Raw genomic sequence first — 52,304 nt, forward strand, 5'->3', positions numbered from 1 at the left:
CAGCCAGGCGGAGCAGAACTTCCGCCTGAGCGAGGCGCTCAACGAGACGCTCAGCGGGCACGTCGACATCTACGTCGACCAGTACTTCATCCAGAACACGTCCGACTGGACGCGGCAGCAGCTGGTGAACTCGCTCGGCAAGACGGTCGCGCACGAGCTGGGGCACAACGTCGGCCTGAACCACACCAACAACTGGGACGGCACCGACGTGATGGCCCAGGGCTTCGTGTTCGGGGCGCAGCGTGCCTTCGGCACCACCACCAACGCGTTCAAGATCGCGGTGGCGATGAACTGGACGGCCGCGGAGGCGCAGCAGGCGGTGGCGTACTTCGTGCAGTACCTCGCGCTCGGCGGCGGCGATGCCGCGGGCACGAACGTCGATCCCGACGTCACGCCGGTGGCACCCGTGGGCGACGGGCTCGTCCTGCTGTTCGACGCGGCGACCGGCGTCCCGCAGGGGAGCGTGGACTTCGGCACGCGCGACGCTGCGGCGGGCCCCGTCACGCGGGCGCTGGAACTCGTCAACATGGGCGACCAGGCCGCCGTCGTGAGCGGCGTGCACATCACCGGCGGCGAGGCGCAGTTCCGGCTGGGCTCCGCCTTCACGCCGATCACGCTCGCGGCGGGCGAGCGCCGCGCCATCTCCGTCGAGTTCGACCCGGCGCTGCTCGGGCCGGCGACGGCGACCCTGGTCGTCGAAAGCGATGGTCTGCACCCGGTCAGCGAGTTCAGGCTGTCCGCGTTCGCGCGGAGCACGGCGCCTGCCGCGCACGTCGAGGTCGCGCAGAACAACTTCGGCGGGCTCCTGCCCGGCGGCGCGCCGCGGCAACTGCCGCACGTGGCGACCATCACCAACTACGGCTCGCAGCCGCTGGTGATCGACGGGCTGCAGCTGTCCGAAGGCGGCGCTTCGTTCGCGCTGTCCGGCGTGCCGGCCGACCTCGCGACGCAGCCGATCACGCTGGCCTTCGGCGAAAGCTTCAGCTTCGGTGCGGCCTTCGATCCCGCGGGCGTGGGCCTGCAGCGCGGCGTCATCACCATGAGCAGCAATGCGTCGGCGACGCCGCAGGTGATCGGCAGCCTGGTCGGCACCGGCCTGGGCGGCGTGGTGTACCCGGACTGGGGGCGTGACTTCCTGTCGATCGACACCACGACGGCCAGCGGCGCGACGAACACCTTGCGCACCGTGAGCGACGACAACGGCAAGTTCACCTTCTTCCTGCCGCCGGTGTCCGACTACCACCTGAGCGCCTTCGATCCCACCACGGGGCTGGTCTCGCACGGCTACGGCCGCACGCCCCAGTCGGGGCAGGGCACCGACCTCACGCGCAACCTGGTGTTCGGCGCCAGCATCGCCCGCGATGCCGATTTCGACGGCCTGCCGGACGACGTCGAGCACGCGATCGGCTCCAACGCCGGAAGCCGCGACACGGACAACGACGGGCTCGACGATTTCACCGAGATCCAGCAGGGCCTGGACCCGCTCGGCGGGCTCAGCGTGCCCGTGGGCATCACCGCCGCCGTCGCGCTGCAGGGCAGCGCCGAAGCCGTCGCGGTGTTCGCACCGCCCGGCAGCGGCCAGCTGGCCACCGCAGCCGTCGCCACGGGCACCCATGGCCTCGCGCTGGTGGACGTATCGCAGTTCGCGCGGCCGCGCGTGCTGGCGGAACTGAACCTCCCCGGCAGCAACACCGACGTCGCCGTCGATGCCCGCCGCGGCCTGGCCGCGGTGGCCGGCAACGAGGGCGGGCTGCACATCGTCGACGTTTCCGATCCCGCCGCGCCGGTGCTGGTGCAGACGGTGTCCTTCGGCGCCGCGGTGCGCGGCGTGGAAGTCCGCGACGGCACTGCATTCGTGGTGTCCGGCGGTACGCTGTCCGCGGTGGACCTGGTCACGGGCGAGGTGCGTGCCAGCGTCAACCCCGGCGGCGCCGGCGGCGCGACCCTGCTGGACGTCGCGCTCGACGGCAACGTGCTCTACACGGTGGACGGCAGCAACACGCTGCGCTCCTTCGGCATCGACGGCGCCATCCTCACGGCGCGCGACTCGCTGGCGCTGCCGGCCGGCGGTGGCCGGCTGTTCGTCGGTGGCGGCGTCGCGTACATAGGCGCGGGCACGGGCGGTCCGGCCGGGTACGTCACCGTCAACGTGGCGAATCCCTCCGACCTCGTGCTCTTCTCGGGCGTCGACGACAACGCGGTGGCCGGCACGGCGCTGGCCGCCAACGGCTCGGGCCTGCTGGTGGGCGTGGGCAGCAACAACTTCGTGTTCGGCGCCTTCCGCGCGCTGGACGTGTTCAGCGCCGCGGATCCGGCCAACACGGCCAACTTCCTCACCCGGATCAACCTGCCCGAGGTGCCGAAGGATCTCGCCCTCGCCAACGGACTGGCGTTCGTGGCCGACGGCACCGGCGGCCTGCAGGTCGTCAACTACGCCTCCTTCGACACGCAGGGGACGCCGCCCAGCGTCAGCATCACGGCGGAAGGCACCGACGCCGACCCGGCCACGCCGGGCGTGCAGGTGCTGGAAGGCCGCACGATCCGCGTCGTGCCCGTGGTCAACGACGACGTGCAGGTGCGCAACGTGCAGCTGCTGGTCAACGGGCAGGTGGTGTCGACCGACGTCGCCTTCCCCTGGGAGCTGTTCGCGCAGGCGCCGGCCATCGCCGACGGCGGCAACCAGCTCACGGTGCAGGTGCGGGCCACCGACACCGGGGGCAACGTCGGCCTGTCGAACGTGCTCGTCATCGACGTGGTGCCGGACACCTTCCCGCCGCAGGTCACCAGCATCAACCTGGAAGAGGGTGCGCGGCGCTTCTTCGTGCGCTCGGTGGAGATCGGCTTCGACGAGCCGCTGGACGTCGACCTGCTCGGGCCGGCCACCGCCACGCTGGTGCGGGCCGGTGCCGACGGCGACTTCGACACGGGCGACGACGTGGTGGTGCCGGTGACGCTGGACACGCGCAACTTCGGCCAGGTGCTGAGCGTCGTGATGGACGGCTACCTGCCGCCCGGCGAGTACCGCTTCACGCTCGATGCGGACAGCATCGCCGACAACGCCGGCAACGGGCTGGCGGCGGACATCGTCCGGCACTTCACCATCCGGCCGGCCAGCGACGTGCGGGCCGCGGTGGGCGTGCCAGAAGTCCTGACCGCGCCCTCGGCGAACCCGGGCCAGCAGATCGGCATCTCGGTGCCCTTCGACCCGGCGACCGCACGGGCCGAGTTCCCCGTCACCGACGGCAGCGGCAACGCGGCCACGCGCCTCGCGAACCCGGTGCGCATCGATGCCGCCCGCGGCATCGCGTACTTCACCGTGCCCGGCGATGCGCGGACCGGCGACGCGGTGGTGTATTCGCAGGTCGGCAGCGTCCGCACGGACTTCCCGGACGGCACCTTCCTGCTGCAGATCGTGCCGGTCATCCAGGACGTGCAGGTGGAGTCGCTCGCCTTCGACGGCTCCAGCGCCACGCTGCTGATCTCCGGCTACGGCTTCGTGGAGGGCAACGACAGCGAGTACCGCATGGGCAGCGAGGTGGTGCTCGACACTTCCAGCAGCAGCGGACCAGACGTGTTCGGCCGCAGCGATGCGGCGCTGGGCTTCGTCAGCAACGGCTTCGTGCGCGTGACCGTGCCGCTGAGCGACGACGCCTTCGGGCCGATCAGCATCCGCACCACGGGCGGCACGAGCGCCAGCTACGCGGTGAGCCTCAGCTCGATCACGGGCGTCGCCCTGCGCGGGACCCCGGCCAATGCCGCGGAGGCCTCGGCCAACCCCGGCCAGGCGGTCACGCTCAACGGCACGGGCCTGAGCACCCAGACGGATGTCCTGCTGCGCTGGACCGATATCAACGGCACGCCGCAGATGACGCGCCTGAGTCCGTCGAGCGCCGCGGCCGACGGCACCAGCGCCACGCTGGTGATCCCGCGCGATGCCAACGGCGCCTACCGGCTGCAGGTCTTCGGCTCCAGCAGCCAGCCGCTGCTGCAGATCGTGCCGGTGCTCGATGGCTTCGAGGTGAGTGGATCGCAGCTCACGCTGAACGGCGGAGGTTTTGCCGAAGGTGCCAGCAGCTATGCGTTCGCGGGCGTCACCGTGACGGACGACAACACCGACGGCACGACGGACGTCTACTACAACCCCGACTTCAGCGCGCAGAACGGGCGGGTGTTCTTCAACAGCTCGCTGCCGCGGCACGGCATGGGTGGCGTGACGGTGACCACGGCGGGCGGCACCAGCGATGCGCTGGACCTCAACGTGCTGCGCGTGGCCGCCGAAGGCACCACGCTGGGCGACGTGGCGGTCGCGCCCGACGGGTCGCTGTGGACCAGCGACTCGACGAACCCGGGGCACCTGTTGCGGGTGAATCCGGCGACCGGCGAGGTGACGCAGACGATCACGATGACCGATGCCTTCGGCGCGCCGTACGCGTTCAACAACGCCGGCCTGCAGTTCGTCGGCGACATGACGCTGGGCAGCACGGCGGTGCCTGCAGGCTCGCTGCTCGTGTTCAACGGCTATCCCAGTCCCGACCGGGTGGTGGCGGTGAACGTCACGACCGGGGCGGTCATCGCCAGCCTGCAGCTCGATGGCAACTACGACCTGACCTCGGGCGTGTACGACGCCGCGACGCAGCACCTGTTCATCCTGGAGACCAACGGCCCCGGCAACCGCATGCTGGAGCTGGATGCGGCCACCGGCGCGCTGGTGAACGCCATCACGATGCCGTTCAACATCCAGAGCTATTCGGGGCTGGCGATCGACCCGGTGACGGGCAACCTGTGGGTGGGCAGCTACAGCGGGCGCGAGACGCTGGTGGAAGTCACGCGCACGGGGACGGAAGTGCGGCGGGTGGACCTGCGAAGCCAGGGCGTGAACGACAACGAGATCTCCGGACTGGCGTTCGCTTCCGACGGCACGCTGCGGGTGGCCTCCACGCAGGGCGTGATCTACCGGGTCGCGCTCAACGTCGACGGCGCCGCGGTGAGCACGGCGACGCTGACGCAGGTGATCTCGGCCGCCACCAACGGCGTGGCGGCCAATGCGGGCCAGGCGGCGGCCAACGTCGGGCAGGTGATCGAGCTGACGGGCAGCAACTTCGGGCCGGGCACGCGGGTGCTGTTCGAGACGCGCGACAACAACGGCACGCGCCAGACGGTGGCGGTGTCGCCGCTGGCGATCAACGCCGCGGGCACGCGCATGCAGGTGCAGGTGCCCGAGCTGGCGACCACCGGCGACGTGCGGGTGGTCAACCAGGCCTGGCGCAACCTGGGCTTCGGCGGCAATGCCGATGGCATCTACCGCAACATGACGGTGACCTTCACGGCAGGCGCGGGCGGCAACGCCACGATCCGCTTTGCCGACGCCGGGCTGGAAGACGTGAGCAACGAGAGCTGGGGCCTGGACAACGTGCGGGTCACCGGCCCGGGCGCTGCCACGGTGTTCAGCGACGACTTCGAAGGCACGGCGGCGGCGCAGTGGGCCAGCCCGCGCATCGAGGCGGGCGAGCGCACGGCGTTCAGCCGCTTCCTGGGCCGCATGGCCAGCGGCGGGCAGACGCTGAACCTCACGGGGCTGGTGGCGGGGCAGAGCTACACGCTGGGCTTCGACCTGCTGGTGCTCGATAGCTGGGACGGCGCCAGCCGCAATGCGGGGCCGGACGTGATCGACGTGAGCGTGGACGGCGTGAGCCTGCTGCGCGAGGCGGTGGCCAACGTGATCGCCAGCGACTCGGTGCAGACGCTGCGCGCGACGCCGGGGCTGCGGCTGCAGATCGTGCCGACGCTGGGCGGCACGGAAGGGCGGCCGGGCCACGGCAACGACTTCGTGCTGGTGGGCAGCGGCTTCCAGGAAGGGGCGATGACGGTGACGGTCGGCGGGGTGGCGCTGCCGGATACGGCGAGCAACCTGTACCCGTTCGACGTGACCGGGGCGCGCAACGACCGGCTGGGGCTGGTGGTCAACCGCACGCTGGACGGGCCGATCCGCGTCACGACCGAAGGCGGCTACGCGCAGATCGCGCTGCCGACGCTGCCGGTGCAGCCGCTGTCGCAGTTCAGCGGCATCGTGGCGCGTGCCGAAGCGGGGACGATCGCCAATCCGCTGGTGGCCTCGGCCAACACGGGGCAGACCATCGTGCTGCAGGGGCAGGGCTTCACCAGCAGCACGCTGGTGCAGTTCCAGGGGGTGGACGATGCCGGGGTGGCCGGCACGCTCACGCGCACGGGCTCGGTGGGCTCCGGAGGCACGACCCTGAGCGTGGTGGTGCCGGCGCTGGCACGCAGCGGCGCGGTGACGGTGCTGGGCAGCGGCACGAGCGTGGACCTGCAGGTGGTGCCGTTGCTGCGGGCCGTGAGCGGCACGGTGGCCACCGGCAACACGCTGCTCATCGAAGGCAGCGGCCTGGTCGCCCAGGAACTGGTGGTGAGCGTCGGCGGCCGCCTGGTCGGTGGCTTCACGGTGCGCACCATCGCCGACGGCAGCGGCAGCTTCACGCAGCGCGACCAGCAACTGCTGACCCTGGTGGTGCCGAGCGGCACCACGGGCAGCGAGGTGGTGGTGAGCACGGCGGGCGGCAGCAGCTCGCTGCGGCGTGCGATCACCTTCAACGACCTCGGCGTGCAGCCGCAGGCGGCCGATCCCGGCGACACCCTGGCCACTGCGGTCGGGCTTGGCGCGCTGGGCGATGCTCGCATCGCGCCGACCGCTTCGATCGGAGACGGTGCACAGACCACGCGCGACGTGGACCTGTACGCGCTGCAACTCGAGTCACGCAGCACGCTGCGCCTGGGCGTGACCAGCACGGACCTCAACAGCCGCGTGCGCATCTTCGACGCCGCCGGCAACGAAATCGCGGTGCGCAACTTCGGCACCAGCGACACCAGCCAGCTGGTGTTCACGGTCGGTGCGGCCGGCACGTACTACGTGGGCATCGGCGGCAACGGCAACAGCAGCTACAACCCCACGGTGGCGGGCAGCGGCACGGTCTCCGACACGGGCAGCTACCAGCTGAACGTGGAGGTGCAGCGCGCCGGCAGCAGCCGGCTGGTGGAGATCGCGGCCAGCGCGGCCAGCGGCACGGCGGCGCAAGCCGGCCTGCCGGCGGCCAACACGGGCCAGCTGATCACGCTGACCGGCGTCGGCCTGGTGGCAGGCGAGCGGGTCGTGTTCACGACCGTGGACAGCGGCGGCAACCTGGGCGAAGTGACCGTGACGCCGACGACGCTGGACCTCGGCACACAGACGCTGACCGTGACGGTGCCCGACACCGCCACGACCGGCCGGGTGCGGCTGGAGCGCGACGGCAGCGGCATCGTGCTGCAGGTGGTGCCGACGCTGACGGACGTGTCGATGAACCCGGGCGGCGGCTTCGTGGGCGACAACCTGACGGTGCGCGGCAGCGGCTTTGCCGAAGGCAGCAGCACGCTGCACCTGGGCAGCTCGCAGATCGTGGACCGCTTGCCCAACCACGGGCTGGACGTGTTCGGCTCGGGCGGCAACAACAACACGATGAATCTGACCGTGCCGGCGATGGATCCGGCGGTGCCCACCGGGCCGGTGCGCGTGAGCACGGCGGGTGGCACCAGCGCGGCGTTCGGCCTGAGCCTCACGGGCATCACGGCCACGGCCGCCAGCGGGGTGCCTGCCAACGGCGGGCAGCCCTCGGCCAACCCGGGGCAGGTGATCACCCTGAGCGGCATCGGCCTCGATGCCAGCACCGACGTGGTGTTCCAGACGATCGACAGCAGCGGCAGGCGCGACGACGTCATCGTGCGGCCGACCACCGTCGCCGCCGACGGCATGTCGATCCAGGTGCGGGTGCCGATCAACGCGGTGACCGGCAGCCTGCGGCTGATCGGCGACGTCAACGGCACCGACCTGCCGTTGCAGGTCGTGCCGCTGATCCAGGACGTGCAGGTGGAGTTCGTCGCGGGCGACGGCTCTTACGCACAGGTGCTCGTCGCCGGCACCGGCCTCGTGGAAGCCAATGCCAGCGAGTACCGCTTCGGCAGCGAGGTGGTGCTGGATGGCAGCCCCAACACCGGTCCCGACGTGTTCGGCCGCAGCGATCCGACGCTCGGCTTCATCGACAACGGCTACGTCCGCGTGACGGTGCCGCTCAGCGACGCCGCTTTCGGTCCGGTGAGCATCCGCACCGCCGGCGGAACGAGTGCGACTTACTCGGTCAGCCTGAGCTCGATCACGGGCGTCGCCCTGCGCGGGACACCGGCCAATGCGGCGGAAGCGTCGGCCAACCCCGGCCAGGCGGTCACGCTCAACGGCACGGGCCTGAGCACGCAGACGGATGTCCTGCTGCGCTGGATCGACATCAACGGCACGCCGCAGATGACGCGGCTGAGTCCGTCGACCGCCGCGGCCGACGGCACCAGCGCCACGCTGGTGATCCCGCGCGATGCCAACGGCGCCTACCGGCTGCAGGTCTTCGGCTCCAGCAGCCAGCCGCTGCTGCAGATCGTGCCGGTGCTCGACGGCTTCGAGGTGAGTGGATCGCAGCTCACCCTGAACGGCGGAGGTTTTGCCGAAGGCGCCAGCACCTATGCGTTCGCGGGCGTCACCGTGACGGACGACAACGTCGACGGCACCACCGACGTGTACTACAACCCGGACTTCAGCGCGCAGAACGGGCGGGTGTTCTTCAACAGCTCGCTGCCGCGGCATGGCATGGGTGGCGTGACGGTGACCACGGCGGGCGGCACCAGCGAAGTGCTGGACCTGAGCGTGCTGCGTGTGCCGGCGGAGGGCACCACGCTCAACGACGTGGCGGTGGCCGGCGACGGGTCGCTGTGGACCAGCGATTCGACGAACCCGGGGCACCTGCTGCGGGTGAATCCGGCCACGGGCGAGGTGACGCAGACGATCACGATGACCGATGCCTTCGGCGCGCCGTACGCGTTCAACAACGCCGGCCTGCAGTTCGTCGGCGCGATGACGCTGGGCAGCACGGCGGTGCCTGCGGGCTCGCTGCTGGTGTTCAACGGCTATCCGAGTCCGGACCGGGTGGTTGCGGTCAACGTCACGACGGGCGCGGTGATCGCGAGCCTGGCGCTGGACGGCAACTACGACCTCGTGGGCGGCGTGTACGACGCGACCACGCAGCACCTGTTCATCCTGGAGAACAACGGCCCGGGCAACCGGATGCTGGAGTTCAACGCCAGTACCGGTGCGCTGATCGCGGCGTTCACCGTGCCGATCAACATCCAGAGCCATGCCGGCATCGCGATCGATCCGGTGAGCAACAACTTCTGGATCGGCAGCTACAGCGGTCGCGAGACGCTGGTGGAAATCACGCGCACGGGCACGGAAGTGCGGCGGGTGGACCTGCGCAGCCAGGGCGTGAACGACAACGAGATCTCCGGACTGGCGTTCGCCGCGGACGGCACGCTGCGGGTGGCCTCCACGCAGGGCGTGATCTACCGGGTCGCGCTCAACGTCGACGGCGCCGCGGTGAGCACGGCGACGCTGACGCAGGTGATCTCCGCAGCCACCAACGGCGTGGCGGCCAATGCGGGCCAGGCGGCGGCCAACGTAGGGCAGGTGATCGAGCTGGCGGGCAGCAACTTCGGGCCGGGCACGCGGGTGCTGTTCGAGACGCGCGACAACAACGGCACGCGCCAGACGGTGGCGGTGTCGCCGCTGGCGATCAACGCCGCGGGCACGCGCATGCAGGTGCAGGTGCCCGAGCTGGCGACCACCGGCGACGTGCGGGTGGTCAACCAGGCCTGGCGCAACCTGGGCTTCGGCGGCAATGCCGATGGCATCTACCGCAACATGACGGTGACCTTCACGGCAGGCGCGGGCGGCAACGCCACGATCCGCTTTGCCGACGCGGGGCTGGAAGACGTGAGCAACGAGAGCTGGGGCCTGGACAACGTGCGGGTCACCGGCCCGGGCGCTGCCACGGTGTTCAGCGACGACTTCGAAGGCACGGCGGCGGCGCAGTGGGCCAGCCCGCGCATCGAGGCGGGCGAGCGCACGGCGTTCAGCCGCTTCCTGGGCCGCATGGCCAGCGGCGGGCAGACGCTGAACCTCACGGGGCTGGTGGCGGGGCAGAGCTACACGCTGGGCTTCGACCTGCTGGTGCTCGATAGCTGGGACGGCGCCAGCCGCAATGCGGGGCCGGACGTGATCGACGTGAGCGTGGACGGCGTGAGCCTGCTGCGCGAGGCGGTGTCCAACGTGATCGCCAGCGACTCGGTGCAGACGCTGCGCGCGACGCCGGGGCTGCGGCTGCAGATCGTCCCGACGCTGGGCGGCACGGAAGGGCGGCCGGGCGACGGCAACGACTTCGTGCTGGTGGGCAGCGGCTTCCAGGAAGGGGCGATGACGGTGACGGTCGGCGGGGTGGCGCTGCCGGATACGGCGAGCAACCTGTACCCGTTCGACGTGACCGGGGCGCGCAACGACCGGCTGGGGCTGGTGGTCAACCGCACGCTGGACGGGCCGATCCGCGTCACGACCGAAGGCGGCTACGCGCAGATCGCGCTGCCGACGCTGCCGGTGCAGCCGCTGTCGCAGTTCAGCGGCATCGTGGCGCGTGCCGAAGCGGGCACGATCGCCAATCCGCTGGTGGCCTCGGCCAACACGGGGCAGACCATCGTGCTGCAGGGGCAGGGCTTCACCAGCAGCACGCTGGTGCAGTTCCAGGGGGTGGACGATGCCGGGGTGGCCGGCACGCTCACGCGCACGGGCTCGGTGGGCTCCGGAGGCACGACCCTGAGCGTGGTGGTGCCGGCGCTGGCACGCAGCGGCGCGGTGACGGTGCTGGGCAGCGGCACGAGCGTGGACCTGCAGGTGGTGCCGTTGCTGCGAGCCGTAAGCGGCACGGTGGCGACCGGCAACACGCTGCTGGTCGAAGGATCGGGCTTCGGCGGGACGGGCTTGCAGGTCACGGTGGGCGGGCAGCTGGTCAGCAGCTACACCCTCCGCACGATCGCCGACGGCAGCGGCAGCTTCACGCAGCGGGACCAGCAGCTGCTCACGCTGCAGGTGCCGAGCGGCACCACGGGCGCAGAAGTGGTGGTCAGCACCGCCGGTGGCAGCAGCTCGCTGCGGCGCGCGATCACCTTCACCGACCTGGGCGTGCAGCCGCAGGCCACGGATCCGGGCGACACGCTCGTCACGGCCGTGGCGCTGGGTGCGCTGGGCGACCATCGGGTGGCGCCCAGCGCCTCCATCGGCGATGGCGCGCAGACCACGCGTGACGTGGACCTGTACGCTCTGGAACTCGAGTCGCGCAGCACGCTGCGCCTGGGCGTGACCAGCACGGACCTCAACAGCCGCGTGCGCATCTTCGACGCGGCGGGGACGGAGCTGGCAGTGCGCAACTTCGGCACCAGCGACACCAGCCAGCTGGTGTTCACGGTGGGGGCGGCCGGCACGTACTACGTGGGCATCGGCGGCAACGGCAACAGCAGCTACAACCCCACGATGGCGGGCAGCGGCACGGTCTCCGACACCGGAAGCTACCAGCTGAACGTGGAGGTGCAGCGCGCCGGCAGCAGCCGGCTGGTGGAGATCACGGCGGGTGCCGCGAGCGGCACCGCGGCGCAGGCCGGCCTGCCGGCGGCCAACACGGGCCAGCTGATCACGCTGACCGGCGTCGGCCTGGTGGCCGGCGAGCGGGTCGTGTTCACGACCGTGGACAGCGGCGGCAACCTGGGCGAGGTGACGGTAACGCCGACGACGCTGGACCTGGGCACGCAGACGCTGACCGTGACGGTGCCCGACACCGCCACGACCGGCCGGGTGCGGCTGGAGCGCGACGGCAGCGGCATCGTGCTGCAGGTGGTACCGACGCTGACGGACGTGTCGATGAACCCCGGCGGCGGCTTCGTGGGCGACAACCTGACGGTGCGCGGCAGCGGCTTTGCCGAAGGCAGCAGCACGCTGCACCTGGGCAGCTCACAGATCGTGGACCGCTTGCCCAACCACGGGCTGGACGTGTTCGGCTCGGGCGGCAACAACAACATGATGAACGTGACGGTGCCAGCGATGGATCCGGCCGTGCCCACCGGGCCGGTGCGGGTGAGCACGGTGGGGGGCACCAGCGCGGCGTTCGGGCTGAGCCTCACGGGCATCACGGCCACGGCCGCCAGCGGCGTGCCTGCCAACGGCGGACAACCCTCGGCGAACCCGGGGCAGCTCATCACGGTCACCGGAACCGCTCTGGACGCCAGCACCGACGTCGTCTTCCAGACCATCAACAGCAACGGCAACGTTGCCGAGGTGATCGTGCGGCCCACCACGGTGGCAGCCGATGGACTGAGCGCCGACGTGCGCGTGCCCTTGAACGCGCTGACCGGCAACGTGCGCATCGTGGGCGACGTCAATGGCGCCGCGCTCCCGCTGCAGGTCGTGCCGATGATCAGCGACGTGCAGGTGGAGTTCGTCGCCAGCGACGGCTCCTATGCGCAGGTGCTGATCGCGGGTCCGGCCTTCGTCGAGGGACGCGGCAGCGAGTACCAGTTCGGCAGCACCGTGGTGTTCGACGGCAGCCAGGGGACGGGTCCCGACGTCTTCGGTCGCAGCGACGCGGTGCTGGGCTTCCTCGACACGGGCTATGTCCGCGTCGTGGTTCCGCTGTCCGACGCGGCCTTCGGGCCGATCACGGTGCGCACCGCGGGCGGCAGCAGCGCCAGCTTCACGACGAGCCTGGCCTCGATCACCGCGGTGGCGGCGAGCGGCACGCCGGCGAACGCGGCGGAAGCCTCCGCCAACCCGGGCCAGACCGTGACGCTGAACGGCAGCGGCCTCCGCACGGACACCGACGTGCTGCTGCGCTGGACCGACATCAACGGCACGCCGCAGATGACGCGGCTGAGTCCGGCGACCGCCGCGGCCGATGGCACAAGCGCCACGCTGGTGATCCCGCGCGATGCCAACGGTGCCTACCGGCTGCAGGTCTTCGGCTCCAGCAGCCAGCCGCTGCTGCAGATCGTGCCGGTGCTCGATGGCTTCGAAGTGAGCGGCACGCAGCTCACGCTGAATGGCGCGGGCTTCGCCGAAGGCGCGGGCAGCTACGCGTTCGCGGGCATCACGGTCGCGGACAACAACACCGACGGCACCACGGACGTGTACTACAACCCGGACTTCAGCGCGCAGAACGGGCGGGTGTTCTTCAACAGCTCGCTGCCGCGGCACGGCATGGGTGGCGTGACGGTCACGACGGCCGGCGGCACCAGCGAAGTGCTGGACCTGAGCGTGCTGCGTGTGCCGGCGGAGGGCACCACGCTCAACGACGTGGCGGTGGCCGGCGACGGGTCGCTGTGGACCAGCGACTCGACGAACCCGGGGCACCTGCTGCGGGTGAATCCGGCCACGGGCGAGGTGACGCAGACGATCACGATGACCGATGCCTTCGGCGCGCCGTACGCGTTCAACAACGCCGGCCTGCAGTTCGTCGGCGCGATGACGCTGGGCAGCACCGCGGTGCCTGCGGGCTCGCTGCTGGTGTTCAACGGGTATCCGAGTCCGGACCGGGTGGTGGCGGTCAACGTCACGACGGGCGCGGTGATCGCGAGCCTGGCGCTGGACGGCAACTACGACCTCGTGGGCGGCGTGTACGACGCGACCACGCAGCACCTGTTCATCCTGGAGAACAACGGCCCGGGCAACCGGATGCTGGAGTTCAATGCCAGTACCGGTGCGCTGATCGCGGCGTTCACCGTGCCGATCAACATCCAGAGCCATGCCGGCATCGCGATCGATCCGGTGAGCAACAACTTCTGGATCGGCAGCTACAGCGGTCGCGAGACGCTGGTGGAAATCACGCGCACGGGGACGGAAGTGCGGCGGGTGGACCTGCGCAGCCAGGGCGTGAACGACAACGAGATCTCCGGACTGGCGTTCGCTGCCGACGGCACGCTGCGGGTGGCCTCCATCCAGGGCGTGATCTATCGCGTCACGGTCGCCTGAGGGAGCCGCCATGCGCATCGACGAAGCTCCCGCCTCTCCCGCCACCACGGCCCCCCGGCCGTGGGCAGGGCTTCCGGCCGGCAGTGCCCCGGCCGAGGCCTGCACGCAGTGGCTCGCGGAGTTCGCGGGCGGGCTGCCCGAGCCGACGCGCTCGCTGGTCCTGCTGCGCGCGGACCGGCAGGAGCTGCGGCTCGCCGCCGTGCACCCCGCGGGCAGCGTCGCGCAGGACCTCGCGCCGCTGCTGTCGCAGGCGGCGGCCACGCTCAAGCCGGAGCGCTTCCGCAGCGCCGGCGGCTGGCTCGTCACGCAACCGCTGGCCTGGGGGGAGGACCTGCGCGGCCTGGTCGCCGCGGAGTTCGCACAGGAGGAAGACGCCGTTCGTGGCGCCGCGCGCCTGGCCTGGGGCGCGGGGTGGCTGCTGGCGCTGCTCGCCGGGCAGGGCGGCAACCCGCAGGCGCTGGCCGAGGCGCGCAACCTGCTGCAGTTCATGGCGGCCATGCTGGGCGAGCAGTCCTTCGACGCCGCCTGCCTGAGCCTCGCGAACCGCCTGGCCGCGCGCTGGCGGGCCGACGCGGTGCTGGTGGGGTGGGTGGACCGGCTGCAGGCCCGCATCGTCGCCCGCTCCAACGCCTCGCGCACCGACGAACGCGCCAACGTCACGCAGCTCGCGACCGCGGCCATGGAGGAGGCGCTCGACCTGCGGCAGACGGTCCAGGGGCATGGCGGCAACGGGTTCCGCAGCGACGCTGGCAACCTGCCGGCCCATGCCGCGCTGGCGAAGGCCTTGCCTTGCGAAGCGGTGATCACGGCGGTGCTGTTCCACGAAGCCGCGCCGGTCGGCGCGGTGCTGCTGCAACGGGGCAGCGCGTTCAGCGCCGAGGAGCTGGAGACGCTGGACACCCAATGCATGATGCTCGCGCCCGTGCTCGCGCAGCGCCGGGCCGCCGAACGCAGCCTCTGGCAGCATGCGGGCGCCAGCGTGCGCCACGCGCTGCATCGCGCCGGCGACGACTCGCTCCTGGGCTGGAAGCTCGGCTCGCTGACGCTGGTGGTCGCGCTGGCCGTCGCCGCGGTCACGCCGGTGCCCTTCCGCATCACCGCGCCGGCCCTGGTCGAAGGCGAGGTGCAACGCTCGATCGTGGCGCCCTTCCAGGGCTTCGTGCAGCAGGCCTACCTGCGCGCCGGCGACACGGTGCGCGCCGGCGACGTGATCGCGTCGCTCGACGACGCCGACCTGAAGCTCGACGCCGAGAAGGCGCGCGCGGAGCTGGACGTCGCCGAGCGCAAGGAGCGCGAGGCGGTCGCGGCCGGCAAGCGCGTCGACATGCGCCTGGCCGCGGCGCAGGCGGCGCAGGCGCGCGCGACGCTGGACCTCGCGGAGCAGAAGCTCCAGCGGGTGCAGCTGGTGGCGCCCTTCGACGGCGTGATCGTGCGCGGCGACCTGTCGCAGCAGCGCGGGTCGCCGGTGGAGCAGGGCAAGGTGCTGTTCGAGCTCGCGCCGCTCACGGCGTGGCGCCTGATCCTGAAGGTGGACGAGCGCGACATCGCCTACGTGCAGTCGCAGCGCCAGGGGGAGCTCGCCCTCACCGGGCTGGCTGGCGTGACGCATCCCTTCGAGGTGAAGCGCATCACGTCCATCGCCTCGGCCGAAGGCGGCGTCAACCATTTCCGCGCCGAGGCGGACCTCGGGGACGCCAAGGTGAGCCTGCGTCCCGGCATGGAGGGCGTGGCCAAGATCGATTGCGGCAGCGCCAGCGCGCTGTGGGTCGCCACGCGCCGGCTGCTCGCCTGGACGCGCCTGGCCGTGTGGGAGTGGACGCCGTGAACGGCGCGCTGCTGTCCGGGCACTGGTTCCGCATCGCCGCGCTCCGGCCGGCGCTGCGGCCGCAGGTGCGGATCGAGCGGCACGTGTACCGCGGCAGCGTGTGGTACGTGCTGCACGACCTCGCTTCCGGCGAGAACTACCGCTTCAATCCCGCGGCCCATGCCGTCATCCGCGAGCTGGACGGCACCCGCACGATGCAGCAGGTGTGGGACGCGCTCGTGGCGCGGCACGACGAGAACATGCCGACGCAGGCAGAGATCGTGCAGGTGCTGGGCCAGCTCAACGCCGCCGACGTGCTGCAGGTGGACAGCTCGCCGGACGTCGCGGAGCTGCTGGAGCGGGGCGATCGCAGGCGCCGCAAGCAGCTGCTCGGGCGCCTGCTGAATCCGATGGCGCTGCGCATTCCGCTGTGGGACCCCGATGCGGCGCTCACGGCGGCCACCGCCTGGTGGCCCCGCCTGCCGTGGCCGCTGTGGGCCGGCGCATGGATCGCCTGCGGCATCGCGGCGATCGTGCTCGCCGGCGCCCACTGGGGCGAACTCACGCGCGACTTCGGCGAGCGGCTGCTCGCCGCGATCAACCTCTGGCTGCTGGCGATCGTGTTCCCGCTGCTGAAGGCGGCCCACGAGCTCGCGCACGGCTTCGCGGTGAAGCGCGGCGGCGGCGAGGTGCACGAGATGGGCGTCATGTTCCTCGTGTTCTATCCCGTGCCTTACGTGGACGCGTCCGCGGCGCATGCCTTCCCCTCGAAGTGGCAGCGCGCCTGGGTGGCCGCCGCGGGCATGGCGGCGGAGCTGTGGCTGGCGATGCTGGCCTTCTTCGCGTGGCTCGTGCTGGAGCCGGGCGTGCTGCGGGCGGTCGCGTACAACGTGGCGGTGCTCGGGAGCGTGACGACGCTGGTCTTCAACGCCAACCCGCTCCTGCGCTACGACGGCTACTACGTGCTGTCGGACCTGCTGGAGATCCCCAACCTGTCCGCGCGCGCCACGCGGTACTGGCAGTACCTGGCGACGCGCTACCTCTTCGGCATCCGCGAGCAGCGGCCCTTCGCCGCCACCCGGGGCGAGCGGCGCTGGTTCCTGGCCTATGCGCCCCTGGCCTTCTGCTACCGGCTGGCGGTGACGGTGGGCATCGCCTGGTTCATCGGCCAGCAGTACTTCGTGGTGGGCGTGCTGCTGGCGGCCTGGTCGCTGTTCGCGGGCATCGTGATGCCGGTCGGCAAGGCGCTGGGCGCGCTGTTCACGGACCCGCGTTTCCTCGCGCGCGCCAACCGCGTGCGGATCGTGCTGCTGGGGACCATCGGCGGTGCCGCGGCCCTGCTGTTCGCGCTGCCGCTGCCGCACCACACGCGCGTGGAAGGCGTGCTGTGGCTTCCCGAGCAGGCGCTCGTGCGCGCCGGTGCCGACGGCTTCGTCGAGCACGTCGCCTCGCCGGGCCAGGCGGTGCGCTCCGGCGACGTGGTGGTGGTGACGGGCAATCCGCTGCTGGTCGCGCGCATCGCGCAGCAGCGTGGCCGCGTCGCGGAGATCGAGGCGCGGCTCGACGCGGTGTGGGGCGCGCAGCCGGCGCAGGCCACGCAGCTCGCGCAGACGCTGGGGCAGGAGCGTGCGCAGCTCGCGCGGCTGGAAGAGGAGGCGGCGCAGCTCTCGGCCCGCGCGCGGGCGGCCGGTGGCCTGCTGGTCGAACGGGCGGCGGACCTGCCGGGGCGCTTCGTGCGCAAGGGCGACGTGCTGGCGCACGTGCTGGGCGAGTACCAGCCGGTGGTCCGGATGGTCGTGCAGCAGGCGGACGTCAGCTTCGTGCAGCAGGACGTGCGCGGCGTCGAGGTCCGGCTCGTGGAGGACCTGGCACGGCCGCTGCCCGCCGAACTGGTGCGCTCGGTGCCCAAGGCCGCCCGGGACCTGCCCAGCGCCGCGCTGGGGCAGGGCGGCGGCGGCCGCGTGCTCGTCGACCCGCGCGACGAGAAGCAGCTGACGGCCCTGGACAACGTGTTCGAGTTCGAGGCGGCACTGCCGCCCGGGACGGACGCCACCCACCTGGGCTCGCGCGCCTACGTGAGCCTGGAGCACACGCCCGAGGCGATCGGCTGGCGCTGGTGGCGCGCCGCGCGCCGCGCGCTTCTGTCGAGCGTCGGAGTCTAGGCATGACGCAGCTGGCCTGGGCGCACCTTCCGGCAAGCCTCTATGCGGAGCGCACCGCGCCGGCGCGCGAAGGCGTCGATGCCTGGCTGCGCGGCGCCGTGGGCGACCTGCCGCAACGGCTGGCGCGCGGGCTGCGGTGGCACCGCACCATCGCGCAGGCGGCCGAGGAACTCGCCGCCAGTGTCGCCGCACTGGACGACGCCACGCTGCGCGACGACCTGCGACGCAGCGCCCGCGCGAGCTGGAGCGACGCGACCGGGCGCTACCGCGTGCTCGCGCTGGTGCGGGAGGCCGCCGTGCGCAGCCTGGGCAAGAGGGCGTATGGCGCGCAGCTGGTCGGCGCCTCCTGCCTGGTGCAAGGACAGATGGCGGAGATGCAGACGGGGGAGGGCAAGACGCTCACGGCCGGGCTCGCCGCGGCGGCGGCCGCATGCGCCGGCCAGCCGGTGCACGTGATCACGGTCAACGACTACCTCACGCAGCGGGACGCCGAAGAGCTCTCGCCGCTCTTCGACTTCCTCGGGCTCACCTGCGGCCACATCGTCACCGGCATGTCGGCGGACGAGCGCCGGCATGCGTACCGGCAGCAGGTCACCTACTGCACCGGCAAGGAGCTGGTGTTCGACTACCTGAAGGATCGCGCCGCGCACGGCGCCGGGGTGAGCCAGGCAGACCTGCGCCTGCGCCGCGCGACGGGCGAAGCGACCGCGCCGACCCTCCTGCGCGGCCTGTTCTTCGGCATCGTCGACGAGGCCGACAGCGTGCTGATCGACGAGGCGCGCACGCCGCTGATCCTGTCGCAGAACGCAGGGGCGTCCCCGGAGCCGCGCTTGCTGCAGCAGGCGCTGGAACTCATCGAGGAGATGGCGGCCGGCGTGCACTACGAACTGCACGAGGGCCGGCGCGAGCTGCACCTGCTGCCGGCGGGGCGCATGTGGCTGACGGAACGCTGCGTCGCACTGGGCCGCGAATGGTCCATCCGCCACGTGCGCGAGCACTGGACGGTGCAGGCGCTGCGCGCGCGCCACCTCTTCCACCGCAACGAGCACTACGTGTTGAAGGACGGCAAGGTCGTGATCGTCGACGAGAACACCGGCCGGGCGATGCCCGGGCGCACCTGGGAGCAGGGCCTGCACCAGCTGATCGAGGTGCGCGAGGGTTGCGAGCTCTCGGACGAGGCGCGGACGGTGGCGCGCATCACCTACCAGCGCTTCTTCCGCCGCTTCCTGCGCCTCTCCGGCATGACCGGCACGGCCGCCGAGGTGCGGCGGGAGCTGTGGCGCGACTACGGGCTGTGCACCGTGGTCGTGCCGCCCAACGTCCCTTGCGTCCGCCGCACCTGGCGTGCCGCCTGCCTGCCGCACGAGGACGCCAAGTGGAACGCGGTCGCGCGCAGCACGCGCGAGGTCGTGGAACAGGGCCGGCCGGTGCTGATCGGCACCCGTTCGGTGGCGGCCTCCGAGACCCTGTCGGCCGTGCTGGCCGCGCAAGGCATCCCGCACGAAGTGCTCAACGCGGTGCAGGACGCGCACGAAGCGAGGCTGGTCGCCGCGGCGGGGCAGCCCGGGCGCGTGACGGTCGCCACGAACATGGCCGGCCGCGGCACCGACATCCGGCTGCACGACGCCGTGCGCGAACGCGGCGGGCTGCACGTGATCCTCACCGAGTTCCACGACTCGCGCCGGGTCGACCGGCAGCTGTTCGGCCGCACCGCGCGGCAGGGTGACCCCGGCACGGCGCAGGCCATCGTGAGCGTCGCCGACCGGCTGTTCGCGCAGCAGGAGGGGCCTGTCTTCGCGTTGATGCTGCGGGCGCTCGGGTCGTGGCCCGCGCTCGCGCTGCTGGTGCTGGAGTGCACGCGCCGGCGCGCGCAGTCCCTCACGGAGCGCCTGCATGAACGTACTCGCAAGGGAGCCGTCCGACATGATGAACACCTCGAAACGAGCCTTTCGTATTCCGGCCGCGCGTGAAGCCGTCGCCGCGGCGGCGCTGCTCGGGGCCTGCGCACCGGCGCTGGCGACGGATCCCGTGCAGTGCCTGATCGAGCCGGCGATGCGCGTCACGCTGCGCAGCGCGGTGCCGGCGCAGATCGTGGGCATGCACGTCGACCGCGGGTCGCTCGTGAAGAAGGGGCAGCTGCTCGTGACGCTCGACGCCGGCGTCGAGAAGGCGGCGCTCGCGCAGGCGCGCTACCGTTCCGTGATGCAGGGGCAGCTGCGCGCCGCTGAAAGCAAGCTGATGAACGCGCAGCACAAGTTCCGCCGGCGCGAGGAACTGCAGCAGCAGAAGTTCGTGTCGCTGCAGGACCGCGACGACGCGGAAGCGGACATGCGCATCGCCGAGGCGGACGTGCTGGAGGCGAAGGACAACCGCGAGCTCTCGCGCCTGGACGCCGTGCGGCTGGAGGCGGAGATCGGCCGCCGGCAGCTCACGAGCCCGTTCAACGGCGTGGTGACGGAGCGCCTGCAGCACCCCGGGGAGCTGGCGCAGGTGGGCGAGGGCAGCGGGCCCATCCTGAAGCTGGCGCAGACGGACCCCGCGCGCGTGGAACTCGTGCTGCCGGCCGCGCGCTTCGGCAAGCTGCGCGTCGGCCAGACCGTGCAGGTGCGCACGGAAGCCCCTTTCAACAAGAGCTTCGCCGCGGTCGTGCGCGTCGTCGACGCGGTGATCGACGCGCCGAGCGGCACCTTCGGCGTGCGGCTGGAGGCGGCCAACCCGAACCAGGAGATCCCGCTCGGGGTGAAGTGCTCCGCGGACCTGACGTGAACCCCAACCTGCCAGAAAGAAGAGGACCCAGCATGACCCCCACATTCCTGCGCGCGATCCGGCCCTTGTTCCTTGCGGGCCCCCTGGCCTTTCTCGCGGCCTGCGGCGGCGGTGGCGGCGGTGGCAGCCAGCTCCCGGTGGCGGTGGCCACGCTGTCGGGCGAGGCCGTCCTGCAGGCATTCGCCTTCTTCGACACCAGCGGCAGCCGCGACCCGGACGGCATCATCGTCGCCAAGAGCTGGGACTACGGCGACGGCAGCACGGGGACGGCGGACAACCACCTCTACACGCGCCTGGGGACCTTCAACGCGGTGCTGACCGTGACCGACAACTCGGGGAGCTCCGCCACCACGACGGTGCAGGTGACGGTGCTGAAATGCAGCTCGGCGGGCACCCGCGCGTCCACGCTGAGCCCGCACCAGACGGTGTGCGTGCAGACGACCGCGGGGGAGATGGTGATTGAGCTGTTCGCGACCGAGTCGCCGCAGACCGTCGCCAACTTCCTGAAGTACGTCGACGAAGGCTTCTACGCGGGCACGATCTTCGCGCCCGTGACCAACCTGCGCGTCGACGGCGGCCGCTACACGGCGGGCCCGGTGGCCAAGGCGCCGACCCACGCCGCCGTCCCGCTCGAGAGCAACAACACGCTGCAGAACTGGCAGTACACCGTCGCGATGGAGAAGACCGCCGGCGCGGCGACCACCAATGCGCACTTCTACGTGAACCTCGTCGACAGCCACCAGTACGACTTCAATCCCGCCGTGTCCACGCCGAACGGCAACGCCGTCTTCGGGCAGCTGATCTCCGGCACCAAGGTCGCCGAGACGATCGGCGCCGGCGCCACGCACACGGCCGGCGGCGTCGCGAACGTGCCGCTCGCGGACGTCACCGTCCGCTCGGTGGTGCGGATGAAGTAGCCGCCGCCGCTCAGGCGACGATGTCTTCGATGACGAGCTTGCGGTAACGCTGGCCGTACGAGATCGGCGCGTCCTTCAGCAGCGCGGTGACGCGGTCGGCGTCTTCCTGGTGCGGCACGTGCACCATGAGGCCGTGGTGGCCCTGCGAGGCGAAGTCGGCGATCTTGCGCGCGGTGTCGCCTTCGGTCCCGGCGGACGGCACGATGTGGTCGTCCCCCACCGCGCCGAGGATGTGCTGCCGCACGTCCGCCGGGGTGAGGAACATCATCGCGTCTTCACCGATCCCCTGGCGCGCCAGCAGCGACGCGGCATCGCGCGCCTGCTGCTCGCCGGGAAACATCAGCACCATCCAGCCCGTGGGGTAGAAGGTGCCCCGCATCGTCGTCATGCCCGAGTCGAGCTGGAACGGTCGCATGGGAGTCCTTTCTCTTCTGTCCTCCCATTGGAGCGCGGCCCTGCGGCCGGGCTTGTAGTCGCACGGGGCGGGTGGGGGTAGGGGTGCGCGTACAGTTACGGCCGTATGCAAGAGAACCGAAGCGGCTGGCGGATGAGCGTCGCCCCCATGATGGATCGGCGCGAAAACCCAACAATGGCGCGGTTCTCGGGGCGGTCGTGTGCACCTGGTGTGCAGTAGCCGACAGATCACGCCTCTCCGGTCAGCTTGGCGGCCTTCGAACCACAGGAGTGTTGATGTGACTCGATCCTCAAACCCAGGCCGTAATACGGCGTCTCGACGAAATCCGGAGTAGCACGATTGTTTCAAACCGCGGTTTCGCGGGCCCGGCTGCGGAACGCTCATTGCGCCGCGGTCTAGCGGAATGCTCCCGCTCGGCGCCGACGGTAGCTAAGCAAAGCGGGTCTATCCACCACGGCTGGAGTGAAAATGACCCGTCCCAGAGCCTTCTAACCGCTAAACTCATCCATAGCGCGCGACGCTGTTTCCTCGGGGAGCAGCGTCGAAGCAGTCCGCGTGACGATAACGAGGCAGGGGACGGTGGAGGTACTTCAGCGCAGCCAGGATTTGCAACTTGAAGCAGCGAGCGCGGTGCTGGGGACCGCACACGCTGAGCGATCTAGCGTGCGGTTGCGGTTGCGGTTTCGTTCATCGGTTGATGCCTGGCTCTATCTTCGCGCGCTTACGTGCCTGCTTTTCAGCGCAAGCACAAACGTCGTCGCTAGGCTGGCCACGGGCGTGGCGCGCGAGGACCTCAACGCTGACGAGATCACCGAGCGCCTTCGACGTAACGCCATCAGCGCGCTCCGCTTTGGTCTCCGTTTCGACGAGCGAGCAGTGCATGTTGAGGCCGCTGTATCGACATCTGAGCCGAGCTATGTCGAATTGCGTGCTCCTTTCAGTACCCTCCCTGCCGCCTCGCACTTGTGGCTTCAGTCCGACGCCGACACGGTGGTTCCCATCTCGGTGCTCGCGCTCCCGGTAACGAGCAACGGACTTGCTACTGAGGCTGTGCATGCCTTCGTCGGCCTCGGGCTTCGGTGTGGCGGGCTCGAGGGTGCCGAGTTGGCCGGAGAGCAACCGGCCTCCTGGAGCAGGGTGAAGCTGAACGACGACGCGCAGCCGGTGTACGGCGCGCTCCGCGACTCCGTTTGGGGCCCTTTCACGCAAGCCGAGGGCGAGGTCGCCCTATGGGTCACCGGTCTTCCGCCATCGCCGAAGCCGCGCACGCCAGAGCCCGGCTGGTGGGAGCAGTACGACGTGCTCACGCGCAGCCCGCTCGAGGCTCTGAACGATCTGCGCGCCCACCTCGCCGGGCACTTCGAAATCCCTTTCGCGTGGGCCATTCTTGATAAGACGTCCGCGCCCGAGGGCACGTTCGTCGTCCAGCCCGAAGCGAGTGCCGTCGCGCGGCTCGTGCCCGAAGCCGACCGCGTCATCGTCGCCGTCGACGTCGAACAGCCCGCCTCGCTGGTTGCCGAGATGCTGCTCCACCTGTGCGCCCACCTCACCCTCGGTCACGTTCGCCCGGGTGATGCGTGGGGCCATTGGGACACACATTCCTCGCTCTCGCCGACGCCTCATCGCCAGTGGGACCGCGAAGCGCGCGCCTTCGTCGACGCCCACTTCGCCCGCCCCGTGCGCCGCGTCTCGTCGCTCGAGGAGTGCAACCCGCGTGAAAAGGCGTGGCTAGTGTTGCTCGATCACATCGGGCGCATGGTCGGCCAGCAGCGCACGCTGCACGCCGCGACAGAGCGCTACCAAGCCGCCGCCTACCAGCGGCAGGCCGCGCAGCGCCTGGTGGCGCAGCTCGAGGAGTACGGCGGCGCGATGCTCTGCGACGGCGTCGGTCTCGGGAAGACTTACGTCGCCACCACCGTCGCTGTGCATTACGCGAACCAGTGGCGGGACCAGCTCGCCGACACGAAACGTTCGGCGACCGACGACCCATTCCGCATCACGGTGCTCTCGCCCAACTCGGTGGTGAGCACCTGGCAGCGGGAGGCGGTCGCGCCTCTCGGCGCGCATGGCGTCCCGCTCCCCACCATCCGCGTCATCTCTCACTCGAAGCTCTCGCGCATCCTGCCGTCGAGCGACATCCTCACGAGCGGCCGCGCGGGCATGAGCGACATGGAGCACCTCCTCCTGTCGGACCTCGTGGTCGTCGACGAAGCACACAACTTTCGCTCCGTCGGCGCGCGCCGCACCACGGTCTTGCGTGACCTCTTGCGGTTGCAGCCGCGTAAAGACCTGCGCCGCAAGGTGCTGCTGCTCACAGCGACGCCCGTGAACAACAGCCTCGAAGACCTTCGCCAACAGGCAGCGCTGATGTTCGGCAAGCCGCTCTTCTTCAACGACAACCTCGCGCCAGACAAGTACCGCACGCGCGTGTTCAAGGACATCCAGGAGCGTGTCGTGAAAGCCTCGAAGGGCAAGGGCGCCGCCGATGTCGCGGCGCTGCTCATTCATGGCGATGCGGCGGCCAAATTCGCGTACGCGCCCGACTTCCGCGATGACGTGCAGTTTGGCGTGCAGGTGCCGCGGGTGGGTGACTATCTCAAGGAGCAGGAGAAGCGCCTCACCGAACAGCAGGCGGCCGTACGCGCCGCCATCCAGATCGGCCAGCCTCCAGCCGAAGCCCCCGCGCGCATCGCGGGCGAGTTGCTCGACCGCATAGTGGTCCAGCGCTCGCGCGCGCTGTGCAAGCAGATCGAACGCGAGCAGGGATCGAACGTGCGGCTCATGTTTCGGCCCGACGCGGCCACGCCCGAGAAGCTCGTCTACGAGGACGTCTACGACGACACTCACGACGTGCTCGCGCGCTTCCTCCCGCTCTTCGAGACCGAGGGGGAGCCCACAGCCAAGGCGACGCCGTCGCTCTCGCTCAAGGTCTACATGTGGGCCGACGTTCGCGACGGCATCAGCGACGCGGGCGAGGTCTCATCGGTCGTCGGCCTCCAGCGTGTGCTGGTGCTCAAGCGCCTCGAGTCGTCGCCCGTTGCCTTTCTCATCACGCTGCTCCGGCTGCTCGCCTTGCATGCGCATCGGCTCAAGCAGCTGGGCGAGCTGTGCCGGGAGATCGGCGACAAGAAGCGCGAGAAGGCACTCGCCGCCGAGCTGGCGGACCTCGTCGACGCCGTAAGGCCCGTCGACCGTGACCGCATCGACGCGCTGCTCACGGGGGGCGCCAAGTCGACGACGCGCGCGACCGACTTGCTCGAGCGATGGAGTAAGGCCCACATGAGCGCGAAGGCGGCCGCCGAAACGGACGATCCATTGCCACCGCAGTTCGACCTCTTCGGCGCCAATGACGAGCAGACGAAGGAGCGGAAGCAACAGCTTGATCGCCTGTGGGGACTGCGCGAGCACCTCACGCACGATCTTGGAACGCTGCTTCGGGTGGCGCCCGGGCTCGCCGACATCGTATTCGGCCGCTTCGCGCAGAGCGACTGGCCGCAGCACTTCATCAACGGTGGCCAAGAGGTCGACTGGCCGAAGTCGGCGGCGTGGGCGATGCGCATCGTCACCGACGCCAAGCTGCAGCGCTTGGTGGCCCGCCTGCTGCGCGCCCGCAGGGACGGCCAGAAGGTCATCGTCTTCTCGCAGTTCACCGACACGCTCGCCTACCTCGCCTCGGTGCTGCGCGCTGCGCCCGTCCTCGAACGTAACGAGTGGAAGACGGTGCTGCGCGAGCTGTCCACGGGCGCCGGTCATATGCTGTCCAAAGAGGAGGTGCTGGACCTCATCGGGCGCATCGCGGTCGTGAGCGGCGAGACCGAAGAGCGCGACGCGGTGATCCACGCTTTCGCGCCGTTCTACCGGCTCGGCCCTTCGCGTCCGCGTTTGGCTGGTGCGTCGCCGCTCGAACAGCAGCAGCTGGACGCGCTGTGGATCAACGGCTGGACACAGGCGCTCAAGCAGCCCACCGACGTCCTTTTCGCCACCGACGTCCTCGCCGAGGGTGTAAACCTCCAGGACGCCGCACTGCTCATCAACTTCGACGTCCACTGGAACCCGGTTCGCATGATTCAGCGCGCGGGCCGCATTGACCGTCGCCTGAACCCCGCCATCGAAGAGGAGACGAGCTTCCCCGACCTCGAAGCGCTTGCGCGAGACCTCGGTGTCGCGCCGCCGCGCTACTGGTGGCACGCACACCCCGGTGCCGCACCAATCACCGTTAACCTGCTCTTGCCCGACGAACTCGAGAAGGAGCTGCAGCTCCGCGAGCGCATCGCAAACAAGACGCTCGCCATCGACTTCACCCTCGGCCTCGAACAGGGCACCGGCGCCGAAGCCGACTGGATGGCCGAGTACCGCTACCAGGGCATCTCGGCGCTCAATGCCTGGCAAGGCGACCGCGCCATCGAACAGATCGCAGGCTACCAGCAGCGTCTACGCCGCATGATGGCCGACTGTGGCATCGAGGCCGAGTGGGTTGGGGCATGGAACGGCTGGCTCCGCGAAGCTGGCAGCCACACTGATGGCCGCATCATCGCATGGGCGTACCTCGGTCGTAAGGGGGGCGAAGCCAAGGAGTACACGCGCCAACTCCAACCTCGAGTGGTTGATGGTGTTCCGCACTGGCTGTGGACGGCAGAGAAGCCTGTGGAGTGGAGCAAGAACTTCTGGCTCGTGCTCGATAGCAACACGCACCCCGCAGCGACGCGCAAAGACCTCGGCTTCGCCGAAGACGCCTCGCGCCCCGTCGCCGCCGAAGATCTGCTGGTCGCCTCGCGGCGGATCGTGGACGGCGACATCATCCTCGAGGAGCTTGGACGCGAAGTGGGTCGCCCCTTCCAGCAAGGGGCGACGGCTATTGCTGCCGGCGTCTTCAGCGAAGAGGACCGCCGAGCCATTCAGATCCGAGGATTCCGAATCCTTCAGTTGCGTCACGTCGACGCAGCACCTGCCACCGTGAGACCGTGCGAGGAAGCATGCTGAACAAGGACGACTTCATCCGCCATATTCTTGGCGAAGCCCCTCGCACGAAGGCACGCGCGACGAAGAAGGACACCGGCCACATCGCGGGCTTCGACTTCGCCGACGAAGCGCCGGACTTGGAAGCGACTGAAGACACCCGCTTCGTGACGCCACTCCTCCAGGCGGGCTTCGGCGATGGCCAAGGCATCCCGCGCGCCACGGTCATTCGCAGCACCGATGCCGTCGCGAAGTACATCCCCGACGAGGTGCGCTACTGGCCCAAGACGCCGACGCGCCCGCACCACACGCTGCTCATCGAGGCGAACCTGACGCACCGCGAGCTGCTGGCCATCCCAGCGTTCAAGTCGCGCCAGCTTGCCCACCTCGACATCGCCGAAGACGCTGTCGCTCGTCTCGTCGCCGAGGCGCTGGAGGGCTTCCAGCGCGGTGCCGAAGGTCTCGACGCCTCGGCATTGAAAGGCCAAAAGCACGAGACCCTGTGCGTCGTGTCGATCATCGACGAGCGCGAAGGCCACGCTGGTCGCCTCGCGTGCTTCGGCACGTTCAACGCCAAGACCGAAGGGCTCGAGACCTTCTTCCTGACCGAGCACGCGCGCACGTGGGACCGCGCCGATGCGCGTGAACGGCTGGGCCTCGTCTACGAGAGGCAGTTCAAGAAGCTCGGCGAGCCCTCCTGGCAGGAAGCGTTCACGACTACCGACGAGCGCAGGCAGGCTGAGAAGCTGCTCGAGGTCTGCACGAAGAAGAACGTCGCCGAGAAGGACGTTCAGGAGTCGATCCTCGACCTGCTCGACACCATCGCGCGCGGGTTCGGCCTGCGGAAGAAGGCCGTCGCCGAGCGACGCCTGCGCGCGTTCCCGCTGCCCAGCGAGCACGACATCGGCATCGACTCGGAGGAGCGCGAGAAGGAGTACGGCGGAACCAACCCGTTCAGCGGCGTCACGCTCCGTGACGACCAGAGCCGTCTGCTCGGCTACATCGTCTACCCGCTCAAGACGAAGTCCCAAGCGGAAAAGTTGCGGCAGCACCTCGAGAAGCACAACCGCTTCCACAACGTGCTCGTCGTCTACCCCGACGCGAACCAGGCCAGCATCGAGCTGTGGCAGGGGCGCGAGCAGCTCATGGGGAAACTGCGCAAGGGCCAAAGCCACAGAGACGCTGCCGACGTCGTGAACCTGCTTTCGCGCTTCTTCGTCGTCAGCAAGGCGAAGGTGCGGAACCCGGCGGAACTCGCGCAAGAGCTCGCGTACCGCGCCCGCTACCTTCGGCGCCTCGCTCTTCGGCAGCTCGAAGACGAGCCGGAGAAGGGGCCACTCCGCAACCTGTACAACGCCTTCAAGGTCGCGCTCGTGCACGACCAGAAGGAGGACGAGTTCGCCGACGCGTTCGCGCAAACGATCACCTACGGCCTCCTGACCGCGCGGTGGCTCGGCAACGACCAGCTCGCGGCGACTGGCGATCGGTTCACACGGCAGAGCGCGCTCAAGTACCTCCCGGCGGCGAGCCCCTTCCTCAACGACCTCTTCAAATCGGCGCTCTCGCTCAAGCTCGATGAGCAGCGCGGCCGACTGCTCTGGCTCGTCGACGACGTCGCCGATCTCCTCGACCGCATCGACGTGACCTACGTGTTCGGCGCGGGCGACAAGGGCTCCGACACGGCTACCGATCCCGTCATCCACTTCTACGAACCGTTCCTCGCGGCGTACGACAAGGAGCTGAAGAACAAGCGCGGCGTCTTCTTCACGCCGCGCCCCGTGGTGTCGTACATCGTGCGAACCGTCCACGAGATGCTGCAGAAGGAATTCGGGCTCGAAGATGGACTCGCATCGACGGATACGTGGGCCGACGTCGCTAAGCGCGTCGACGGACTGAAGCTTCCTGAGGGTACCAAGGCGTCAGACGCTTTCATCCGGGTTCTCGACCCGGCAACCGGCACGGGCACGTTCATCTATGAGTGCATCGGCGTGATCGAGCAAACGATGAAGGACCGCTGGTGTCGCGAGCTGAAGGTCGACTCCTGGTCCAACGAGAAGGTCGTTGCGTGCTGGAAGGAGTACGTCCCGAAGCACCTGCTGCCGCGCCTCTATGCGTTCGAGCTGATGATGGCCTCCTACTCGATCTGTCATCTGAAGCTGTCCTTCAAGCTCGGCGAGACCGGGTACCACTTTGGTGGCAATGACCGCCTCCACGTCCACCTGACGAACACGCTCGACGAGCCTTCGGCTTCCGCCAACCCGAAGCTCGCCGGTCTGTTCGTGACCCTCGCGGAGCAGGCGCGCGAAGTCGACTGCATCAAGCGCAACATGCGGTTCACGGTCGTAATGGGGAACCCGCCGTACTCTGCGTCGGTCTCCGATCCTCCTTGGCTCGTGCGTGAGCTCGAACGCTGGAAGGAAGGACTCAACGAGCAGAAGATCGACCTCAATCGAGAGGAGTGGAAGTTCGTTCGGTTCGCGCAGCTCTTCGCGGAGCGCGTGCCTTGCTTCATCTGGGGCTACATCGTAAACCGCGACTTCCTCGACGGCATCGCCAAGCGCCGCATGAGGGAGAGCCTTCAGGGGACGTACCCGGCGCGGGTCGTGGTCGACCTTAACGGCGACGTGAAGGGCAACATCGTCGACGAGAACGTCTTCGATATTATTCAGGGCGTCTGCGTCACGGTCGCGTGCCACGGCGGTCGCACGCAAGGTCACCGGTTCGCGTCGATCGTCGGCTCGAGGCAGGAGAAGTACGCGCTCCTCTTGGAGCCGGCGAAGGTGGACGCGCTCCTGACGCCGCATGTGCCGACCGAGCCGTATTTTCGGTGGGTCCCGTTCCGCGATTCCGCCACCGAGTCTGTTGAATCGGAGTACCGCGCGTGGACGCCGCTGAACGAGGTCTTCGCGTTGTACTCGTCTGGTATTCAGACCAAGCGCGACGGGCTCTGCATCCAGTTCACCCGCAGCGATATGTGGGACGTCGTGCGGAGTTTCCATGAGGCAGATGCCAAGCACGCGCGCGCCGACTTTGATCTCGGCGAGGACGGCCGCGACTGGACCGTGGCTCTAGCGAAGAAGGACGTCGCTGACTCTGGGCCGCTTCAAAAGCACCTGACGCCAATCCTATACCGCCCGTTTGATGTGCGATTCACCTACTGGACCGGAAGAACGAAGGGCTTCCTTGCCTATCCGCGCCGCGAGGTGATGCAACACATCATCGGTGCCGAAAACATCGGGCTCATTTTCAATCGACAGGTCGTTGGCGACACCGTGTCGACCTTCGGCGTCTCACGCATTCCCATCTGCCACGGGACGTTCTACCTCGGTAACAAGGGGCAGGACTATTTTGCACCGCTCTATGTCACCGAGAGCGATCTCCTCTCCGGCGGGAAGGCTCAACGTCGGTCCAACATCACGCCGAAGGCACTTGCTGCGTTGAAGAGCGCGCTCGGTGCTGAGCCGGGTCCCGATGATGTCTTCAACTACTTCGTAGGCATCGTTCACAGCCCGACCTTCAGAACTCGCTACGCAGAACTCCTGAAGCAGGACTTCCCGCGCGTCCCGCTGACGCCGAAGAAGCCGCTGTTCTCCGCGCTAGCCAAGCTCGGAGCAGAGATTGCATCCCTGCATCTTCTCGAGTCCAAGCAGCCCCAGGCCAGTCGAATCACTTTTGTCGGCAGCACGAAGGCGGAGGTGTCGAGGGTGACCTATGAGGAGCGCACTGGAACGCTTTGGTTGGACAAGGACAAGACGGCGGGATTCAGGGGCGTGACTCGTGATGCGTGGGACGCGCGAGTTGGCGGATACCAAGTGTGCGAGAAGTGGCTGAAGGACCGAAAAGGCCAATCTCTTTCCAAGAACGAGATTGAGCAATTCCGCCTCGTCCTCGACACGCTCGCCGTGCTGTCGAAGCAGATGAAGGACGTTGATGCACTGATCGCAAAGCACGGTGGCTGGCCCGGTGCGTTCGCTTCCACGGTGAGCGCGTGATGGGCGAGCCGCAGGCGTGGGCGATCGACATCAGTCTGGTCTCCGACTTTACGTCGGACGCTGCTGGACCCGTGCAGATCTCGTTGCCTTCGACCCTCCATCTTGAAGTCGGAGCGCTCGTCGCTCTCATGGACATGGGCCGCTGCTGTGGACTCGGAATGGTTCGCGAGCAGGCGCTGGTCGTCCTGCCCGTGAGTTTCGAGCCGAACTTGCTCGTGAGCCCGCAGTACGAGCCGAAGGAACTGCAGGCCGAAGACCGTATTAAGCTCTTCGGTCACGACGAAGCCCACCTTCGCCGGATCCTCGCTTCGGTCTCCGTCTCCCCGACGGCACACGCCGTAGTGTCCCTTCCGACCGCTGTGGGTAAAAGCACTCGCTACTGGAAGGTCGCTCCGGGTCGAAGCGGCATCGCGTGGCCCGAGTGGCGGCAGCAAGGCATCGCGGCCATCGGGTGGCCCCACCTCGGCGACATATCCACGCTGTCCGAGGCCGACTTTCAGGCGCTCTCGAAGGCCAAGTACGACAAGGACAAGCGCAGCGCAGGGCCGTACCAGGTGTGGCTGTTCCGCGCAATTCAGCCTGGCGACCGCGTCGTCGCCAACAACGGGAGGACGTCGATCCTCGGTGTCGGCACCGTCACAGAGGGCTACCGATATCGCCCCGGCGAGCACACCGTCGAGGGCGAGGACTTCGCGCACCAGATCAAAGTGAAGTGGGACGACACCACCGCGCGTGACATCGAGGACCAGGCGGACTGGACTCGCACGCTGCGCGAGCTCCCGCGGGAGAAGTTCGAGACCCTCGTCGGCGGTGGCGGAGCGGTCCCGTTCTCGGTCACCGCTCCGAGCAACATCATCCTCTACGGCCCGCCGGGGACCGGGAAGACATACAACGTGCGACGGCGCGCGCTCGAGCTGCTGGGTGACGCGACCGCCTCCGACGCACCGAACGACCACGTGCAGGCGGAGTGGGAGCGGCTGCGGCAAGCGGGGCAGATCGTGTTCTGCACGTTCCACCAGGCCTTTGCCTACGAGGAATTCGTCGAAGGACTGCGCGCAAACACTGACCAAGAAGGCGACGTCCATTACCGGGTCGAGGCCGGCATCTTCAAGCGCGTTGCCGCAACGGCGGCGCAGCGGCGGAAGGACGCCTTCGTCCTGGTCGTCGACGAGATCAACCGCGCGAACATCGCGCGCGTCTTCGGTGAGCTGATCACGCTGCTCGAGCCCGACAAGCGGCTCGGCAACTCGAATGAGCTACGTGTGCAGCTTCCCTCGTCGAAGGACTGGTTTGGCGTGCCTCCGAACCTGCACGTCGTCGGCACCATGAACACCGCCGACCGCTCCATCGCGCTGATGGACGTGGCGCTCCGCCGCCGGTTCACCTTTGAGGAGATGATGCCCGACGCCGAGGCGCTGGATGACGCGCTTATAGAGGCGAACGTCGATGAGGCGTTGCGCTCGCTCGTCGTCGCGGTGCTCACGAAGCTCAACGAACGCTTACGCTACCTCTACGACCGCGAGCACCAGATCGGCCACGCCTACTTCTTCGGCGTGCGCTCACTTGATGGTCTGCGTGCCGTCTTCGCCGACCGCATCCTCCCGCTGCTTCAGGAGTACTTCTACGGCCAGTGGGACAAGGTCGCCCTCGCGCTGGGCTATCCGATCAAGGCCGACGGTACGCCGAAAGAGGTGCGCGGCACCGGGCACGCTAGCGGCACCTTTCTCACCGCGCAGAAGCTCGATGAGAAGACTGTGCTCGGCTTCCACCACGACGAGTACGTTGAGCAGGTCGCGTGGGACGTGCATCCGGTTTTCCGGCCGCGCGGCAAGGCTGCCGATGCATGGCTGAAGCAGGCCTTCGACGAGTTGGTGGGAGTCAAGGGGGCCTGATGCTGCGCGTGACCGTCCTTGAGCGCGGCCGCATCGTGCGGTCTGACACCGACGCCGATAGCGTCGGGCTCGGGACCCCGTCACGCCGCGTGCTGCCCCAGCGCCTCTACGACCGGCTCTATCGCATCGAGGGCGCTCGCGAAGACCGCGGAGAGGCGGCGGTGTTTCGCTGGCGGCGCAACTACTGCCTCGTCGGGCCTTGGGTCGGGGTGATGCAGGTCCCCGGCTTGCAGCTGGAGATTCTGCCGAAGACCGACGAGAGCGCGGCGCAGGATACTGACCCGGAGGTCCGCGAAATCCGCTGCAATCTAATGGAGATGCTGCTGCGCGGCGGACTGGGCGCAGTGCGGGCGCGCGGCGTCGCCGACCTCGCACTCAAGCGCGGCAACCTCCACGACCAGCTCGTCGACGCCTTCCTCGAACGCACGCTGTTCGAGCTGCGACGTGGGCTGGATCGCGGATACGCCACCGAAGAAGACAACTTCGCGGCGCTGCGAGGCAAGCTAGTGCTCTCGCGACACGTGGCGCTAAATGCCGCGCAGAAGGCCCGCTTCTACTGCCGCCACGACGTGCTCACCGAGGCGACGCAGATCTCCGTGCGCCTCAAGCAGGCGTCTCGCGTGCTCGCCGCCCGTGCGCTACCCATGACGGTGCTCGTGAAATGCCAGCAGGTGCTCGCGCTGCTCGACGACGTGCCCGACCTGCCGTTTCGCCACCACGAGCCCGACCCGCTGTTCACGCGCCAGAACGAGCGCTTCGCCGACATCTATGGCTTCGCCTGCATGCTGCTCGAAGGCCAAGCGCCCGATGCGAAGAGCGGCGAGGTCGAGACCTTTTCGCTGCTCTACGATATGGAGCAGGTGTTCGAGCGGTACATCGCTGCCTTCCTCGCTTCAGAGGTCATGCACCTCTTCGGCGACGCGAGCCTGTTCCCGCAGGCGAAAGGGCAGCGTCACAACCTGTATCTCGACGGCCAAGAGAAGGTGCTGCGCATGGCGCCCGATCTCGTGTTCGTTCACGAGACGGCGGGAGCGAAGAAGACGCTGATTATTGATACCAAGTGGAAGCGCCTCTCCGAAGAAGAGGGCGGGCGCCCGAGCCGGTCGGATCTCTACCAGCTCTACGCGTACTTGCATCGGTACGACTGCCAGCGCGCGCACCTTCTCTATCCCATGGCCGCGGGCATCCAAACGCGCGACCTCAATGCACGAGGGCGCGACGACTCGGACGCTGGCACGGTGGGCGTGCGCTTCGTCGATCTGAACCGAAAGCTCTGGACGCGGGAAGGCAAGAGGGCGCTTGCCGATGAGCTCGCGGTGATCGTCCGTGAAGGCCTCGACTTTGCCGAGGCGACGCCCATCGAGACAAGGGCATGATCCGCACTTCGTTCGATGCTCTCGTTGCGCGCTTGGCGGCATCGCCCACCACGCTTAGTGAGCGCGAGCTGCTCGAGCCCTCGCACTGGAGCCTCGGCGAAGACGCGCGCCTCCGCGAAGACCTGCGCTTCCGCGAGACGCCGTGGGGTCGCTGGATGCTTGCAGAGGACTTCGTCGCCAACGACGTGGTCTACCGCTGGCTCCACGCCGAGCGGCGCGGCTCGGTTGCTCTCGACGCGGCGCTGAAGCGCGCAGGCGAAGTGTTCGGGCGTCGGTGCGTCTTCTGCGCCAACGACCCGCGCTTCGTGCTGCGCCACGACGAGGTTCACCTCGCGGCGAGCGAGCTGTCGCGCCAGCCAGTTATTGAGGACAAGGTTGGTGACCTCGAAAAGTACCGAACGCACTTGCCGCTCCACACCCTGAAGGCGGCAGCGGCTTCGGAGCCCGCCGGCGAATGGGGAAAGCGCGCGCAGGACCAGGTGATCGAGACGCTCGGCTGGGTGCGCGTCTCCCTGCCCGGGCGTCGACTCAACGACCGGATGTTCATCGCGGCCATCGAGGGCAACAGCATGGACGACGGCAAGAGCGGTCTAGTCGACGGCGCCTACGCGGTCTTCGAGTTGTGGCCGTCCGGCAGCAAGCAAAACTTGAGCGTGCTGGTGCGCGGCGCGTTCTTTGACCCGGAGACTAGCAACTACGCGGTGAAGAAGTACGTGGCCGACCTGCGCGACGAAGAGGGCCATCACAAGAAGGTCTCGCTCGTCTCGCTGAACCCGAACAAGGAGCGCTACCCGAGCATCGAGCTTCAACCCGAGGACGACGACGACATCACCGTCGTGGCCAAGGTGGTGCAGGCGCTCTCGGCTGACGACTACGAGCGGCGCCCCAAGGCGAAGCGCCGCGTTGGTCGACGCGACCTCACGAACGATGAGCAGGCCGCGAGCCTCGGACGGCGTGTGGCGTCGTTCTTTGACGGTACCGCTTCCGACGCGGAGGACGAGGGCACCACTGGGACGGAGAGCACCGGCTGGCAGGCGCGGCTCGTATGTCTGGACGTCGCCGCCGGTGGGCTCCACCTCGAGATCGGGCCGCTCGAGGGCCTGCCGCCCTTCGTGAAGAAGCTGCGCGTCGTCGGCAGCCATGACTGGGACGGCTTCGTGCTCGCCGCCAACGCGCGCACGCGCCCCGCGCGCGTACCTGTGCGGCCGGGAATGGGGCCGTGGCGCTGGGAAGCGGTGGGTTTCGAGGAGGAGCAGGATCTCGGCGTCGAGAAGCTCGCCCTCGATGTGCTCGCCGCGACGACGCCGGTCGTGTTCCGCGTCGACGCCGAGGGCGTCGGCCAGCACATCAAGAGCAAGACGCTCTCTATCGGGCAGGCCTACCGGCTGCTGCTCCCGCCTGGCGTCGGCAGCGAAGTCGGCGTGCCCCTGAATGACGGCTGGCGCATCTGGTCGCTCGACCTCGCGACGCAGCTCTCGCCCACAACGCGTGAGGTCCTTACGTCGATAGGCCTCGAGGTCGGCGAGGCCTGGCCGCGTCTCGAATGGGCGCTCGCGCCGGCCGCCTCGTGGCGAACGAACGCGCGCGGCGACAGCTATCCCGTGTTCGAGACAGGAACCGAGCTGCTCGTCCACGTGAGCGGCATCGCGGCGGATGACGGTGATGAAGCAGTGCTGTTCCTCCACGGTGCTTCCGGCACGGAACGTCTGCCGTTGTCCACGAGTGGGCTCGTCTCTCTCGGCGCGCCTACAGCCGGCCGATGGGCCTGCGCGCTCCTGCATTCGCGCACCAGCGTGCAGTCCACGACCTTGCTCTTCGAAGTCGCCGAGGACGCGCGCGAAGACGTCGCTGCGTCGTCCTCGGCGGTCGCCCACAGCGGGTTGCCTTCGCTTGAAGCGGCGGCGCCGCCCGGCTGGCCGATTACGCTGCGCTGGCTCGTCTTCGCCGCCTACGAAGAGACGTTGGCGATCCTGTACGGCAATGAAGATGGCACGGTGTCGGTTGACGACGTCGCGTCGATTATCGAAGTCCGCGCCGCACGAACCCGCGTCGCCGATCTCGTGGTCGACTTCGGCGAGCTGGGACGCCGCGTGCTTCCCCACGACGGCCGCGCGTCGTTGAAGCAGGTGCGCGAGCAACTCACGGATCTCTGGCAGCAGCGCTCCGGCCTCGTGCAAAGCCGCCAGGGCGCGTGGCTTCAGCTCAGGAACGCGTGGTTCGAGCCCGTCACAGAGCTCTTCGGCTACGGCCTCGAGGAGGCAGCGCTGCTCGCCGATGTCGAGGCTCCTCACGACCTCACTGCGTGGGGCCTCACCGTCGACGAGCGCGTGATGGGCAGCATCACGCGTTCGCCCTCGCGCGTCCTCGTGCTCACCACAGACATCGACGCTGTGCTGCGCGATCACCGCAAGTGGATCGACAGCGCGTGTTCGGCAGCGAAGGTGCGGGACGCGATCATCACCGATGGCGCCCGCTGGACGACGCATCGCAAGGGCAGCCAGCAGCTCAAGCAGCAGGTGTGGAGCCTCGATCAGGCCATAGCCCACGGTAGTATCGATGAGATGCTCGGCGACCTCGCAGAGGGTCTGTGATGGCGGCCTCGAACTACGCCGCCATCGCCGACGAAAATCGAATGCGCTACGGCACCGACATCGGCCGCATCGGACCGATGCTGCTCGCGGACCGGTACGACGACCGCACGCACTTCATCTTCGAGCTCCTCCAGAACGCCGAAGACGCTCTCGGTCGACGCGGCGAAACGGGAGGGCCTCGGAGCGTCACCTTCACGCTGTCGCTCGATCGGCTGAAGCTCTCCCACTTCGGAAGGCCGTTCGACGAAGCTGACGTTCGCGGCATCTGTGGCATCGCGCAGAGCACGAAAGGCCATCAGTCCATCGGCCGCTTCGGCATCGGCTTCAAGTCGGTCTACACGTTTACGGATCGCCCTGAGATTCACTCGGGCGACGAGGCTTTCGCTGTCGAGAACTACGTTCAGCCGAAGCCGGTCGCGCCGTCGGTACGTGCCGCAGGCGAGACCCAGATCATCCTGCCTCTCAAGTCGGGCGACAGCACCGCGGCGCAGGAGATCGCCAAAGGCTTCCAGCACCTGGGGCCTAGTGCGCTGCTGTTCCTCCGACACATCGAGGAGATCAACTGGAGCGTCGAGGGCGGCCCCTCAGGCGTCTACCTGAGAAGTGCCCCCGAAGCTCTCGCGCCCAACGTCCACCGCGTCAGGGTGATCGGCCAGGAGACGGGCAAACCCGAGGTCGACCAGACTTGGCTGATGTTTCACCGCACGATATCCGGGACCGCTGGCCAGCCAGTCGGCCGTGTGGAGATCGCTTGCTCCGTCACGCCCGTTGAGGACGAGCCAAACAGGTGGGTGGTTCAGCAGCTTGCGGTGTCGCCTCTCGTGGTCTTCTTCCCGACCGTCGTGTCGACAAACCTCGGCTTCCTCGTGCAGGGGCCGTATCGCACGACGCCCAGCCGCGACAACGTTCCGCGCAATGACCCATGGAACCAACAGCTCATTCAGGAGACCGCGGGCGTGCTGGCGGAGGCCCTTCGCTGGCTTCGGGACAACGAGATGCTCGACGCCTCGGCACTGCGCTGTCTTCCAATAGACCGAGCCAGGTTCCCTGAGGGGGCGATGTTCACGCCTCTCTTCGAGGCAGTGCGCGAAGCGTTCTTGAAGGAAGCGCTGCTCCCTCGCTTTGAGGGCGGTCACGTTACCGCTGCGCAGGCAAGGCTGGCCCGCACGCAGGAGCTGCGAGAGCTGTTCAGCGCCCGACAGCTTAGTGAGTTGTTCGACGCGGAAGGCTGCGCATGGCTTACGGGTGATATTACGCAGGACCGTGCGCCCGAGCTTCGAAGATACCTGCTGCAAGAACTGCAGGTTCCGGAGATCACGCCCGACAAGGTCGTCGTAAAGTTGGACGAGTCATTTCTCCAAGAGCAGTCGGACGAGTGGCTGACGCGCCTCTATGCCTTTCTGAGCGGGCAGAAGGCGATCGCAGGCCTCTTCAGTTCGCTGCCCCTGATTCGACTTGATGACGGGACGCACGTGATCGCCCGCAAGAACGGGAGGTCAAACGCGTTCCTTCCCAGCGACGTAGAGACCAGTTTCCCGACCGTCCGTCGCTCCGTGTGTGGGTCTCCGGAGGCGCGTGGCTTCCTCGTTTCGCTGGGGCTCACAGCACCGGACCCGGTCGACGACGTGGTGTGGAACGTGCTGCCTAAGTATCGGGCAAGGGAAGTCGGCGGCGACGACAGGGCGTACGCTGTCGACATCGAGCGCATGCGCATTGCGTTCAATACTGACTCGACGTCGCAGCGAGACAAGCTGCTCGCTGCGCTGCGCGAGACCCCTTTCGTGATGGTGGTCGATACCGGTGACGGGAAGGATTACGTATCCATCCCCGGCGAGGTCTACATTGCGACCGACCGGCTGAAGGCGCTGTTCGCAGGAGTCCCTGGCGTCTTCGTTGTTGACGACAACTACGAATGCCTTCGCGGCGAAGCCACCCGTGAGCTGCTCGAGGCTTGCGGAGCGCTGAGGTATCCGCGCCCGGTGCCGACCTCGAGTTCGCTTACGTGGGATGAGCGCCGGGAGCTCCGACGTCAAACCGGCCACGAACAACTCGGGCAGTATGAAGATGTGACGGATTGGGAGCTTCTGGGTTTCGAAGCCCTGCTCGCCATGCTGCCAAAGCTTTCGCAGGAGCAGCGATCCGAGCGCGCCCGCTTGCTGTGGGAAGCCCTTGGCGATCTCGAAGAGCGGCGCGGACGCGGCGTATTTGAGGGATCCTATACGTGGACTCACTATGGTAAGCACAAGGCTCCTCCGTTCCCGGCCGCCTTTCTTCGGCGTCTCGCTAAGGCAGCGTGGGTGCCGGATGGCAGCGGCGATCTCGTGCGTCCTGCGCTTGTAACGTTCGAGAGCCTCGGCTGGAAGGCCAACCCTTTCCTGCTTAGCAAGATCGCGTTCAAGCCGCCGATCATCGACCAACTCGCGAAGGAAGCGGGGATTGAGCCTGCTGCGCTCGACCTCCTGCGGAAGCTCGGCATCACGAGCGTCGCAGACTTGGCCCGAATCGGCATCGCGAACAGGCCTGCGGCGTCACCGCCTCACGAGGGGACGCGCGAGGATGAGGCCGTAGATGACGGCGGGGAGACGCAGACCCAGCATGTGGGCGAGGGCGTTCCCGCCGCCGCCGCCCCGCTCGACGTCGCCGACGCTGCGCCCTCCGCAGACGACGGCGATTCCGAACCGAGCGTAGCCGACACCGATGAGCGGGCGATCGGCGACACGGAACATGGAGGCGACGCCGAAGAACCCAGGGTTCCCCGCGGCAACGGCAGTCGCGAACCTCGACCGGGCTGCGGCGACACGGCTCGAGACACTGGAGCAGCACGCCGGGGGCACCGCAACATCACTGGCCAAGCGGGACTCGACGAGCAAGCGAAACGCCTGGGGCGACGGGTGGCGTCGTTCTTCGACGGCGCGGCCCCCGACGCAGAGGACGAAGATGCGACCGCAGTTACCAGCGTCGCGTGGCAAACGAAGCTCGTATGCCTCGACGTCGCTGCAGGCGGTCTCCAGCTCGAGATCGGTCCGCTCGATGGACTTCCGGCGTTCGTAAAGAAGCTCCACGTTCTTGGCGACAAGGACTGGGATGCCTACGTGCTGGCGACGAACGCGAAGTTGCGCCCCACGCGCGTGTCGGTTCGGCCGGGAACGGGTCCGTGGCGGTGGGAGGCCGTGGGCTTCGAAGACGAGCAAGACCTCGGCCTGGACCAGCTCGCTCTCGGTGCGCTCGACGTCACGAGGCCGCATGTGTTTCGTGTCGATGCGGACGATGTCGGTCAGCTTGTCACGAGCACCGCCCTCTCTCTCGGGCAGTCCTATCGACTTCTGCTTCCGCCAAATGTCGGTGGGGAGGCCGGTACGGCGCTGGCTGATGGGTGGAGGATCTGGACGCTCGACCTGGCGGCGCAGCTCTCGACGTCAACGGGTGAAGCATTGGAGGCCCTCGGCCTTAAACTGGGCCAAGCATCGCCGCGCCTCGAGTGGGCCATGGCCTCTGCTTCAGTGTGGCGCACCAACGCTCGTGGCGACAGCTATCCGGCGGTCGAGGAGGGGACGGAGCTGCTCGTGAACGTGAACGGAGTTGCCCTCGAGGACGACGACGAGGCAATGCTATTCCTCCACGGCCCCGCAGGCACGGAACGCCTGGCTCTCTCGACGAATGGGCTGGTCTCCCTCGGCAAACCAGCGCCGGGACAGTGGGCCTGCGCGCTGCTGCATTCGCGGACGAACGTGCAAACCGCAACGCTGGTGTTCGAGGTCGGTCAGAGGGTCACCGAGTACGTGAGCGCGGCGTGGACAACGAGCGTGCCGCACGGGTTGATCTCGCTCGAAGCGACGGCCCCGCCTGGGTGGCCCATCTCGGTGCGATGGGGTGGGCTCGCCGCGCACGAGGAGACGATCGCGACGGTCTACGGGAACGACGACCGGACTGTCTCCTTCGAGGGGGTCCTCGCGCTCGTCGAGCCCCGTGCCGCACGAGCATCGGTGGCTGACCTCGTCGTCGACCTCCGGGAGCTGGGCCGCCGCTTGGTCCCTCTCGATGGCCGCGCCTCGCTGGAAGAGGTCCGAGCGCAGATCGTCATGCTCTGGCAACAGCGCTCCCAGCTCGTGCAAAGTCGAAAGGGCATGTGGTTGCAGCTCATGCCTACCTGGTTCGAGCCAACGACAACGCGCCTCGGCTATGGCGTCGAATCACTCGCCATATCCGACGGCGCAGATGCGCCGCACGATCTCGCCGCGTGGCTGCTTACCGTCGACGAGCGGACGAGGGGAAGCATCATGCGATCACCGTCGCGCCTCCTCGTGCTCACGACCGACGTGGACAGCGTGCTGCGCGACCTGCGTGCGTGGATCGATGACGCTTGCACCCTGGCCAAGGTGCGCGACGCGATCGTTACCGATGGCACCCGCTGGACGATGCACCGCAAGGGCGATCGGCAACTCAGGCGGCGCGAGTGGTTCCTCGATCACGAAATCAATCTCGGCAGCGTGGACGACATGCTGAACGATCTCACGGAGGGTTTGTGATGACGCTCTCGCATGTCACCCGCGAAGAAGCATTGGAGCGGCTCTCCCAGAGCCGAGCAGGCGCTCCGGACTCCATCGAAGCGCTCTGCGATGTTCTCCGTGCCGAAGTTCACGCCCGAAAGCATGCGCCGCGCGCCGCGACACTGTCGCGCGTCGCGCGACTGCTCGCGCCCGCCATAACCGTCGATGAGCAGCGCTTGGACGAGGTATGCGATGCTCTCGAGCGGGAGGGCGACGTGATGCTCAACCCAGGCGGCATCCTCTACGCAACGCCTACTCGCGTGGTTCCCATCGCTAAGAGCGCGCGCGTCTTCAGCAGCCTGCCGACGCGCGCGCTTGCGAAAGCGCTCGGACGTGACATCTCGGCGGAGGGCGCCGCGCGCACGACCACTTCCGTCGACGGTCTCATCGAAGCCGTTGAAAGCGTGAGCGGCGTGATGGTTCCGCCGGAGGCGTGGGCCGGGCTCGACCGATCGGCCAACGCCGACGAGGCCTTCCTTGAGAGGCTCAACCAGCGGCTGAAATGGCAGGCGCTCGGCGCGGGCTCGCTCGAGAAGGACGGGGCGCTCGAGTGGCGCGCCTGGACGGTCACGCCGGAAGGGGCGCGGTGGCGGCGCAGCAGCGAAGGCCAACTTTGGTGGGCGCGCACGCGGTTCGGTGGCCATCACCGCGCGTGGACGGCGAGTGCATCTCCGGCGACTAGCCCGTTCGTCACGCTGAGCCCCGACGACGCGGACCGCGCACGCTTCGCGCTCTCGCGTGAGGTCGAGGCGGCCTCGGTCCTGCGCGTTGCGCGCTCCGGTAAGCGCGTGACCCTCGAGATTCCCGGTTGGCTGCCGCGCCCCGAGTACCGGTGGCTCTCGCTTCACGCTGCGTGTGTCGCCGACAGCAAGGGCATGCGTTGGGAGATCTCGTCGGACAGCGAAGACCAGATCACGAAGCTCCTGGCCGAGCGTCTCGGTCTCGTTGTGGAGGCCACGTGATGCGAAGGCAACTTACCATCAAACCGAGCTGCATGCGGGAGATCGCGGCTTTCCCCTCGGACCGCGCCGCGCTGCTCTGGGACAAGATCGACGGGCTCGTCTCCGATCCGCTCCCCGACGGGAAGGTGAAGAAGAAGCTCAAAGGCGCAGACGGCGTGTACCGCATGCGTGTGACAGACCACCGCGTGTTCTATCGATTCGGCGAAGACTGGATCAGCCTGCTCGGCATCCGGCGGCGCGCCGAAGACACCTACGATGGAGTGCCAGGCGAGACCGTCGACGCCCCTGCGTCCGACGATGGAGACGACAACCTCGACGCGCTCATCGCGGCTGCACAGCCGAAGGTCTTCCAGTTCGAGATGACCGTGGCCGAGACGGCGCTGCCCGAGCCCATCACGCGGGAGCTGCTGCGCGAGATCGGCGTGCCCGTCTCGGCGGTGCCGACGCTCCTGCGCTGCAAGACGGAAGAAGCGTTGCTCGAAGCGCCCGTGCCACCTGACGTTCTCGGTCGTGTCGTCGACCGCCTCTTCCCGCCGACCATCGAACGGCTCGACCAGCAGCCGGATCTCGTCGTGCTGTCTACGAGGGACCTCGTTCGTTTCAAGGAGGGCGACCTCCTCGGCTTCCTGCTGCGGCTCGACGAGGATCAGCTCAAGCTGACCCAGTGGGCGCTGACGGGTCCCACGATGGTTCGCGGCGGCGCGGGCACGGGCAAGAGCACCGTTGCCCTCTACCGCGTGAAGGCGCTCCTCGAACGACCCGGCGCAACGGGTGCGGAGCGCGTGCTGTTCACCACGTACACCCGCTCGCTGCTCACCGTCACACAGCAGCTCCTCGAACAGCTCCTCACGTCCGACCAGCTCCGCCGCGTCGAGGTCGCCACGTGCGACCAGATCGCATGGCGAATCGTCGGCAACGCTCGCAAGATCGGGCCGCTCGAATCAAGCAATGACGCGCTTCGCCGACTTGCGAAGCTCCGTGAGAAGCACGCCCCCGGTGGCTCGGCTTTCGAAGCGAAGCTGCGTGCGCGCGCCCTCGAGCGGCTGACCGACGTGTGGCTCCTCGAAGAGTTCGAGTGGATCATCGAGGGACGGGGCCTGACCAGCCTGGCGCAGTACCAGGCGGCGGCGCGACCGGGACGCGGGCTGCCTCTCAACGAACGAGCACGCGCGGCGGTGTGGGAGCTGTATGAGGCCTTTAGCAAGGGCGCGGGCGAACGATACTCGGCGCTGCGTCGCGAGGCGCTGAAGCTACTCGCCGAAGACGCCCAGGCGGTCCGCTACGACTACGTCGTCGTCGATGAAGCGCAGGACCTGAGCCCCGTCTCGCTCGCGCTCATGGCCGAGGTCTGCAAGACGGCCGAGGGCTTGTTCTTCGCCGCTGACAACAAGCAGTCGCTCTACTCGCGCAACTACACGTGGAGTTCGGCACACCCGCGGCTCCAGTTTCGAGGGCGCACGGCGCTGCTCTCGCGCAACTACCGCTCGACGCGGGAGATCGATCGCGCGGCCTTCTCTGTGCTCGTCGCGGATGAGGGCGAGGAGCTCGTGGCTTCGAATAGTGTCCACGAGGGACCGCTCCCCGTGCTGGTGCGCGACATCGACGCCGACAGGCAAGCCGAGTGGATCGCGCGCTTCGTTCGCCAGATGGCTCGGCACCTCCACCTGAAGGCCAGTGCGGCCGCCGTGCTGGTGCCCGGCGCCGCCGTGGGCGAGACGATCGCGAAGGAGCTTCAGGGGCAAGGCGTCGATGCCCGCTTCTTCCCGGGCCGCGATCTCGACCTAAAGGCCGACGTGGTGCGCGTGCTGACGTTGCACGCGGCCAAGGGCCTCGAGTTTCCCATCGTCATCGTGGCGGGCCTCGAGAGCGGAGCCTGGCCGGTGCCTGAGGACTTCGAAGAGCCTGACCTCTTCGCTGAGCGCGCTCGCCACGAGCGGCGGGTGCTTTATGTCGGGCTCACCCGCGCGATGCGCGGTCTGATGCTGCTTGTTCCCCAAGGATGCCGGCATCCCGCCGTCGTCGATCTCGACCTCAATCACTGGCACGTGGAGACAGCCCTGTGAGCAACGTGAACCTCCGCAACTACGCCGACGAAGGTCGGCTAGTCGACGCCGACATCGCTGGCTTCCTCCGGAAGAAGCTCGACAAGGGCGATAAGCTCGACTTCACGGACATCGTCGAGGTCGCCGACGCGGTGCTGGACGCGCTATTTGAAGGGTGGTTACCTGAGCAAGCGGCGAACGCGATCGCCCAACTGAGCCCCGCAGCCGACAAGTCCCTCGCGGCGTGGACCGACCGTGCGGGTGGCAAGGTCACGAAGGTCGAGAAGACCACGCGCAAAGCCACGGTGCGCAGGCCCGCGTCGTTGACACGCCCGGCGTCCATCCTTGAACGCGACCCGTCGGGCGACGAGCGGTTCACGCCGACGCGGCTCGTGCGCCGACTTCAGGAGGCGCTGCGTGGCTATATCGAGAGCGCGTACCCGCTGAACGATCCAACCCTGGTGCGTGCGAGGCGTCGGCTGCTCGAAGAAGATGCGGGAGGTCACCTGCTCGCACAGGAGCCCTACATTGAGACCACCACCCGGTACGCGACGTCGAAGGCAACCTACGGCGACCTCGGCTTTACGCGGGAGATAGCCGCCTTTTTCTCGAAGCTCGCCAAGACGCCCTCGGCCCAAAGCACGCCGGAGGACGCCCGCACTGTGCTCTTTCCCTCGATGTACGTGCATCAGGAGCGTGCATTCCACGAGTTCCTCGTCGAGGGCAAGGACATCGTCGTCGCCACAGGTACGGGCTCCGGCAAGACCGAGTGCTTCCTAGTGCCGATGCTGGGCTCCCTCTACGACGAAGCGGTGCGCTCGCCCAAGACGTTCGATCAGCCCGCCGTGCGCGCGCTGATCCTCTATCCGATGAATGCGCTGGTGAACGACCAGCTTTCGCGCCTGCGCCTATTGCTCGGCGATCCTGCTGTTGCCGATGCGTTTAAGGAGCTCGGCAAGGATCGGCGCTTCCCGCGCTTTGGCATGTACACCGGGCGCACGCCGTACCCCGGCCCGCGCACGACCTCGCGGGACGCCGATCGTGTGAAGCCGCTGCTCGACTACTACCTGGGCCTCTCCCCCGACGTCGAAGAGCGCCTCCGTCGTTTGGGTCGCTATCCCGCGAAGGACCTACAGAACTTCTACGCACAAAATGAAGCCCGCCGCCGGACGTACCAGAGCGGCAAGCGCGCCGGGCAGGAGTACACGGACCACAATTGGGAGCGACGCCTTCACACAGGGCCGGGAGATCGCGAGCTGCTGACGCGGCAGGAGATGGTCCACGGTGCTGGCAGCCGCCCGGGCCACGCGCCCGACGTGCTGGTCACCAACTACTCCATGCTGGAGTACATGCTGATGCGCCCGTTCGAGCGCCCCATCTTCGCCGAAACGAAGCGATGGCTCGAGCAGGAGGGCACGCAGCTCCTGCTCGTTCTCGACGAGGCGCACATGTACCGAGGCGCGAAGGGCGCCGAGGTCGCGTTCCTCATACGCCGCCTGCGCGCGCGTCTGGGCATTCACGACCGGCCCGACAAGCTGCGCGTCATCGCCACCTCTGCTTCGCTCGGTGATGGCGCGGCTGCAGTCGACGCCGTCAAGCGCTTCGCCGCCGACATTACGGGCAAGCGCCCAGAGGACTTCGAAGCCATCACCGGCACGCGCGAGGTGCCGACGCCCGCGAGCCCAGCGCCTAAGGCCGTCTCTGACACCCTGGCGTCGCTCGACCTTGATGGCATCAATGAAGCGCTCGACGCTCCGGCCTTGCGCGAGAAGCTCGCGCCGCTCCTGCCCAAGGGCGGGAACCCCAACCCTGACGAGAACGAGGTGCTTGCAGAGTTGTACGCCGCGTTGAAAGACCAGCCTTGGGTGAACCAGCTCGTGAAGGAGGCGGCAGGGCAGGCCGTGGCGCTCGGCGACCTCGCTCCGCGCGTGTTCCCCGGCCACCCTGACGCTCGTCGCGCGCTCGAAGCGCTGCTCACGGTTTCGACGCTTGCCCGAAATAAGGCCGACGAGCCGGGGCTCGTGCCGACCCGCGTGCACGGCCTGTTCCGAGGGCTCCACGGCCTCTATGCTTGCGTGAACCCGCACTGCGACGGGAGGCAGAGCGAGCCGGGGGAGAAGGCGATTCTCGGTAAGCTCTTCACCACGCCGCGCGCGGTGTGTGACGCCTGTGGGTGCCGCGTCTTTGAGATCGCGTCGTGCCGCAGCTGCGGCAGCCCCTACTTGCTCGCGTACTCGCAGGAAGATTCCCTGGACCGGCTCTCGTTCCTTTGGGGTGAGACCGAGGGCGCGCTCTTCCGTCTCGAGCTGCTCCCGAGCGCCGCGCGCTACACCGACCGCACCGAGATTGTGCGGCTGCACCTCCGCACTGGCTATCTGGACACGGGCAACCGCTTCCCCGACGACGAGGTGCGCGAGCTGGAGATGTGGCTTGATGCGGATGGCAAGCGCGAGGCCTCCTTCGATCGCTGCGCGATGTGCCAGCCCGCTGCGCCCGCGAAGAGCCGTATCTACGACTTCAGGACGCGCGGTGAGCAGCCGTTCACGGCGCTCATTGAAGCGCAGTTTGCCGAGCAGCCCCCGCAGAAAAGGGACCCGCGCCTACCGAACCACGGACGGAAGGTGCTCGTCTTTAGCGACGGTCGGCAGAAGGCGGCTCGCCTCGCGCCCGCACTCGAACACAGCCACGCCCGTGACTTGTTCCGTCAGGTCGTCGCGCTGGCCGCTCACGAGCTCCGCGAGAAGGGCGGCCTTTCGGCGATGCAGTACCTGTACCCGGCGGTCGTGCATCTGTGTGCTCACCGGGGCTACGACCTATTCCCGGCCACCGACGAGCTCGAGTTCCATAACCACCTCGGGCAGGTGAAGGGCAAGACGCTTGAGCAAACCATCACGATGGCGAACAAGGGGTGGCTCCGCGCCACGCGCTCGTTCGCGCAGGCGATTTTCAGTGAACTCACGGACCGCTACTACTCCCTGCCCGCGCTCGCCCTCGCCACAGTCGAGGAGGACCCCGACACGGCGTTCATGATCTTCGACGACTTCCCGAATGTCGGCCTCGACGCGGACGCGCAGAAAGTCCTGTTCCGCGCCTGGCTTCGCCAGCACCTTGAGCGCCGCTCGTTCCGCCCGGACGGCGCAGAGACGCGGGAACTCGGCGAGGGCTGGGCACATCCGCAAGGCATCAATGCGGCGCGCTTAGAGCACGTGCTGCCCAACCGCTTCGATCAGTACCTGGCGCACGTCCTCGGTGGCGACACGGACAAGGTCGAAAAGGTGGGCAAGTGGTTCCAGCACGTGGTGCGCGACAAGGGGCTGCTGCACTTTGAAAGCGATGTTTACTACCTGCAGCTCCAAGGCTTGAGCATGAACCTCCGGCTCGACGCCAATTGGCTGCGCTGCCGCGATTGCGCGCGCATCCACCCTGAGGCGCTGGCCGATGTCTGTCCCGCGTGCCTCGGTGCTGTAGTGGAGGTCGACGCCGACTATCTCGACGCGCGGACGGGTTTCTACCGGCAGCAGGTGCAGCGCGCCTTCGATGAGCGCGCGATCGAACCGTTTGGCCTCTTGGCAGCCGAGCACTCCGCGCAGCTCACTGGTCAGCCCGACGAGAGCGCGTTCAACAAGGTCGAGGAGTACGAGCTGCGCTTCCAGGATGTGCCGCTAGACAACCTTCCGCCAATCGACGTGCTGAGCTGCACCACGACAATGGAGGTCGGCATCGACATCGGTGCGCTGTCCGGCGTCGCGTTGCGCAACGTGCCGCCGCACGTCGCCAACTATCAGCAGCGCGCCGGACGCGCGGGCCGTCGCGGGCGCTCGATCGCGTCGGTCATCACCTATGCGCACGGCACCTCGCACGATGCCCACTTCTTTGACCACCCTGAGCAGATCATCTCGGGCGATGTGCGCGCGCCCGTCGTCTACGTCGAGAACCAGCAGGTGCTCGAACGGCACATCCACGCCTATCTCGTGCAACGCTTCTTCCACGAGCGCGTGCCGCCGGACCCGACTAGCTATGACCTCTTCGGCTCGCTGGGCTCTGTCGAGCAGTTCCTTTCCGAGTCACACCCTTGCTCGCTGCTCAAGCTCGAGGGGTGGCTTGATGAAAACGCCGATCTTCTTCGGAGCGAGCTTCGGGGCTGGGTGCCAGCGTTCAGCTTCGGCCTCAACGAGCCCGTCGCCGAGGTCAACGAGACGATCCAAGGCGCCATCGACCGGAGCAAGGCCCGCATCCGCGAGGTCTTGCCGGTCGAGGAGTACGCTGCGCGCGACACGCTGGTCGACCTCGAGCGCGAGTCGCTCGAGCGGCGCTTGGAGGAGCCGCTCCTCGAGACGTTGATCGGTCACGCCGTGTTCCCACGCTACGCTTTTCCGACCGATGTGGTGACCTTCTGGGTCTCGAAGCCTCGTCAGCCGGGTGATGCTCCTGGGAAGCGGACTTTCGACTACGAGCCGCAGCGTGACCTGCAGCTTGCGCTCACCGAATACGCGCCCGGACGAAGTCTCACCATCGACAAGTGGCGCTTCGAGTCCGCGGCGCTCTACTCGCCGTACGAGCCGACGCCTGTTCACACGATTCAGCGGCAGCGCCCGTACATGTCGTGCAGTGACTGCTCGTGGGCGACGATGGATTCAGCGATGGCGCAGGCGACGTTATGCCCCGTGTGCGGTAGCGACCAGCTCACGCGCACCGCGTTCATCACTCCGGCAGGCTTCGCGCCAGACCTCAACGCCAAACGCGAAGTGGATCGTGGCCAGGCAATCAGCTACGCCGGTATGACCGACCGCGCGCGGCTCGAACCTCAGGACCCACCATCGGCATGGACCGAGGGTTGCGACGGTCGACTGCTTCGCTGGACCGGGCCGCGCCGCCTTGTCATGGTCAACAAGGGAGTCGGCCAGCGGGGCTTCCGCGTGTGCCCCGATTGCGGTCGCTCGGAGCCCGAGTATGGCCCCGGTTTCACTGCGACGAAACTCATGAGGAACGGCGCGGCCACCACGCACCAGCACCCGCTCGAAAAGGGCGTCGTGTGCGCGGGCGTCGCCGACGGCCCCTTCTACCTAGGGCATGAGTTCCCGACTGATGCACTGCTTTTGCGCCTTCGCGTAATGGCACCGGTGCAACTGGGGGGCGCGAGCACCACGGGCTTGCTCACGCGGGCTTCGCGCATGGCGCTCTCGTCCCTGGTCGAGGCGCTGGGGCTAGCTGCGTCGCGTGTCCTGCAGATCGACGAGGGCGAGCTCTCTGGCTGGTGGACGCCCGTGATGGGCGGGCGCCGTGATGAAGCGCAGCTCTACCTCTACGACCTCCTGCCGGGTGGTGCAGGCTACGCGCGCGCCGTCGGCAATGATCTGCCCGAGGTTCTCGACGCCGCCGAGGCGCTTCTCGGAGGCTGCGACTGCCCATCGTCCTGCTATCGGTGCATCCGCCACTACGGCAACAACTGGATTCACGCGTCGCTGGACCGCCACCTCGCCCTCGCGCTCTTGCGCCACTTGCGCACGGGCGAGTTGCCGAGCCTGACTGACCCTGATAAAGACCGCGCGCTCGTCGCACTTTGCCAGCTTCTCACACTGCGCGGCATTGCGTGTGAGGAGAACGTACAAGTTGGGGGCACGCGCGTGCCGCTTGTGATCCAACTGCCCAAGTCGCGCGTGTGCGTCGACGTTCATCACCCGCTGATCGATCCGCTCGCGCACGAGTCTCCGATCATCGCTTCCGCGCGCTCGCAATTCCTCGAGGCCGTGTCGCTCGACGCGTTCGACCTCCTTCACGATCTGCCTGCCGCCGTGGCGCGCCTGAAGCTGCCAGGCGGAGCGGGGGGATGAGCTTCTACGAGCTGCAGGGACCCACTGCGTGGGCCGAGCCGCCGTCCACATGGAGCAGCACGAGCCTCGACGACGTGGATGCGTGCCCGCGCCGCTGGCAGCTCCTGCGTTCGCGCTGGGGCGACTTCGAGCGTTTTCCGGTGCGCCCGCACCCGGCCGCCATCGAAGGGCAGATCGTCCACGAGGCGCTCGATCGGCTCACGCGCGCCTGCGGTCAGCGAGGCAACCCGCCGTTCGGAAGCGCGGAGTTCTCAGCGGCGCTGAACGATGCCGACTTCTTTCCCTATTTCCCGCGGGCCGTCACCGATTGGCAGCAGCGGCTCACGGCACATCCTAGGCCTGGCCCCGCGTTCCGGCTACGCGTGAGCGGCGAGGAGCTGGCGAACCGCGCCGTGCGCATGTTCCGCGAGCAGTACAAGCCGGATGGTCAGGTCGCCTCGCAAGCCGCCGAGCGCGCGACGGATACGCCCGCCGACGTGCGGACGCTCCTCAAGCAGAAGCGAGCGCTCTCCGAGGTGAAGCTGACGCATCCCAAGCTTCCGTTCCTCGGCATCCTCGACCGCGTGCAGCACACACGGGAGCGAATCGAGGTCGTCGACTTCAAGACGGGCAAGCCGAGCGACAAGCACCGCAAGCAGCTCCTGCGCTACGCGCTCCTCTGGTGGCGCAAGACGGGCGACGCCCCGGTGCGTGTGAGTGCGCAGTACCTCGACGGAGTCGCCTCGTGGCCCGTCACCCAGAGCGCGCTCGAAAACGTCGAAGCCGATCTCGTGAAGAAACTCCCGCTGCTGACCGAAGCCTTGAACGCTCATCCCGCGGCGGCGAAGCCCGGCACCGGCTGCCACACGTGCGCCGTGCGGGCGCGCTGCGCCGCGGGCTGGGCCGTCGGCGAGGAGGCAGCGCTCGTCGACGGTCGCGGCGACGCCGAGCTGGTCGTGAAGGCGAAGGCCGGCGACCACGGCTTTCTCGCTCGTTCTCGGAGCGGCGCCGAAATCGCCGTCGTCTATGAGGCCCCCGTTGCGAAGCTCCTCCCTCGGCACGTCGAGGGACAGGTACTTCGAGTCCTCGACGGGGTGTGGAAGGAGAAGCGCACCCAGCTCGAGCTCAAGGCGTGGACCGAGGTCTTCGTCGTAGGGGATGTCTAAGGACTCGGCTAACGGCCTCGCGCCTTTCTGGCGAGCTTTGCCAGCATGTAGGCGGAGACGGCGCCGACAATTTCGACGGCGGCCTTGATCTCTTCCTCACGCAACCGGGGAAGCCAAGGACGGCCGTGCCCGGTCACGTGCTTGTTCCGCAGGCGATTCCACCTATCGGTACCTCGACGCAGGCGGAGCCGCGGAAGTCAGATCGGGCTTGGCTCCGCATTCTGTCCGCGCCGGCCGGGCGACTCAGTCCAGCCCGACCAGGTTCCACCGATCAAGGTACTCGTTGGTGTCGTCTCGGATGTGCCGCATGCTCGTGTCCTTGTGCGGCTGCCCGTTGCGTCCGAGCATCTTCAGCCACTCACGGTGGCGCTTGGCGATGAACTCCGTGACGGCCTTTCGCGATACTACGAATAGTGCGGCTCGGCCAGGCCGTTCAGGCGAACGAAGACATAGACCAGCTTCGTGCCTGCCTCCTCCGCCTCGGCCGTCAGCATCCAGTTCTGCCGCCGTGCGCGGTTTTCACCTGGATATCAACGCTTTTGGGGGCGTCGGCGTTGGAAGCGAGGATGTCAAGTCCGCGCGTGTTGCGGCGAGTGAGCGAGGCGATGTAGCCGGGCCGCGAAAGCTCAGCAGCCACAAAGTATTCGCCCGACACGCCGCATAAAGTGGCGGACAGCTTCGCGTTGTTCATGGACGCAATAAGATGGGGCACCTGGTGGATGAGAACACATTGTCCGCCGACCTCCGCAGGCTCGTCGCTAGCTAGCCGCCAAGCCGGCTAGCACCTCCTCGATCTGGCAGACCAACCGGCGCATCTGCGTGCATTCGCGTCGGATGCTGAATTTCGGTAAGCGTCCGGTGATCCCGTCTTGACGGGGGCGGCGCTCAGGTGTTCGCTGCCAGCGGCGTCCAGCGATGCGGCAGGAGTTCTTCGATGCGACTTGCCGGCTGCGTCGGCAGCCGCTCGAGC

At 68.2% G+C, this 52,304-nt stretch carries 18 protein-coding genes (1 of these 18 only partly in view); 16 read left to right on the plus strand and 2 right to left on the minus strand.

Translation table 11 applies throughout. The features are described from left to right. The 6 genes in view from H8N03_RS23690 to H8N03_RS23715 are tightly spaced (at most 32 nt apart) and all read left to right on the plus strand, a layout consistent with a single transcriptional unit that may run on beyond the window. On the plus strand, positions 1 to 13,936 hold the 3' portion of the coding sequence (locus H8N03_RS23690) for an Ig-like domain-containing protein (RefSeq protein WP_187078701.1). Its footprint begins 11,111 nt before the window's first position; 13,936 of the gene's 25,047 nt are visible here — the last part of the coding sequence; its start codon lies beyond the left edge, outside the window; it ends in the stop codon at positions 13,934 to 13,936. Between the two features lie 10 nt (positions 13,937 to 13,946). Continuing rightward, on the plus strand, positions 13,947 to 15,761 hold the full coding sequence (locus H8N03_RS23695; protein ID WP_187078702.1) for an efflux RND transporter periplasmic adaptor subunit: 1,815 nt from the start codon (positions 13,947 to 13,949) through the stop codon (positions 15,759 to 15,761). Further along, the gene (locus H8N03_RS23700; protein WP_187078703.1) at positions 15,758 to 17,902 is read left to right on the plus strand and encodes a PqqD family peptide modification chaperone; all 2,145 of its coding nucleotides are present in this window, start codon (positions 15,758 to 15,760) and stop codon (positions 17,900 to 17,902) included. The genes H8N03_RS23695 and H8N03_RS23700 overlap by 4 nt, the downstream gene beginning before the upstream one ends. Before the next feature lie 2 nt (positions 17,903 to 17,904). Beyond that, positions 17,905 to 19,872 carry a preprotein translocase subunit SecA gene (locus tag H8N03_RS23705; RefSeq protein ID WP_187078704.1) on the plus strand — a complete coding sequence of 656 codons (1,968 nt, stop codon included), beginning with the start codon at positions 17,905 to 17,907 and terminating at the stop codon, positions 19,870 to 19,872. After that, positions 19,826 to 20,668, plus strand: coding sequence for an efflux RND transporter periplasmic adaptor subunit (locus H8N03_RS23710; RefSeq protein WP_187078705.1), 843 nt, complete (start codon positions 19,826 to 19,828; stop codon positions 20,666 to 20,668). The genes H8N03_RS23705 and H8N03_RS23710 overlap by 47 nt, the downstream gene beginning before the upstream one ends. A 32-nt stretch (positions 20,669 to 20,700) precedes the next feature. Then, a complete protein-coding gene (locus H8N03_RS23715; RefSeq protein WP_187078706.1) occupies positions 20,701 to 21,585 on the plus strand; it encodes a peptidylprolyl isomerase in 885 nt (294 codons plus the stop codon). A 10-nt stretch (positions 21,586 to 21,595) separates the two neighbouring features. On the opposite strand, the gene H8N03_RS23720 is transcribed toward H8N03_RS23715, so the two are convergent. Then, positions 21,596 to 22,000, minus strand: a complete 405-nt coding sequence (locus tag H8N03_RS23720) for an RNA-binding protein (protein ID WP_187078707.1) — start codon at positions 21,998 to 22,000, stop codon at positions 21,596 to 21,598. Positions 22,001 to 22,777: 777 nt separating this feature from the next. Between H8N03_RS23720 and H8N03_RS26665 the strand changes: the two genes are divergently transcribed. From H8N03_RS26665 to H8N03_RS23770, 10 genes are read left to right on the plus strand one after another with little or no spacing between them, the layout of a single operon-like run. Beyond that, a complete protein-coding gene (locus H8N03_RS26665; protein ID WP_187078708.1) occupies positions 22,778 to 26,980 on the plus strand; it encodes a helicase-related protein in 4,203 nt (1,400 codons plus the stop codon). Then, a complete protein-coding gene (locus H8N03_RS23730) occupies positions 26,974 to 30,948 on the plus strand; it encodes a type ISP restriction/modification enzyme (protein ID WP_187078709.1) in 3,975 nt (1,324 codons plus the stop codon). The genes H8N03_RS26665 and H8N03_RS23730 overlap by 7 nt, the downstream gene beginning before the upstream one ends. After that, on the plus strand, positions 30,948 to 32,840 hold the full coding sequence (locus tag H8N03_RS23735) for an McrB family protein (RefSeq protein ID WP_187078710.1): 1,893 nt from the start codon (positions 30,948 to 30,950) through the stop codon (positions 32,838 to 32,840). The genes H8N03_RS23730 and H8N03_RS23735 overlap by 1 nt, the downstream gene beginning before the upstream one ends. After that, positions 32,840 to 34,216: an McrC family protein gene (locus H8N03_RS23740; RefSeq protein ID WP_187078711.1), complete on the plus strand. Its 1,377-nt coding sequence runs from the start codon at positions 32,840 to 32,842 to the stop codon at positions 34,214 to 34,216. The genes H8N03_RS23735 and H8N03_RS23740 overlap by 1 nt, the downstream gene beginning before the upstream one ends. Next, positions 34,213 to 36,807 (plus strand): hypothetical protein, encoded by a 2,595-nt coding sequence (locus H8N03_RS23745; protein ID WP_187078712.1) that lies wholly within the window; start codon positions 34,213 to 34,215, stop codon positions 36,805 to 36,807. Before H8N03_RS23740 ends, H8N03_RS23745 begins: the two co-directional genes overlap by 4 nt. After that, positions 36,807 to 41,333 carry a sacsin N-terminal ATP-binding-like domain-containing protein gene (locus tag H8N03_RS23750; protein ID WP_187078713.1) on the plus strand — a complete coding sequence of 1,509 codons (4,527 nt, stop codon included), beginning with the start codon at positions 36,807 to 36,809 and terminating at the stop codon, positions 41,331 to 41,333. The genes H8N03_RS23745 and H8N03_RS23750 overlap by 1 nt, the downstream gene beginning before the upstream one ends. Beyond that, entirely contained in the window at positions 41,333 to 42,316 is a 984-nt protein-coding gene (locus H8N03_RS23755; protein ID WP_187078714.1) for a hypothetical protein, read from the plus strand. The genes H8N03_RS23750 and H8N03_RS23755 overlap by 1 nt, the downstream gene beginning before the upstream one ends. Positions 42,317 to 42,348: 32 nt before the next feature. Continuing rightward, positions 42,349 to 44,379, plus strand: coding sequence for a 3'-5' exonuclease (locus tag H8N03_RS23760; protein ID WP_187078715.1), 2,031 nt, complete (start codon positions 42,349 to 42,351; stop codon positions 44,377 to 44,379). Further along, positions 44,376 to 50,189, plus strand: a complete 5,814-nt coding sequence (locus H8N03_RS23765; RefSeq protein ID WP_187078716.1) for a DEAD/DEAH box helicase — start codon at positions 44,376 to 44,378, stop codon at positions 50,187 to 50,189. The genes H8N03_RS23760 and H8N03_RS23765 overlap by 4 nt, the downstream gene beginning before the upstream one ends. After that, positions 50,186 to 51,334: a PD-(D/E)XK nuclease family protein gene (locus H8N03_RS23770; RefSeq protein WP_187078717.1), complete on the plus strand. Its 1,149-nt coding sequence runs from the start codon at positions 50,186 to 50,188 to the stop codon at positions 51,332 to 51,334. The genes H8N03_RS23765 and H8N03_RS23770 overlap by 4 nt, the downstream gene beginning before the upstream one ends. 487 nt (positions 51,335 to 51,821) lie before the next feature. On the opposite strand, the gene H8N03_RS23780 is transcribed toward H8N03_RS23770, so the two are convergent. Then, positions 51,822 to 52,025, minus strand: coding sequence for a hypothetical protein (locus H8N03_RS23780; RefSeq protein WP_187078718.1), 204 nt, complete (start codon positions 52,023 to 52,025; stop codon positions 51,822 to 51,824). Between the last annotated feature and the right edge of the window lie 279 nt (positions 52,026 to 52,304).

Origin of the sequence: Ramlibacter cellulosilyticus, assembly GCF_014297465.1 — a bacterium.
GTDB lineage: Bacteria > Pseudomonadota > Gammaproteobacteria > Burkholderiales > Burkholderiaceae_C > Ramlibacter > Ramlibacter cellulosilyticus.

Excerpts from the sequence above, each read along its gene's own strand:
- H8N03_RS23695 (WP_187078702.1), top strand. The coding sequence starts at position 13,947 with ATGCGCATCGACGAAGCTCCCGCCTCTCCCGCCACCACGGCCCCCCGG.
- H8N03_RS23705 (WP_187078704.1), top strand. The coding sequence starts at position 17,905 with ATGACGCAGCTGGCCTGGGCGCACCTTCCGGCAAGCCTCTATGCGGAG.
- H8N03_RS23710 (WP_187078705.1), top strand. The coding sequence starts at position 19,826 with ATGATGAACACCTCGAAACGAGCCTTTCGTATTCCGGCCGCGCGTGAA.
- H8N03_RS23715 (WP_187078706.1), top strand. The coding sequence starts at position 20,701 with ATGACCCCCACATTCCTGCGCGCGATCCGGCCCTTGTTCCTTGCGGGC.
- H8N03_RS23720 (WP_187078707.1), bottom strand. The coding sequence starts at position 22,000 with ATGCGACCGTTCCAGCTCGACTCGGGCATGACGACGATGCGGGGCACC.
- H8N03_RS23730 (WP_187078709.1), top strand. The coding sequence starts at position 26,974 with ATGCTGAACAAGGACGACTTCATCCGCCATATTCTTGGCGAAGCCCCT.
- H8N03_RS23735 (WP_187078710.1), top strand. The coding sequence starts at position 30,948 with ATGGGCGAGCCGCAGGCGTGGGCGATCGACATCAGTCTGGTCTCCGAC.
- H8N03_RS23740 (WP_187078711.1), top strand. The coding sequence starts at position 32,840 with ATGCTGCGCGTGACCGTCCTTGAGCGCGGCCGCATCGTGCGGTCTGAC.
- H8N03_RS23745 (WP_187078712.1), top strand. The coding sequence starts at position 34,213 with ATGATCCGCACTTCGTTCGATGCTCTCGTTGCGCGCTTGGCGGCATCG.
- H8N03_RS23750 (WP_187078713.1), top strand. The coding sequence starts at position 36,807 with ATGGCGGCCTCGAACTACGCCGCCATCGCCGACGAAAATCGAATGCGC.
- H8N03_RS23755 (WP_187078714.1), top strand. The coding sequence starts at position 41,333 with ATGACGCTCTCGCATGTCACCCGCGAAGAAGCATTGGAGCGGCTCTCC.
- H8N03_RS23760 (WP_187078715.1), top strand. The coding sequence starts at position 42,349 with ATGCGGGAGATCGCGGCTTTCCCCTCGGACCGCGCCGCGCTGCTCTGG.
- H8N03_RS23770 (WP_187078717.1), top strand. The coding sequence starts at position 50,186 with ATGAGCTTCTACGAGCTGCAGGGACCCACTGCGTGGGCCGAGCCGCCG.
- H8N03_RS23780 (WP_187078718.1), bottom strand. The coding sequence starts at position 52,025 with ATGAACAACGCGAAGCTGTCCGCCACTTTATGCGGCGTGTCGGGCGAA.